Raw genomic sequence first — 55587 nt, forward strand, 5'->3', positions numbered from 1 at the left:
CCGGCGACGTCGTGGCGGGCGGACCCGGCGCGGGCGCCGGGTCCTCGCCCGAGCACCCGATCGCGGCGGCCGGCAGCAGCACCAGGGTCAGTGCCGCGGCCGCCCGCCTCATGGGCTCAGTGGGTCAGCCTGGTCGCCACGGTGAGCAGCACCGCGGCGTCCTCGATCGCCTCGAGGTCGTGGCGCTGCGGCGGGATCAGCACGTAGTCGCCCGGTCCGCCCTCCCAGGTCTCGTCCTGGCCGGCGTGCAGCCGGACCCGGCCGCGCAGCACGTGCAGCGTCGCCTCGCCCGGACTCTCGTGCTCGCCGAGCGACCGGCCGCCGGCGAGCGCGATCAGGGTCTGCCGCAGATGGTGCTCCCGGCCGCCGTGCACGGTGACGGCGCTGCGCCCGCTGCCGTGCTCGCGCGCGGCCGCCAGGTGCTCGTCGGCCAGCTGGTTCAGCGAGTGTCCGTCCATCACGCAAGCTCCTTGTGGATCCGTCCTTCGAGCGACCCTAGCGGCTCGCCGGTGCCGCCCCAGCGGCCCGCGATGATCTCGGCGGCGATGCTGATCGCGGTCTCCTCCGGGGTGCGTGCGCCGAGGTCGAGGCCGATCGGGCTCGACAGCCGCTCGAGCTCCTTCTCCTCGAGGCCGGCCTCGAGGAGCCGCGCCAGCCGGTCGTCGTGGGTACGCCGGGAGCCCATCGCACCGATGTAGGCCACCTCGGGCAGCCGCAGCGCCACCTCCAACAGGGGTACGTCGAACTTCGGGTCGTGCGTCAGCACCGTGATCACCGTCCGGCCGTCGATGCGGCCGGCCTCGACCTCCGCGGCGAGGTAGCGGTGCGGCCAGTCGACGACGACCTCGTCGGCGTCGGGGAACCGGCTGTTCGTGGCGAAGACGGGGCGGGCGTCGCACACGGTCACGTGGTAGCCCAGGAAGCTGCCGACCCTCGCGACCGCCGCGGCGAAGTCGATCGCCCCGAAGACCAGCATCCGCGGCTTCGGGGCGAACGCCCAGACGAACACCCGCATCCCCTCGCCCCGGCGCTCGCCGTCGGGACCGTAGGTCAGCGTCGCGTGGTGGCCGGCCGCAAGCAGGCCCAGCGCGTCGTCGTGGACGGCGTCGTCGGCCCGGCCCGAGCCGAGCGACCCCGCCCACGGCTGGTCGGGTCGGACCACGAGCCGCCGGCCCAGCCACGCCGGGTCCGGATGCTCGATCACCGTCGCGACCGCGACCGGGCGGCCGGCCTCGATGTCCGCGGCGATCTCCTCCAGCTCGGGGAAGGTCTCGCGGCTGACCTTCTCGACGTACACGTCGAGGATGCCGCCACAGGTCAGCCCGACCGCGAACGCGTCGTCGTCGGAGACGCCGTAGCGCTGCAGCACGGGCTCGCCGGAGTCGACCACCGACTCGGCGAGGTCGTAGACCGCACCCTCGACGCAGCCGCCGGAGACCGAGCCGACCGCGGTCCCGTCGGGACCGACCAGCATCGAGGCACCCGGCGGCCGCGGCGCCGACCGGAAGGTCGCGACGACGGTGCCGACACCGATCGTCTCTCCGGCCCGCCACCAGGACATCAGCTCGGGCAGCACGTCACGCACGCGAGATCACCTCCGACAGTTCGGCGAACGCCGCCAGCGAGTGGCCGGCGACGAAGTCGTCACAGTGGGGCAGCGCCGCCAGCACCCCCTGCTGGACCGGCTCGTAGCCGGCCTTGCCGCGGTGCGGGTTCACCCACACGACGCGGTGGGCGACCCGGCGCAGCCGCGCCATCTGCTCCCCGAGCAGGGTCGGGTCGCCCCGCTCCCATCCGTCGCTGAACACCACGACCACGGCGCCGCGGGCCATCCCGCGCTGGCCCCAGCGGTCGAGGAAGAAGCGCAGCGTCTCGCCCAACCGGGTGCCGCCGGACCAGTCCGGCACGGTCTCGCCCGCCGCGACCAGCGCGCGCTCGGGGTCGCGGATCCGCATCGCCCGGGTCAGGTGGGTCAGCCGGGTGCCGACCGTGAACGTCTCGACCACGCCGCGCCGCTCGAGCCCGACCTGGGTGAAGCGGTGCGCGAGCCGCAGCAGCGCGTCGGCGTACCCGCTCATCGACCCGGACACGTCGACCAGCAGCACCACCCGGCGCGGCCGGACGCCGCGGCGCCGCCACTCGATCTCGGCCGGCTCGCCCATCCGGCGCAGCGAGGCGCGCAGGGTGCGGGGCGCGTCGACCTGGCCGCGGTGCCAGCGCTGGTGTCGGGCGGTACGCCGCACCGGCGGGCGCGGGCGCAGGGTGGCGAACATGCCGGCGAGGCGGTGCTTCTCCGCCGCCGAGAGGGTCGCGACGTCGCGGTGGCGCAGCACCTCGGCGTCGCTGGCCCGGGCGCGCACGAGCTCCTCCTCGGCCGTCTCGCCGGCACCCGACCCGTCGGACTCGGGCAGCCCCGAGAAGCCGGGGACCCCCTCGGACTGCGCGGGCCGCGGGCGGGGCAGCCCGTCGCGGCCGAAGAACGCCGTGAACACCTGGTCGTAGCGCTCGAGGTCGTCAGGGCCGGCGCACAGCGTGGCCCGGCCGGCGAGGTACGTCCCGCGCTGGTCGTCGACGCCGAGCAGCGCGGCCGCCGCGAGGAAGCCGTGCGCCCGGTCGTGGGTCACCGGCACGCCGGCGGCCCGCAGCGCCCTGGTGAACGCCAGCAGGACCACGTCTCCGCCGACTACCGACGGCTCGTCGCCACCCCGGTCGGTGTTCATGCCCGCAGCATCTGGTCCAGCGCGTGTCGCACCCGGTCGGCGTCCTCGCGGTACTTCACCAGCGCGCCGAGCGTCGCCGACGCCGCGGCCAGGTCGATCTCGGCGGTCCCGAGGTAGGTCAGCGCCCGCGCCCAGTCGAGGGTCTCGGCGACACCGGGCGGCTTCTGGAGGTCGCCGCGGCCGCGGAGGTCCTGCACCACGGCCACGACCTGACGGGCCAGCTCGGCGGAGACCTCGGGGGCGCGGGAGCGGACGATCTCCACCTCGCGCTCCAGGCCGGGGTGGTCGATCCAGTGGTAGAGGCAGCGCCGCTTGAGCGCGTCGTGGAGCTCACGGGTGCGGTTGGAGGTGAGCACCACGATCGGCGGCGTCGCGGCCCGCACCGTGCCGAGCTCGGGGATGGAGACCTGGTAGGTCGACAGCACCTCGAGCAGGAACGCCTCGAACTCGTCGTCGGCGCGGTCGACCTCGTCGACCAGCAGCACCGCCGGGCTCTCCTGGAGCGCCCGCAGCACCGGCCGCGCGAGCAGGAAGCGCGCGTCGTACAGGCTCTTCTCCGTCTCCTCGACGCTGCCGACCCCGCCGTCGCCGGTGCCGGCCGCCTCGAGCGCGCGCAGGTGCAGGATCTGGCGCGGGAAGTCCCAGTCGTAGAGCGCCTGGGTCGCGTCGATGCCCTCGTAGCACTGGAGCCGCACCAGCGGCAGGTCCATGCTCTCGGCGATCGCCTCGGCGAGCGCGGTCTTGCCGGTGCCGGGCTCGCCCTCCAGCAGCAGCGGCCGCTGCATCTTCAGGGCGAGGAAGGTGACCGTGGCGAGCGCGTCGTCGCACAGGTAGCCGGTCGCGCCGAGGCGCTCGGCGATGTCTGCGGGGGTGGACGGCTCCATATCCCGAGACTAGTCCGCCCGGTGTTGGCGGCGGGTTGGCCCCGGCGATCGCCGGCCGATCGAGGGGCTCAGGGGGCGGCGTACGCCGAGACGACCGGGTAGTGGTCGGAGACGCGGAACCGCTCGTCGCGGTGCACGGCCACCGACCGGGCCTTGCGCTGCGACCAGATCACGTCGAGGTAGGCGCCGCCGCGCGAGCCCGAGCCCTGGCCGGGCTTCAGCTGGCCCTTGCGGGCCTCCCACGAGGCCACGAGACCCTTGCGACGCATCGTCGCGTAGGCGAGCGACCTGTTGCGCACCGCCTTGTCGCGCCCGTAGTTGACGTTGAAGTCGCCGACCAGCCAGACCGGGCCACCGGCCCAGCGCTTCTCCTTCCGCACCAGCTTGCCGAGGTTGCGCACCTGGTCGCGGTACATGCCGAACCGGCGCGGCACGCCCGGCAGCCGCTTGCCGGCGTTCACCGCACCGGAGAGCAGGTGCACGTTGAGGACGGAGACCGTCTCGCCGCTGGTCCGGCTGCGCAGCCGGACCACGGTCGCCAGCGTCGCCGGCTGCCGGACCAGGCCGGGACCGGTCTTGCTCTCGACCATCCGGCCGGCGGCGATCTTCGGGGACCGGCCGCGGAGCAGCATGAAGGCGTCCCGGTTCCAGATGACCGGCTCCTGGAGGAACCGCTTCGACACGTAGCTGCCGACCCCCGGCATCGTCTCGAGCGCATGCGCCTTGTCCTTGCCGGCGGCCTCCTGGAGGCCGCCGACGTCGACGAGCAGGCTGAAGTCGTAGACCGCCTGGCGCCACCGGTCCACCGGCAGCCCGGCGTTGATGTTGAACGTGCCGACCCGGACGACCGTGGCCCGCTCCGCCGCGGCGTGGTGCTGCGGCGGCTGGTGTGACTGGTGTGACCGGTGCGGTTGTGCGGCGGCCTGGCCGGTCGGCAGCCCCGTCAGCAGCAGGGCACCGGCCGTCGCCGTGGCGAGGATGGAGCGGACCGTTCCGAGTACGGGAGAGCGCATGAGGACGCTCCTACCCAGGACATCAGGTCTCAATCGTGTCGACGTCCCGGCCGCCCGCGAGGTCGCCGCACTCGACGAGCTCGACGGCACGGCTCGCCAGGTAGTCGCGGGCGCCGCGGTCGCCGCTGGTGCCGGAGGCGATCGCCGCCCAGTGGTCCCGGCCGAGCACGACCGGGTGCCCGGGCCGTCCGTCGTACGCCGCCCGGCGCAGCGTGCCCGCCCCGGGCGCGTCCTCGAGCAGCCGCCGGACCACGTCGGCGCCCACGTCGGGCAGGTCGACGAGCGTGACGACGGCGGCGACGGCGTCGGTCCCCTGCACCGAGGCCAGCCCGGCCCGCAGCGACGCCGACATGCCGTGTGCCCAGTCGGCGGCGATCACCGCCGCGGCGCCGGTGCCCTCGAGCAGCGGCAGCGCCTCCTCGGCGGCCGCACCCAGCACCACGTCGACCTGGTCGCAGCCACCCTCGCGCAGCACCCGGGCGCCGCGGATCAGCCACGGCTCGCCGTCGGCACCGCGCACCAGCGCCTTGGGTCGGCCCATCCGGCGCCCGGCACCGGCGGCGAGCAGGATCCCGTGGACGGTCACGGACGCATTCTGTCGTGCCCCGTCGCTCAGCCGAAGGCCTGCTGGTAGATCGCCGCCAGGTCGTCGTCGTACGCCGCGGACAGGCCGCACAGCGAGACCTGACCCTGGGTGGCGGAGACCAGGTAGCGGCCGCCCTCCTCGAAGTCGACCGCCGAGGCGACCCGCTGCAGCTGCTCGCTCGGCGCGGTGACCTGCACCTCGTCGGTCGGGTCGCCGACGTACCACCGGGTCGGCGCCAGCGTCACCTGGTCCCCGTCGATCGCGGTGACGGTGCCGTCGAACGCCGTGTCGGCGTGGGCGAGGGTCTCGGCGCTCGGGACGAGGCACTTGGCAGACCCTGCGCTCTCGGGCACCTCGAGCCGGGTGACGGAGGGGGCGGCCTGCTCGGTGCCGACCGGCGCCGGGTCGTCGCCGGTCAGCGCGCGCAGGCCGAGGAGGCCGGCCCCGGCGATGACCAGCACGGCGGCCGCCGCGACCGCCCAGGTGAGGGGGCCGCGCTGGCGGGTCCCGGTCTCACGGTTCTCGCTGGTCAGCTCGGTGCTCATGACGTCCTCCACGAGTCGGGCGACCCGGGCCGGGTCGTCGGGCGGGAGGGTGGCCGCCGGGTCGGCGGCGCGCAGCCGCGCCCGCAGCTCGTCGCGCGGATCGTGGGTGCCGGTCACGGCGTCCTCCCCTCTCTCGACTCCTCATGTCCGGACGACGCCCCGGTCTTTCGCAGCTGCGCACGCAGCCGCTCGCGGGCGCGGTGGAGGCGGATGCTCGCCGCGTTGGCCGAGACGCCGAGCACGGTGGCGATCTCGGCCGGGGTCAGCTGCTCCCAGGCCCACAGTCTCAGCAGCTCGGCGTCGGCGGCGCGCAGGCGAGCCAGTGCCGAGGTCAGCTCCGGGTCGCCGTCGGGCTCGGCATCGACCGGCCGTGGCGGGTCCAGCGCGGCGACCCGGGCCGCCATCCGTCGCTGGCGGCGCGCGGACCGCTCCGCGTTGCGCAGGCAGTTGGCCGCCACGCCGTACGCCCACGCCAGCGGTGCGTCCGGCAGCTCGGCGACCCGCCGCCAGCAGACCAGCAGCGTCTCGGCCAGGACGTCGTCGGCCGTGTCGGGATCGGTACGCCGCGCGAGAAAGCGCCGCAGCGGCTCGATGAGCCCGGGCGCGATCTCCTCGAAGCGCTCACGCCGGCTCTCGTCCACGCCACCACCCTCACACACGGGTGACAACGCGGCTCAGCGCACCAGCTCCTCCGGCCGGAGCTCGATCGGGAACGGCGCGTCGGTGCGGAACGACTCGTCGCCCTTGGCGGACGCGTCCGAGACGTACTCGTCGCCGTCGAGCCGCCACGCGGTGATCGACGGACGGTCGGGGTCGACCGCCCAGTACGACGCCACCCCGGCGCGCTCGAACGCCGCGCGCTTGAGGATGAGGTCGATCAGCCGGGTGCCCGGCGAGAGCACCTCGATCGCGAGCACCGGCAGGCCCACCATCTGCTCGCCCTCGAGTGCGTCGCGTGGGGCGACCAGCAGGTCGGGCTGGAGCACGGTGATCTCGGAGAGGGCGATGTCCAAGGGCGTGAGCATCACCTCCAGGTCGTCGGAGCAGGCCTCGCGCAGCCGCAGGTACAGATTGCCGACGGCACGCTGGTGGGGCACCGCGGGCACGGGCGTGACGATCAGGGACCCGTCGAGGAGCTCGTGGCCGTGCCCGTCATCGGGCATCGTGCCCAGGTCCGCGGCCGTCAGCGGACCGCTGGGCGGGAACCCGGACGCGGCGATCATGGGAGTCATCGTGCCCGCTGAAGGCATGGAGCTCAAGACCGAGGACGAATCCCCGGGGTAGCCCCCGCGTATCGGGCTGGCCACGAGACGGCCGAACGGCCCCGGTCCTCGTGGGACCGGGGCCGTTCGGGTGTTGCTTCGTGCTGTCGGGCAGCGACGGCGACTGGGTTTCGAGACGCGTCGCAGGTCTCGCGCTGGCGCGCGATCCCTGCCGACGCTCCTCAACCTGGCACCTGGCTTGACCCGGGCCAGCAAGCTGGCCCGGGTCAGGGGTGCTCAGAAGTCCATGCCGCCCATGCCGCCGGTCGGGTCGCCCATCGGGGCGGCCTTCTCCGGCTTGTCGGCCACGACGGCCTCGGTGGTGAGGAAGAGCGCCGCGATGGAGGCGGCGTTCTGCAGCGCGCTGCGGGTCACCTTGGCCGGGTCGATGATGCCCTCGCCGATCATGTCGACGTACTCGCCGGTGGCGGCGTTGAGACCGTGACCGGCCGCGAGGCCCTTCACCTTCTCCGCCACGACGCCGCCCTCGAGACCGGCGTTGACCGCGATCTGCTTGAGCGGAGCCTCGGTCGCCACGCGCACGATGTTGGCGCCGACGGCCTCGTCGCCCGACAGGTCGAGCTTGTCGAACGCCGTCGCCGACGCCTGCACCAGGGCGACGCCACCGCCGGCGACGATGCCCTCCTCGACGGCCGCCTTCGCGTTGCGAACGGCGTCCTCGATGCGGTGCTTGCGCTCCTTGAGCTCGACCTCGGTGGCCGCGCCGACCTTGATGACGGCCACGCCGCCGGCCAGCTTGGCGAGGCGCTCCTGGAGCTTCTCGCGGTCGTAGTCGGAGTCCGACTTCTCGATCTCGGCGCGGATCTGGTTGACGCGACCGGCGATCTGGTCGGCGTCGCCCGCACCCTCGACGATGGTGGTCTCGTCCTTGGTGATGACGACCTTGCGGGCCTGGCCGAGCAGCTCGATGCCGGTCGACTCCAGCTTCAGGCCGACCTCCTCGGAGATGACCTGGCCGCCGGTCAGGATCGCGATGTCCTGCAGCATGGCCTTGCGGCGGTCACCGAAGCCCGGGGCCTTGACGGCGACGGACTTGAAGGTGCCACGGATCTTGTTGACGACCAGCGTGGACAGCGCCTCGCCGTCGACGTCCTCGGCCAGGATCAGCAGCGGCTTGCCCGACTGCATGACCTTCTCCAGCAGCGGGAGCAGGTCCTTGACCGACGAGACCTTCTGGTTCGCGATCAGGATGTAGGGGTCCTCGAGGACCGTCTCCATGCGCTCCGGGTCGGTGACGAAGTACGCCGAGATGTAGCCCTTGTCGAAGCGCATACCCTCGGTGAGCTCGAGGTCGAGCCCGAAGGTGTTCGACTCCTCGACGGTGATGACGCCTTCCTTGCCGACCTTGTCCATCGCCTCGGCGATGATCTCGCCGACGGTGGTGTCAGCGGCGGAGATGCTCGCGGTCGACGCGATCTGCTCCTTGGTCTCGACGTCCTTGGCCATGCCGAGCAGCTGCTCGGACACGGCGGAGACGGCGGCCTCGATGCCGCGCTTGAGGCCCATCGGGTTGGCACCCGCGGCCACGTTGCGCAGACCCTCGCGGACCATCGCCTGCGCGAGGACCGTCGCCGTGGTGGTGCCGTCACCGGCCACGTCGTCGGTCTTCTTGGCGACCTCCTTGACCAGCTCGGCGCCGATCTTCTCGTAGGGGTCCTCGAGTTCGATCTCCTTGGCGATGCTCACACCGTCGTTGGTGATCGTGGGGGCGCCCCACTTCTTCTCGAGTACGACGTTGCGGCCCTTGGGACCGAGGGTGACCTTGACGGCGTCAGCGAGCGTGTTCATGCCACGCTCGAGGCCGCGCCGGGCCTCCTCGTCGAATGCAATCAGCTTCGGCATAACTCCTGCGATTCCTTCGCATCGGAAGTTCGTATCCGGAAGCGGCGGGTTGCCCGCGACGGACGGACCCCGCCCCCGACGAACCATTTCTCGCCGGGCGTGAGGACCTCAACGTCGCCGTTCCGGTTTGTCACTCTCAGGTCGAGAGTGCCAGCCTCATGTTTAGCACTCGCCCCTGCCGAGTGCAAGGCGATCGGCAGCCCGGGCGCGAGGCACGAGCGCCCGGGCTGGGACCGATCGGGTTGAGCAAGCGCACGCCCGAGCTTGCGAGGGCGTGACCGCGCGTCGAAACCAAGGGGCGGCCGCGGCGCGAGGCACGAGCGCCCGCGCCGCGCGCGCGAGGCACGAGCGCCCGCGCCGCGCGCCTCAGTCGGCCGCGGTACGCCGGCCCGCCCGCTCCGCGACCATGTCGGCGAACGGCACCGCGTTGCCGGGCAACACGTCGAGGTAGAGGCCCGGCTCGGTGAGCTCGACCTCGCTGACGACCAACCGGCCGCGGTGGCGCATCATGTCGACCCGGCCGTAGACGATCTCCTCGCCCAGCAGGCCGGCGACGGTCGCGACCGCCTCCGTCGCCAGCAGGGCGGCGTCCGGGGCGAGGGGCACGGCCCGCGACGTACCGCCGAACTCCTCGTGCACCCGGATGTCGGAGGTCCCGGGCAGCTTGTCGACCTGGCTCACGGCATGCCCGGCGATCACGAAGACCGACGTCTCACCGTCGTGGTGGATCGAGTCGACCAGCGGCTGCACGACCCAGGGGCCGTGCCCCGCCCCGTCCGGCTCCCAGGCCGCCGGCTCCCGCAGCAGCTCGAGCCCGCGGCCCCCGGCGCCGACCCGCGGCTTGACGACCGCGATCTGGTGCCGGGCCGCCAGTGCCCGGACCTCCTCGACCGTGTCGGCGGCCGCGGTCGGCACGACGGGCAGCCCGGCCTCCTGGAGGTCGAGCAGGTAGCGCTTGTCGGTGTTCCAGCGGAAGACCCGGGCGCCGTTGAGCAGCGCCGGACCCAGCCCGGAGGCCCAGCCGAGGAACTCGCCGGCCCGGGTGTCGTAGTCCCACGTCGAGCGCACCGCGATCACCGCGGCGTCGGACCACTCGACGGCCAGGTCGTCCCACACGACCCAGCGCGCGTCGAGCCCGCGCTCGCGCAGCGCGGCGTCGAGCGCCTCGTGCCCGTACTCCCCCTCGGGCAGGCCCGAGCAGGTGACGAGCAGGACGAGCGGCCGGTCGGTCATGACGGGGACACTAGATGACTTCGCGGGCCGCCCCCTCGGTCAGGCGCTGTCGCGGACCACCAGGCTCGTGGGGAGCATCCGGCCCGGCAGCGGGGGCCCCGGAGCGCGGGTGGCGTCGAGGACCATCGCGGCCATCTCGCGCCCCATCTCCTCCGGCGACTGGTGCACGGTCGTGAGCGGCGGGGTGGTCGACTGTGCGATCGGGGCGTCCTCGAAGCCGACGACCGCGACGTCCTTGGGCACCCGCAGGCCCGCCGCGGCCAGTGCCCGCAGCGCGCCGGCCGCCATCAGGTCGTTGGCGCAGAAGACCGCGTCGACCTCGCCCCCGGCGAGCAGCTCGCGCATCGCCCGCTCGCCGCTGGCCTGGCCGAAGTCGCCGCGCGCCACCAGGCGCCGGTCGACCGCGCGCCCGGCCGCGGCCAGCGCGGCGGCGTACCCCTCGTAGCGGAAGCGACCGGCCACCATGTCGGCGGGCCCGGCGATGGTGGCGATGTGACGGCGGCCGAGGCCGACCAGGTGCTCGACCGCGAGCCGGGCGCCCTGCAGGTTGTCGACGTCGACGAAGTCGGTGGCGACGTCGGCTCCCGACCGGCCGCCGACCACGACGGGTACGCCGTGCGCGCGAATCCGCTCGGGCAGCTCGTCGTCGTCGTGGAGCGAGAGCAGGAGGACGCCGTCGACGTGCTGGCGGGTGAGGTACTCGTCGAGCGCGCCGCGGCGCTGCGAGGCCTGGGCGAACAGCAGCACCAGCTGCCGGTCCGCCGCGGCGAGCGCAGAGCCGATGCCGCGGATGACGCCGGCGAAGAACGGCTCCCCGAAGACGCGCTCCTCCGACTCCGCGATGACCAGCGCGATCGCGTCGGTGCGCCGGGTGACGAGGGCGCGGGCGGCGGCGTTCGGCACGTAGCCGAGCTCGGCGATCGCCTGCTCCACGGCGAGGCGGGCCCGCTCGGAGACCTTCTCGCCGCCGTTGATCACCCGCGAGGCCGTACCGCGGCCGACTCCGGCACGCGCGGCCACCTCCTCCAGCGTGGGGCGGGTCCGCGGTGGTCGGGTCATGGCGCCAGTATGCCGAGGCCATCCCCGGCCGCCGGGTTCGGACGGACTGTCGATTCGGCCACCCGTCGCCCGTCATCGCAGTGCCAGACTCATCAACAGACGAGAGGATCTGCCATGACCACGTACGTCGTCCTGCTCCCGGGAGACGAGAGCACCTGGGCGGCCGCCACCGAGGAGGAGCGGGCCGCCATGTACGCCAAGCACGGCGAGTTCGCCCGGCTGCTCGCCGAGCGCGGACACACGGTGACCGGTGGCGCCGAGCTGACCCACTCCAGCACGGCCAAGGTGGTCCGGCGTACCGACTCCGGCGTCGCCGTGACTGACGGGCCGTACGCCGAGACCGTGGAGCAGCTGACCGGCTACTACGTCGTCGACAGCGACGACCTCGACGACCTGCTCGAGGTCTGCGGTGTCCTCGCGGACGGCGAGGGTGTCGTCGAGGTGCGCTCGACGGTCGTGCATGCGGAGGAGCCGGCGTGAGGTTCGTGCTGCTGATGGCCGAGGAGGGCCACTTCGACAAGTGGGACGCCGCCGACGAGGCGACGCGCCAGCGGGTGGTCGCCGACTTCGAGGCGTTCGACGCGGCGGTGGCCGGGCGCGGTTCGGTCGTGGGCGGCGAGGCGCTGTCGCGACCGGGCGCCGCACGCACCGTGCGGCCCGGGCCGGACCGCCCGGTGACCGACGGTCCGTTCGCCGAGACCGTCGAGCAGATCGGCGGCTTCTACGTCATCGACGTCGACTCGATCGACGTCGCGGTCGAGCTGGCCGCGCTGCTGCCGCGGGAGTACACCGTCGAGGTCCGGCCGGTCCCCGAGGTCGCGATCTGACCCCGATCGAGCGGCTGCTGCGCGACGAGTGGGGCCGGCTGCTGGCCCTGCTCGTCGCACAGTACCGACGCCTCGACCTCGCCGAGGACGGACTGGCCGACGCGTTCGAGGCGGCCGCCCGCACCTGGGAGGTCGTGCCCGACAACCCGCCGGCCTGGCTGCTGACCGCCGCGCGGCGGCGGATCGTGGACCGGCTGCGGGCCGAGGCGGTCGCGGCGCGCAAGCTGCCGCTGCTCGCCGTGGAGTCGTCGCTGCAGGAGGAGGCCCAGCGGGTGATGGCGGACGACGGCTCGCGCGTGGTCGACGAGCGGCTGCGGCTGGTGCTGCTGTGCGCCCACCCGTCGCTGCCGCCCGAGTCGGCCGCCGCGCTGACGCTGCGCCTGGTGCTGGGCGTGCCGACCGAGGACATCGCGCGGCTCTTCCTCGTGCCCCGGGCGACGATGGCGGCGCGGCTGACCCGGGCGCGCAAGCGGCTCGCCGGGGCGTCGTTCGAGGTGCCGGCCGACCTCGGCCCGCGGGTGGCGGTGGTCGCGGACGTCGCCTACCTGGCGTTCACCGCCGGCTACGCACCCGGATCCGGGCCCGACGTGCTGCGCGCCGAGGTGGCCGGCGAGGCGGTCCGGCTGGTGCGGGTGCTGCGGGCGGTCCTCCCGCCCGAGCTCGCGCGGGCCGAGCTGGACGCGCTGCTCGCGCTGATGCTGCTCCAGCACTCCCGCCGCGACGCCCGCGTCGCCGACGGCCGGCTTGTGCTGCTGCCCGACCAGGACCGGTCGCGGTGGCGGTCCGACGAGATCGCCGAGGCCCTCGACCTGCTGCAGCCGTGGGTGGACGCCCCGGGCTCGCCGTACCTGCTGCAGGCGCTGATCGCCGCCGAGCACGCCATCGCGGCGTCGTCGGACGCGACCGCGTGGGACCGGATCGTGCAGCGCTACGACGAGCTGCTCGCACTCGGCGACTCACCCGTCGTGCGGCTCAACCGCGCGGTCGCGGTCGCCGAGCTGGCCGGCCCGGCCGCCGGCCTCGTCGCCCTCGACGGACTCTCCCTGCCCGGCCACCGGCTCCCCGCCACCCGCGCCGAGCTGCTCGCCCGGGCCGGCCGGACGACCGAGGCGGCCACGGCGTACGACGAGGCGATCGGCCGGTGCGCGAACCTGGCCGAGCGGGCGCACCTGATCGAGCGGCGGCGTCGGCTGTAACGCCGGGTTACTGGCTCTTCCCACCATGCTGCAACCTGGTGGGAAGAGCGGATAACCCGGCGTTACATGCGCGATCAGCCGCCGGCCACCGCCGGGATCACCGAGATCTGGGTGCCGTCGGGCGTGGCCGTGGCGAGGTGGTCGAGGAACCGCACGTCGTCGTTGCCGACGTAGACGTTGACGAAGCGGCGCAGCTCGCCGGACTCGTCGAGGATCCGGCCCTTGATGCCGCTGAAGTTCGCGTCGAGGTCGTCGAGGACCTCGGCCAGGGTGGTGCCGGAGGCGCTGACCTCGGACTCCCCGCCGGTGTAGGTGCGCAGGATGGTCGGGATCCGGACGGAGACACTCATGTGATCAGACTTCCTCAGGAATGCGGTTCAGGCCAGGCCGGTGGCGGCGAAGGCGGCGTACGTCGGGGCGATGGTGGCGGCCGGAGCGACGGAGCCGGAGACCGCGTCGAGCGTCTTGAGGCCGTGGCCGGTGTTGATGACGACGGTCTCGAGCGCGGTGTCGAGCCGCCCGGTCTCGACCAGCTTCTTCAGCACCGCGACGGTGGTACCGCCCGCGGTCTCGGTGAAGATGCCCTCGGTGCGGGCGAGCAGCACGATGCCGTCGCGCACCTCGTCGTCGGTGACGTCCTCGACCGCACCGCCGGTCTCGCGGCAGATGTCGAGCACGTAGATGCCGTCGGCCGGGTTGCCGATGGCCAGGCTCTTGGCGATGGTGTCGGGCTTGACCGGGCGGATCGCGTCGACGCCGGCCTTGTAGGCGATCGAGACCGGCGAGCAGCCGGTGGCCTGGGCGCCGAAGACCTTGTACGGCTTGTCCTCGACCAGGCCGAGCTTGATCAGCTCCTGGAAGGCCTTGTGCACCTTGGTCAGCTGGGAGCCGCTCGCGACCGGGATCACGATCTGGTCGGGCAGCCGCCAGCCGAGCTGCTCGGCGATCTCGTAGCCGAGCGTCTTGGAGCCCTCGGCGTAGAAGGGGCGGACGTTGACGTTGACGAACGCCCAGCCGTCCTCCTCGCCGGCGATCTCGGAGGCCAGCTTGTTGACGTCGTCGTAGTTGCCGTCGACCGCGACCAGCGACTCGGTGAAGACGGCCGAGTTGACCTGCTTGGGCTGCTCGAGGTTGCTCGGGATGAAGACCACGGTCTTGATACCGGCGCGGGCACCCGCCGCGGCGACGGCGTTCGCGAGGTTGCCGGTGCTCGGGCAGGCGAAGACCTTGGCGCCGAGCTCGCGGGCCGCGCTCAGCGCGCAGGCGACCACCCGGTCCTTGAAGGAGTTGGTGGGGTTCGTGGAGTCGTCCTTGACCCACAGGTTCGCGATGCCGAGCTCGGCGGCGAGGTGGTCAGCCTTGAGCAGGCGGGTGAAGCCGGGCTCGGTGTTGGGGCTGGACTCGATGTCGGTGGGCACCGGCAGCAGCGCCTTGTAGCGCCAGATGTTGCGCGGGCCGGCCTCGATCTGCTCGCGGGTGACCGTGCCGAAGTCGTAGGCGATCTCGAGCGGGCCGAAGCACTCCGGACAGGCGTAGTGGGGGCCGAGCTCGACCTGGTGTCCGCACTCGCGACAGGACAGGGCCTGCGCGTTCCCGAACGCGCCCTCGCGCAGGGTTGGCCCCTCAGTGGTGCTGGTCTCGACGACGGTGGCGCTCATGATTCCTCCTTCTCATCTTCCCCGGCTGCGACGGTCGCGCCGGGCGGAATTGGCACCGTTTCCACGAACCGCGACCGGCTGGTCTTGCCGGGGGCGGAGGCTCGTGGCGGTTGCCGGGACGTCTTCGGGCCGTATCCCTCAGTCCCTCTGGATGAGCTGGTGAGAACACTACCTGCCGTGTCTCAACATGCGACCACCGGTCCCACATGCTGGGCATGAGGGACCGGTGGTCGTCGTGACGCGCTCGCTACGGAGCCGTGTAGGCCCAGCTGAAGTCGATCGACGTCATGCCGCTCGCCGTCGTTGCGGCCTGGACGATGAAGCCCTTGTCGCGGCCGGGCTGGAGCGGCGCGATCAACACCGTGGCGACGTTGTTGCTCGACGAGTAGTAGGCGCACAGCTTGCCGGCGGGCGCCGTGGGCACGTTGTAGGTGCCCGTGCAGGAGGGGTCGTCGTCGCTGGTCCGCACCGATCCGTCCGGCGCGAAGTTCTCCGAGGTGATCGCCACCGGCGCGCGTGCGGGGAGCGCGATGGCCTGGTGCAGGCTCTGCCCGGCGGCGGAGGAGTCGATGCTGTAGTAGACCGAGCCGGTCACGGTCCGCCCCGACACGAGCGTCTGGCTCGGGTCCCAGGTCTGACTGATCGCCGCCTTGACGGCGGGGCTGAGGTCGTCGAGGCCGATCGAGCCGTCCGCGACGTCCGCACTCCCCACCGCCCCGTCCGCGATCTCGGCGCTGCCCACGCCGCCGTCGGCGATGTCGGCGCTGCCCACGCCACCGTCCTTGAGCTCCGCGCTGCCGATGGCACCCTTCTTGATGTCGACGGCGGCGACGCCACCGTTGCGGATGTCGACCGACTTGACCGTGTTGTTCTTGATCTCCTTCGAGGTGATCAGCTTCGCGGCGTACGCCGTGCCGCCCAGCGACAGCGCGAGCGCCAGCAGCGCGACCACCATCGCCGGGCTGAGGAGCTCTCGTACGGCTCGGGTGAGGATTCCAGGCATCTACTCGTCCTTTCGTGACCTGACGCCCGATGGTCGCGAAGGCGTGGGGCGGCCCACCATCGCCCATCCGGGCCATGGGGCCCGCCCCTTGGCGGCGGGTCCTACGCCGCCGAGGCGGCCGCCTGGGGTGCGGCGAGCGCGCCCCGGACGACGTCGAGCACGTCGCCCACGACGTGCACGGTCAGCGACTCGAGCACGTCGGCGGGTACGTCGTCCAGGTCGGGCTCGTTGCGCAGCGGCACGAACACCTCCGTCAGCCCGGCCCGCTGGGCGGCGAGCAGCTTCTGCTTCAGCCCGCCGATCGGGAGCACCCGGCCGTTGAGCGTGACCTCGCCGGTCATGCCGACCTCGGAGCGGACCGGCCGCCCGGTGGCCAGCGAGGTGAGCGCGGTGACCATCGTGATGCCCGCGGACGGACCGTCCTTGGGCGTCGCGCCGGCCGGCACGTGCACGTGGATCGCCCGCTCGAAGAACGACGGGTCGACGCCGAGCTCGGCCGCGTGCGAGTGCACGAAGGACAGCGCGATCTGCGCGGACTCCTTCATCACGTCGCCGAGCTGGCCGGTCAGGGTGAGGCCGGCCGTGCCCTCGGACGCCGACGCCTCGATGAAGAGGACGTCGCCGCCGAGCCCGGTGACGGCCAGGCCGGTCGCCACACCCGGCACCGACGTACGCTCCGCCGACTCCGGAGTGAAGCGCGGCCGGCCGACCAGGTCCTTCAGGCCCGGCTCGTCGATGTCGACCCGCGTCTCACCGGACGCCAGCTTCGTCGCCGCCTTGCGCAGCGCCTTGGCCAGCAGCCGCTCGAGCTGGCGTACGCCGGCCTCGCGGGTGTAGTCGGCCGCGAGTTCGCGCAGCGCCGCGTCGGAGATGCTCACCTCGTCGGGGGTCAGCGCCGCCCGCTCCAGCTGCCTCGGCAGCAGGAAGTCACGGGCGATGGCGACCTTGTCGTCCTCGGTGTAGCCGTCGATCGTGACCAGCTCCATCCGGTCCAGCAGGGCCGAGGGGATCTGCTCGACGACGTTCGCGGTCGCGATGAAGACGACGTCGGACAGGTCGAGGTCCAGCTCGAGGTAGTGGTCGCGGAAGGTGTGGTTCTGCGCCGGGTCGAGCACCTCGAGCAGCGCCGCCGCCGGGTCGCCCCGGTAGTCCGCACCGACCTTGTCGACCTCGTCGAGGAGCACGACCGGGTTCATCGAGCCGGCCTCCTTGATGGCGCGGACGATCCGGCCCGGGAGCGCGCCGACGTACGTGCGCCGGTGGCCGCGGATCTCGGCCTCGTCGCGAACGCCGCCGAGGGCGACCCGCACGAACTTCCGGCCGAGGGTCCGGGCGACCGACTCACCGAGCGAGGTCTTGCCGACGCCGGGAGGTCCGGCGAGCAGGATCACCGCGCCGGAGCCCCGACCGCCGATCACCTGCAGGCCGCGCTCGGCCCGGCGGGCGCGGACGGCGAGGTACTCGACGATCCGCTCCTTCACCTCGTCGAGGCCGTGGTGGTCGGCGTCGAGCACCGCGCGGGCGGCGGCGATGTCGGTGGCGTCCGCGGTGGTGACGCCCCACGGCAGCTCGAGGACCGTGTCGAGCCAGGTCCGGATCCAGGACGCCTCGGGGTTCTGCTCGCTGGACCGCTCGAGCTTGTCGACCTCCTTGAGCGCGGCGGTGCGCACGTGCTCGGGCAGGTCGGCGGCCTCGACGCGGGAGCGGTAGTCCTCGGCGCCCTCCGGCTCGCCCTCGCCGAGCTCCTTGCGGATCGCGGCGAGCTGCTGGCGCAGCAGGTACTCCCGCTGCTGCTTCTCCATGCCCTCGCGCACGTCCTCGCCGATCTTGTCGGTCAGCTCGGCCTCGGCGAGGTGCTCGCGGGTCCACCCGATCAGGGTGTCGAGCCGCGCCTCGACGTCGGGGTTCTCGAGCAGCTCGCGCTTGCGGTCCATGGAGAGGTACGGCGCGTAGCCGGCGGAGTCGGCGATCGCGCTCGGGTCGGACATCTGGTGGACCTGGTCGACGACCTGCCACGCTTCGCGGCGCTGGAGCACCGCGACGACGAGCCGCTTGTACTCCTCCGCGAGCTCGCGGGCCCGGTCGGTCACGACGTCGTCGACCGGCTCGGCCTCGACCCACAGCGCCGCGCCTGGGCCGGTGACGCCGCTGCCGATGCGGGCCCGGGGGCCGGCCTTGAGCACCGCGGCGGGCGAGCCGCCGGAGAAGCGGCCGACGCGGTCGATCGTCGCGACCACGCCGTACGACGCGTAGCGGTCCTCGAGCCGCGGCGCGACCAGCACCTGGCTGTCGGAGCCGGCGCGAGCCGCGTCGATCGCCGCCTGGGAGGACTCGTCGAGCGCGAGCGGGACGACCATGCCCGGCAGCACGACGAGGTCGGACACGAAGAGAACGGGAAGTCTGGTGGCGGTCACGTGAACGCCCTCCCTTGTCAGAAGATTGAGTGGTAGCGACTCAACTCCTGGAGGCTCCCCGGTGTTCCGGAGACCCCCTCCTGTTCGTCCAGAGCGAACAGAAGGGTGGGATAGTCCGTCACGTTTCGGCTGTCGAACCGGCCGCGAGGCAACCGAAACGTGACGGACTATCCCACCGAGCGCGACATCCGGGCGTCCGCGGCCAGCCGGCGCAGCAGGTCGAGTACGCCGTCGGGGCCGTCGACCACGACGTCGGAGAGGGGCACGAGGGCACTCTCCTCGGTGGAGGCCGAGCAGACCAGCAGGGTGGGCAGGCCGGCGGCGCGCAGGTCGGCGACGGCCTCGAAGGCCTCGAGGTCGCCCAGGTCGTCGCCGGCGAAGAGGAACGCGCCGGCGTCGAGCTCGTCGGCGATGGTGCGGACGGCGAGACCCTTGTGCATGCCCGGCGAGCGGACCTCGATCACGTGCCGCCCCGGCTCGACGGCCAGCTGATAGCGATCGGCGAGGTCGCCGATCGCGGGCAGCAGCCGCTGGAAGGCGGCCTCGGGGTCGGGCAGCCGCCGGGTGTGCACGGCGACCGCGAGCCCCTTGTCCTCGACGTGGGCGTCCGCGGCGTCGCTGCCGCGCAGCAGGCCGGGCAGCTCGCGCTCGAAGGTCGCGAGACCCCGGGGCGGGCGCGGCGAGACGATCCGGCGGTTCGCCGACGACCAGCGCTCGTTGCCGTACTGCCCGAACACATAGAGGTCCGCTCCGGCGTCGGCGAGCAGTGTGCCGACGTCCTCGAGGCCGCCCAGGTCGAGGACCTGGCGGGCCGGGCGGCCGGTGATCACCGCGACCGCGGCGACCTCCTGCGCGACCTCGGCGAGCACGGCGGGGGCGTCCGGGTGGATGTGCGCAGCCGCCGGGTCGTCGACGATCGGCGCCAGCGTGCCGTCGAAGTCGAGGCCGACCACCGCCCGCGACGCCGCCCGCACCAGCTCGGCGTACCGTCGCTCAGCGTCGGCGGAGGTGAACTCCATGGACCCAGCCAACCATGAGGCGGCCAGCGACCGGGCGGCCGACCTCGGGGGTCAGCTCAGCGCCTCGGTGAGGATCAACGTCAGCCGGTCGCGGCGCATCGGGTCGACGGCCGGCGCGGTGCGCTGGATGCCGAGGTCGAGCGCCAGCGTCTTCGCCGCCCGCTTCAGCTGCTGGGGGTAGTAGACGGTGGTGGCGGGGATCGTGCCGTACCAGTTGTCCGACCCGACGACCGCCCAGCCGATGCCGGTGGCGCGGTCGGCGACCCGACCGGCCAAGCCGGTGATGCCGGAGTTGTTGTAGACCTCGACGTAGACCTTGCCGCGCTGCACCGGCGGCTTCTGGGGCTTGGCCTTCTTCGTCGGCTCGTACGTCGGGGAGGGCGACTCGCTCGGCTGCTCCTGGACGACCGGGGTCACCTCGCGCTCGGTCGGCTCACCGCCGCGGGTGGCGACGTAGGCGATGCCGGCCATCGCGACGGCCAGCACGCTGAGGATCACGACCGGGGAGGGGAAGACCGCCCCACGCTGGTTGCGTGCCCGGACCACGGCTCAGACCTCGAAGCCGAGCCGGCGCGCGGAGCGCTGGCGCTGGCGGGCGGCCCGGAGCCGGCGCAGCCGGCGGACGAGCAGCGGGTCGGCGGCCAGGGCCTCCGGTCGGTCGATCAGGGCGTTGAGCACCTGGTAGTAGCGCGTCGACGACATGTCGAACTTCTCCCGGACCGCGCTCTCCTTGGCGCCGGCGTACTTCCACCACTGCCGCTCGAAGGCCAGGATCTCCTGATCGCGCTCGCTCAGGTCCGGCGTCGCGTCGCCGGTGTCGCCGTGGACCACGTTGGCGGCGTCCATGGTGCTCCTCCCCGGAGATTCGGCCGGTGTCGGCTCGGGTCGACAATGCTGGTCACCTCACTATAGGGCGGCGAACCACATCGATGTGATTCGGGCGGCGGCGAGTCGTCAGCGGCTACTGTCCGAGCCATGGCCGAGGACACGGGACGTGCCGGGGACGGGATCGGGTGGGGCATCCTGGCCACCGGCAAGATCGCGCACACCTTCGCCGCCGACCTGGCCCTGGCGCCCGGTGCCCGGCTCGCCGCCGTCGGCTCCCGCCGGCTTGAGAGCGCGCGGGCGTTCGCGGCCGACTACGGCGGCACGGCGTACGGCTCCTACGAGGAGCTGGTCGCCGACCCGGCCGTCGACGTCGTCTACATCGCCACCCCGCACGCGCTGCACCTCGACAACGCCCGACTGGCGGTCGAGGCCGGCAAGCACGTGCTGTGCGAGAAGCCGCTCACGCTCGACACGGCGGACGCCGAGGAGCTGGTGCGCCTGGCCCGCGAGCACGACCGCTTCCTGATGGAGGCGATGTGGACCGCCTGTCACCCGGTGGTCCGGACGCTGGCCGAGCGACTGCGGTCGGGCGAGCTCGGGCGGCCGCGGCACCTGCACGCGGAGCTCGGCTTCCGCGTGGACGCGCCGCCGGAGGACCGGATGCTCAACCCGGCGCTGGGCGCCTCCGCGCTGCTCGACATGGGCATCTACCCGCTGACCTTCGCGCACCTGATGCTCGGCCCGGCCGAGGAGGTGCGCGCGACGGCCGCGCTCGGCGCGGGCGGCATCGACCTCGACGTCTCGATGACGGGGCGGTACGCCGACGGTGCGCTCGCCACGATGACCGCCTCGATGACGTCGTGGTCGTCGCGGCGCGCCGCGATCGCGACCGACCTGGGTCGCGTCGAGCTCGACGACTTCCACCACCCGGCGCGGGCGACGTTCACGCCGTACGTCCAGGTCGAGGGCGCGGGGCACTGGGTCTTCGAGCCCGGCACGCCGGTCGAGATCAGCGGCGCCGAGCCGGTCGTCGGGCGCGGCTACGCGCACGAGATCGTCGAGGTCGGCCGCTGCCTGCGGGCCGGCCTGCGCGAGAGCCCGCTGGTGCCGCACGAGCAGACGTTGACGATCCTGCGCCAGATGGACGACGTCCGCCGTCAGGTCGGCGTCGCCTTCGACGGCGGTCCGCCGGCCTGACGAGGACCGGTCGTCAGCGGCCCACGCGTCGGGCGCTGAACCCCTCGTTGGCGGTGCAGTAGCTGCCCTTCGGCCCGACGTAGCCGAACGAGCCCTGCGTCACCCGGCTGCCGACCGCCTTGAGCTGGAGGACGACCGAGTAGAGCGGCTTGACCCGCTTGGCGTCGACGACCCCGCCCCCGCCGACGCGCACGGTCGGGAAGCCGTAGGTGTTGTCGGTGTACGTCGCGTAGTCCAGCGGCGGCTGGCACCGCGTGCGCGTGGCGATGCGGAAGCTCTTGAGGCGTGCGGCCCGGCCACCGGTGATCGTGAACGTGACGGCGCCGTCGGCGGAGCGGTAGCGGCCGGGCGCGGGTCTGGCCGGGGGCTTGACCAGCCGCACCGGCACCGTGCGGCGCACGGTGGCGCCGTTCTCGCTGGTGACGGTGAGGCGCAGCGGACCGACCTTGCGACCCTGGCGGCCGGCCGCGCGCACCGGGAGGACCGCCTCCGGGGCGTACGACGACGAGACCGTCCCGAGCTGCTGCTTGCCGACCTTCAGGCCGCGGCCCGTGCCGCTGACGACGACGCCGTGGGCGTCGGCCTGGTTGAGGCCGCGCACCGGGACCCGGATCAGGTGCCGCTGGCCGCGCACCAGGCCGAGCCTGCCCCGCACCTTCCGGTCCAGGACCTTGACCGGGTGGATGCGCAGCTCCGGCCCCAGGTAGACCGGGGTCAGGTCGCCGCCGAGGAAGGACACCACCTGGTCGCCGACGCCGACGATCGCGCCCGCGCAGTCCCAGGGCTGGTAGCCCGCCTCCTCCGCGGCCAGGTCGAGGGTCAGCGTGCGGCCGCTGCGCGTCCAGCCCGCGGCCGGGTCGGTGGTCGACGACTGGTACTGGTCGGCGTCGAGCACGTCGTCCAGCTGGCAGATGCCGGCCTCGATGGGCCCGAACGCGACGACCACGGTGGCGGCGGTCGCCGCCGTCGGCTCGGCGTCGAGGACCACGGTCGCCTGCACGCGTTCGCCGCGGACGTCGGCCCGCACCGACGCCGAGGTCAGGCGCTGGGCGCCCACGCCCGTGCCGACGCCCACGCCGTCGCGAGCGGTGAGGTCCGCGACCCGCTCGACCACGACGTCGGCGGCGCTCGCGGCCGGAGCCGTCGCGGCGATCTCGGCCGCGGCCAGCGGTGCCGCCAGGCCGAGCGCGAGCAGCAGGCGGGACGAGGCGAGGACGACGTTCATTGCGCGTTCCTGGGTCCGAGAGCAGGGACGGCGAGGCTAGCGTCGTGCGTTGGAAGTTGTCGACCGGTTGGCGTGCTCAGCGTGCGTGCGCTGGCACCGCCGGTGGCCGGCGGCCCTCGGCTCAGGCGTTGAGGAAGCGCACCACCGCGGCCACCCGGCGGTGCGCGCCGTCGTCGTCCGGTGACAGGCCGAGTTTGGCGAAGATCCGCTGGGTGTGCTTCTCGACGCCGGCCAGGGTGACCGAGAGCGACTCGGCGATCGCGGCGTTCGACCTCCCCTCCGCCATCAGCGCGAGCACCTCCCGCTCGCGCGGCGTGAGGTCGGCCAGCGGGTCCCGGTTGCGTCCCATCAGCTGCCGCACGACCAGCGGGTCGAGCGCGGTGCCGCCGGCGGCCACGGCCTGGACCGCCCCGAGGAAGTCGTCGAGGTCGCCGACCCGGTCCTTGAGCAGGTAGCCGACGCCACCGTCGCCGGTGGCGAGCAGCTCGTCGGCGTAGGACACCTCGACGTACTGCGAGAGCACCAGAAGTCGCGCTTCGGGCCACGCCCGACGGACGGCGACCGCCGCCCGGAGGCCCTCGTCGGTGTGGCTGGGCGGCATCCGTACGTCGACGATGCCGAGATCGGGCCGCTGCTCGACCATCGCGGCCACGAACGCCGGTCCGTCGGCCACCGAGCCGACCACGTCGTGCCCGGCCTCGGCGAGCAGCAGCTGGAGGCCCTCGCGGAGCAGCAGCGAGTCGTCGGCGACCACGATCCTCATCCGGGGATCCTCGCCACCACGGCGGTGCCCGCGCCCTCGAGCGAGGTCACCTCCAGGGTGCCGTCGACCGCGGCGAGCCGCTGGCGCAACCCGGCCAGCCCAAGCCCCTTCGCGGGATGGGCGCCACCGATGCCGTCGTCCTCGACCCGCACCTCCACCTCGGCACCGTGGCTGACGACGGTGACCTCGGCCGACGACGCCTGGCTGTGCTTGGCGACGTTGGTCATCGCCTCGGCGACCACGAAGTAGACGGCCGTCTCGACGTGCGGGGGCAGCTGCGCCGGTACGTCGATCCGGGACCGCACCGGCACGCTGCTCTGCGCCAGCATCTCCTCGAGCGCCGCGGCCAGGCCACGGTCGACCAGCAGCGGCGGGGCGATGCCCCGGCTCAGCGACCGCAGCTCGGCCACGGTCTCGCGGGCCTGGGCCAGCGCGTCGTCGAGGGTCGCGGCGGCGCGGGTCGGGTCGTCGGCGACCTGTCGCTTGGCGCGGCCGAGATCCATCGTGAGCCGGACCAGCCGCTGCTGCGGGCCGTCATGGATGTCGCGCTCGAGCCGGCGCAGCGACTCGGCCTCCGCGATCCGCGCGGCCTCGCGGCCGCCCTCGACCCGGGCGACCTCGCTCTGGAGGTCGGCCCGGCTGCTGAGCAAGACCCAGGCCAGGCTGGCATGGATGGTGACCACCAGCCGCACCGCCCAGGGCAGGGTCAGCAGCAGCAGCGCGCCCAGGGCGAGGTTGAGCCAGCTCTCCGCCGTACGTCCGTCGCCGAGGCCGAGGTAGTAGGCGAGTCCGTGGTCGCCGTCGGACTCGGGGATCCAGCGCTGCCAGAACCAGTAGGTCAGCCCGCCGGCCGCGCCCGCCCACCACGCCAGCGCGATCGCGAAGGCGAGCGTGCCGGTCAGCAGGCCGACGAGCGCCCACACCACGTCGAGCCACGACTGGGCGTCGCGCAGCGGGGTGAGTGACCGCCGCCAGAACCCGTCGCCCGGGCGGGGGCACAGGTAGCTCGGCGTCGCCGCCGGCCGGCCGAGCATCCCCTGCAGCCGGATCCGCTCGAAGCGGGCGAAGCCGCGGGCGACCATCACGCCCACCGAGATCAGCAGGACGCCGCCGATGAAGACGGCGAGCGCCATCCCCAGCGCGAGGTCGATGACCACGACGAGGAAGCCCACGAGCGCGATCGGGAACGCCGAGAGGGCGTAGCCGCTCTCGTACAGCACCCGGCGCACGCCGCGTGGACGCACGGGCGCGGTCACGGCGGGCATCGTGGTCGTCATCGCCTCGCCTGGGTAGTCGACTGGGTACAGCGTCTCCGTCATGCGTCCAACGCTAGGAACATCGGGGCTCCGGGACGATCCTGCCAGCCCGACAGCCATGGTCGGGCCAGCCCGACACTTTCCGGCTCGTCTAGGGTGATGGCGTGTCCACCTCTGGCGGAGCAGACCTGGTCATCGTTGCCAACCGACTGCCCGTGGACCGCATCGAGAACCCCGACGGCTCCCCCGGCTGGCGACCTTCTCCCGGCGGGCTGGTGTCCGCGCTCGAGCCGGTGCTGCGGGCCAACGACGGCATCTGGATCGGCTGGCCGGGCGGCGCGGACGGCGACACCGCGCCGTTCGAGGCCGAGGGCCTCGACCTGGTGCCGATCTCGATGACGCCCCAGGAGATCGAGGAGTTCTACGAGGGCTTCTCCAACGCGACGCTGTGGCCGCTCTACCACGACGTCGTCGCCAAGCCGGAGTTCCACCGGGAGTGGTGGGACAGCTACGTCACCATCAACCGGCGTTTCGCCGAGCGCGCCGCCGAGGTCGCCAACGAGGCCGCGACGGTGTGGGTGCACGACTACCAGCTGCAGCTGGTGCCGGCCATGCTCCGTGAGCTGCGGCCCGACCTGCGGATCGGGTTCTACCTGCACATCCCGTTCCCGCCGGCCGAGCTCTTCCAGCAGCTGCCGTGGCGCCGGCAGATCCTCGAGGGCCTGCTGGGCGCGGACCTGATCGGCTTCCAGCTCAGCGGTGCCGCCCAGAACTTCGTCCGGCTCGTGCGTCAGCGGGTCGGCCACAAGACCCATCGCGACGTCGTCTACCTGCCCGACGGCCGGACGGTCCGCGCGGCGGCCTTCCCGATCTCGATCGACTCCGCCGGCTACGAGGAGCTGGCCCGCTCCGAGGAGGTCGCGCGGCGCGCGACCGAGATCCGCGACGCGCTCGGCAATCCGCGCAAGATCTTCCTGGGGGTCGACCGCCTCGACTACACGAAGGGCATCTACGCCCGGCTGCGGGCGTTCGCCGAGCTGGTCGCCGACGGGCACTTCGACGTCGAGGACGCCGTGTTCGTGCAGGTCGCGACCCCCTCGCGGGAGCAGGTCGAGCAGTACCGCCTCCTGCGCGACGACATCGACCGCCTGGTGGGCCGGATCAACGGCGACCACGGGCAGATCGGCCGGCCCGCGATCCACTACCTGCACGCGTCGTACCCGCGCGAGGAGATGGCGGCGTACTTCCGGGCCGCCGACATCATGGTCGTCACGCCGCTGCGCGACGGGATGAACCTGGTCGCCAAGGAGTACGTCGCCTGCCGCTTCGACAACGAGGGCGCCCTGGTGCTCTCGGAGTTCGCCGGCGCCGCGGACGAGCTGCGGCAGGCGTGGTTGATCAACCCCTACGACATCAACGGCATGAAGAGCGCGCTGCTGGACGCCTACCGCGCCGATGGTCGCGAGCTGACCCGACGGATGAAGGCGATGCGCAAGCAGGTGATGGAGCACGACGTCGCGGCCTGGGCCGACAAGTTCCTCACCGAGCTCGCGGCCGTCCGGCCCTCGCACGGCAAGAGCGTCCGACCGGCCCGGCGGTCGTGACCCGGAGCCACCTGAGCTCAACGCGGGCCCGGTAGGTTCGGGGCCATGGACCTGGTGCCGAAGCCGGACCAGCTGGTCGCGGCGGCCGGGAACGCCGTCCACCTGCTGCTCCACGGCGGGCTGGCCGACCTGCGGCCGATGCCTCGCGCGCTGGTCGACGAGGGCACGCTCCGCGAGGTCCACCACTACCGGCCCGACCCGGTCGCAGCGAAGCGGGGCGACCCGGTGCTCCTGGTGCCCCCACTCGCCGCGCCCGCCGGCTGCTTCGACCTGCGCCGCGGCTGCTCCCTGGTCGAGCACCTTGTGGGGAACGGGCGTCCGACGTACCTCGTCGAGTACGGCGACGTCTCCTTCCCCGACCCCAACCTCGGCCTCGAGCACTGGGCGCAGGAGATCGTCCCGGCCGCCGTCCGCGCGGTGTCGGAGCACGCCGGCGGCCGCCCCGTGCACGTCGTCGGCTGGAGCCTCGGCGGGATCTTCGCGATGCTCGCCGCCGCCGACGTCCGCGACCTGCCGGTCGCGTCGCTCTCGGTGCTCGGCTCCCCGGTCGACACGACGTCGGTGCCGATGGTGGCCCCGCTCCGCCCGCTGCTGACGACAGCGGACTGGCCGGCGGCCGTCGGCCGCACCTACCGCGCGCTCGGCGGCGCGCCGCCGCTGGTGCGCTGGGCGTTCCAGCTCGGGTCGTTCCAGAGGCTGGTGACCAAGCCGATCGCGGTCGCCGTCCACCTCGACGACGCCGACTGGCTGGCCCAGGTCGAGGCGGTGGACCGGTTCGCCGCGTCGATGACGGCCTACCCCGGCCGCAGCTTCGGCCAGCTCTACCACCGCTTCGCGGTGGGCAACGCGCTCGCCACCGGCACCGTCGAGCTGGGCGACCGCCCCGTCTCGCTCGCGGCGATCACGGCGCCGACGCTGGTGTTCGCCGGCGCGACCGACGGGATCGCCCCGGTGGAGTCGGTGCGGGCGGCGCTGCCGCTGCTGACCGGAGCGCGGGAGGCGCGGTTCGAGATCGTGCCCGGCGGGCACCTCGGCATGCTGGCCGGCCGGGCCGCCCGGGAGACCACCTGGCGCGCGCTCGACGAGTGGTTCGAGCAGTGGGACGGTCGGCGGCGGCCGACCCGCCGCGGCGCCACGAAGAAGGCGACCCCCCAGAAGTCGGCCCCGAAGGCCCCGGCCAAGGCCCCGACCAAGGCCTCGTCCAAGAAGACCCCGGCCAAGAAGGCGGCACCGAGGAAGGCTTCGGCCGAGCCCACCGCCGCGCCGGAGGGCGCCATCGGCACGCACCCGCGCCGGCGCCACTCCTCGTCCGGATCGCGCGCGCTGCGGCGCTGAGCCCGGCTAACCTCCGGGCATGCCAGCGAGCGAGTCGTCGAAGATCAGCCTGCCGCGTGGCGTACGGATCGGCTACGGCTCGGGATCGGTCGCGACGGGCGCGTTCGGCACCGTGCCCGGGCTGATGCTCCTGCCCTACCTCACCGACAGCCTCGGCATCGCCGCGATCGCCGCCGGGTTCATCGTGTTCCTGCCGAAGGCGTGGGACGTGATCCTGAACCCGATCGCCGGTCGGATCAGCGATCGCACCACCGACCCGCGCGGGCCGCGGCGGCCCTGGCTGCTCCGCGCGGGGCTGGCGCTCGCGGCGGGGTTCGCCCTCCTCTTCGCCGCGCCCGAGATGGCGACCGGACTCGAGGCGGCGTGGGTGCTGGTGCTCTTCCTCGCCTGCGCGACGGCGTACGCGTTCTTCCAGGTCCCGTTCGTCGCGATGCCGGCCGAGATGACCTCGTCGTACGACGAGCGCACCCGGCTGATGACGTGGCGGGTCGCGATCCTCGCCTTCACGATCATGCTGGCCGGCGCGACCGCGCCCGCGATCCGCGACGCGGTCGGCGGCCGCGACGGCTACCGCGTCATGGGTCTCGTGATGGCGGCTCTGATCGCGGTCGGCGTCGTCAGCGCGTACGTCGGCACCCGGCGTGCCCCGGTCACCGCCCCTCAGCCGGGCGCCGGGAGCCTGCGCGACCAGCTGCGTATCGTCGCCGAGGCCCGTGACTTCCGCTGGTTGCTGACCTGCTTCGTCATCCAGGCGCTGGCCGTCGGCGCGATGCTGGCCGGCGTCGACTACCTCGCCTCCGACGTGCTCGGGCGCGACGGCGCGGCCACCATCCTCTTCGTCCTCTTCGTCGGGCCGGCCCTGCTGCTGACCCCGATCTGGTCGGCGATCGGCACCCGCATCGGCAAGAAGCGCGGGTACGTCGCCAGCTCGGTCTTCCTCGCCGCCGGCGCGCTGCTGACGATCACCGCGCAGTCGGCGCCGCTGGCGGTCGTCTACGGCGCCGTCGTGCTGATCGGCGTGGGCTACGCCGGCTGCCAGGTCTTCCCGCTGGCCATGCTGCCGGACGCGGCAGCGGTCGACGCCCGGCGCACCGGCTCCAACCGGGCCGGCGTCTACACCGGCGTCTGGACCGCGGGCGAGACGCTCGGCCTGGCGCTCGGCCCCGGTGTCTTCGCCCTGGTGCTCGCGCTCGGCGGCTACCGGTCGTCGACCGACGGCGGCGTCGCGCAGCCCGACTCGGCGCTGACCGCGATCACGCTCGGCTTCTCGCTGCTGCCGGCCGTGCTCGTGGTGCTCAGCCTGCTCTGGCTGCGGCGCTACTCCCTCGAGGCCGAGGACGTGGACGGCACCGACGGCCCCGGCGGCGCCCTCGATGAGAGCGTGTCCGCATGAGCACCACGGGAAGCCACCCAGCACACCACCCGGGCGACGCGCTCGACCGCCTCCGCGCCATGCAGGCCGCCGACCTGCCCGTGCACGGCGGCCGCACCCTCGCCTACGTCTACGACTCCGGGCTCGCCGACGTGGACCGGATCGGCCGAGAGGCGGTCGCGGCGTACGCCGGCTCCAACGGGCTCGACCCGACGGCGTTCCCCAGCCTGCTGCAGATGGAGAACGACCTCGTCGGCTTCGCCGCCGATCTGCTCGACGGACCCGCGACGGTCGTCGGCACCGTCACCTCCGGCGGCACCGAGTCGTGCCTGCTCGCCGTGCAGGGCGCCCGCGACAGCCGCCCCGATGTCGACCGGCCCCGGATGGTGGTGCCGTCGACCGTGCACGCGGCCTTCCTCAAGGCCGCGCACTACTTCGGCGTGGAGGCGGTCGTGGTTCCGGTGGGCGCCGACTACCGCGCCGACCCCGCGGCGATGCTGGCCGCCGTGGACGCCGACCCGGAGCGGACCGTGCTGGTGGTCGTGTCCGCGCCGTCGTACGCCCACGGGGTGGTGGACCCCGTGCGGGAGATCGCGCCGGCGGCCGCCGCGCGCGGGATCCGCTGCCATGTGGACGCGTGCATCGGCGGCTGGGTGCTGCCGTACGCCGCGCGACTGGGCAGGGACGTGCCGCCGTGGACGTTCGCGGTGGAGGGCGTCACCTCGATCTCGGCGGACCTGCACAAGTACGGCTACGCACCCAAGGGCACGTCGCTGCTGCTGCACCGGACTCCGGAGCACCGGCGGCCGCAGTACTTCGCCTACGCCGACTGGCCGGGCTACACGATGCTGAACTCGACCCTGCAGTCGACGAAGTCGGGCGGGCCCCTGGCGGGCGCCTGGGCGGTGGTGCGGTCGCTGGGTGACACGGGCTACGAGCTCCTTTCCCGAGAGGTCTTCGAAGCCGTCGACGCGATCGTGGCAGGCGCCACCGACATCGCCGGGCTGAGCGTGCTGACGCCTCCCGACTCGACGCTGGTGGCACTGGTGACCGACGGCTCCTGCGACCCGTTCACGGTCTGCGACGAGATGGGTGCGCGCGGGTGGTACGTCCAGCCGCAGCTGTCCTACGCCGGCCAGCCCGCGACCATCCACCTCTCCGTGAGCGCCGCGACGCTCGCGGGGGTCGACGACCTCCTCACCGCCCTGAGCGACTCGGTGGCGGCGGCGGTCGCGGCCGGACCGGTGACGGTCGACCCGGAGGTCGCGGCGTTCATCGGGGTCCTCGATCCGAACACCCTCACCGACGCCGACTTCGACGGGCTGCTGGCCGCGGCCGGCCTCGCGGGCGGTGGGGACCTCGCCCTCCCCGAGCGGATGGCCGAGGTCAACGCGATGCTCGACCTGGCCTCACCGCGGATGCGCGAGGCCCTGCTGGTCGCGTTCCTCGACCGCCTGCAGCGGCCCAGCCGCGGCTGACCGCTCTCGCGCCGGTCGATGCACGACCGCCGCACCGATAGCCTCCCGCCATGAGCGCGCTCGCCGGACTCGTCGACAAGGGCCTGATGGCCCCGGACTGGGCGGCGGCCCTCGCGCCGGTCGACGAGCAGATCGCGGGCATGGGCCGGTTCCTGCGCGAGGAGATCGCCGGCGGCCGGGCCTACCTGCCCGCCGGGGACCGGGTGTTCCGGGCGTTCCAGCGACCCCTAGCCGACGTACGAGTGCTGATCGTCGGCCAGGATCCGTACCCGACGCCGGGTCACCCGATCGGGCTGTCGTTCGCCGTCGACGCCCACGTGCGGCCGATCCCGCGCAGCCTCACGAACATCTACCAGGAGCTGCGCTTCGACCTCGGTCTCGACACGCCCCCGCACGGCGACCTCACCGCCTGGGCCGACCAGGGCGTGATGCTGCTCAACCGGTCGCTCACGGTCCGTCCGGGCACCCCGGCATCGCATCGCGGCAAGGGCTGGGAGCAGGTGACCGACTGCGCGATCCAGGCGCTGGCCCGACGTGGCGGACCGTGCGTAGCGATCCTGTGGGGCCGCGACGCGCAGGGACTCAAGCCGATGCTGGCGCCGATCCCGTACGTCGAGTCGGTGCACCCCTCGCCGCTCTCGGCCAGCCGCGGCTTCTTCGGCTCGCGGCCGTTCAGCCGGGTCAACGGACTGCTGGCCGAGCAGGGCGGCACGGCGGTGGACTGGTCGCTCCCGATGGAATAAAGTTGAATCTCGAATCATTGGGGGTGTCATGGACGACTCGACCCGGATGCCGGCGCTCTACATCGGGCACGGCGCACCGCCCCTGCTCGACGACCCCGTGTGGTCGGGCCAGCTCGCCGCCTGGGCGCAGGACCTACCGCGCCCGAAGGCGATCCTGATCGTCAGCGCCCACTGGGAGTCCGCCCCGGTGATGCTGTCGGCCAGCAGCGCCCCGCTGGTCTACGACTTCGGTGGCTTCGACGCGAAGTACTACCGGATGACCTACGAGACCCCCGACGCCACGGCGCTCGCGACCCGGGTGGCCGCGATGATGCCGGCCTCCGAGCCGGTGCACCAGCACGCCAGCCGCGGCCTCGACCACGGCGCGTGGGTGCCGCTGCGGATCATGTACCCCGGTGCCGACATCCCGGTCCTCCAGATGTCGCTGCCGACCGACGACCCGGTCAAGCTCATGGAGCTCGGCAAGCGGCTCCGACCGCTGCGCGACGAGGGCGTGCTGATCATCGGCTCCGGCTTCCTCACCCACGGCCTGCCCTTCCTGACCGAGTGGCGCATCGACGCGGCCGCACCCGGCTGGTCGACCGACTTCGATGCCTGGGCCGGCGAGGCCCTCGCCCGCGGCGACGTCGACGAGCTCGCCCGCTACCGCACCAAGGCGCCGGGCATGCCCTACGCGCACCCGACCGTCGAGCACTACACGCCGCTCTTCGTCACCCTCGGCGCGGCCACCGACCCCGAGTCACCCGGACTCCAGGTGATCGACGGCTTCTGGATGGGGCTGTCGAAGCGGTCGCTCCAGGTCGCCTGAGTAGGCCCGCGGTCCGGTCCGGCCTGCGGGGCCCGCCGTCGGCGATAGTCCGTCACGTTCTGGCTGTCGTTTCGCTGGTCGACAGCCACTTCGTGACGGACTATCCGGCCGGGCGGCACCTCGATGGCGGGCGTCTCGCCGGGAGGACGTAGTCACACTGGGACGACGAAGCTTCGTCGTCCGGACGGGAGTTTCGTCGGCCGGCCGACGAAGCTCCCGCTCGCCCCGAACGACCCACCTCGACTCGGGCGCCCCACCCGCAGATCCGCAGGAATACCCGGTGCACCGGGTGTTCCTGCACTTCTCGGGCATTCCCCAAGAAGTGCCGGCTTCCCCGGTTCACCGGGTATTCCGAAAGACCCTCAGCCCGTGATCTCGTCCAGCTCGGCCAGGTCGTCGGCGGAGGGCGACCACCGCAGCGCGGCGGGGTTCGTCCGCACCTGGTCGCCCGACGTCGCTCCCGAGATCACCGAGGCGACGGCGGGCTGGGCGGCGAGGCCGGCGATCGCCACGTCGAGCGTCGAGAGCCCGCGCGCCTCGGCGTACTTCTCGACGGCCTCGATCCGGTCCCAGTCGGCGTTGGCCAGCCACGAGGACCGCGATGGGTCGAGCGCGGCGCGGGACCCGGCCGGCGCCGAGGCGCCGCGGCGGTACTTGCCGGTGAGCAGGCCGTACTCCAGCGGGAAGAACGGCAGGACGCCGAGCCCGAACGCCTCGCAGGCCGGCACCACCTCGGCCTCGACGGTGCGGTCGAGCAGCGAGTAGCGGTTCTGCACCGACACGAAGCCCTCGAGGCCGGCGGTGCGGGCGGTCCAGGCGGCGTCGGCGACCTGCCAGCCGTCGAAGTTGGAGCAGCCGACGTAGCGAACCTTGCCCTCGCGGACCAGGTCGGTCAGCACCGAGAGCGTCTCCTCGAACGGCGTCACCTCGTCGGGCCGGTGCAGCTGGTAGAGATCGATGTGGTCGGTTCGCAGCCGCCGCAGCGACGCCTCGACCGCCCGGCGCACATAGCGCCGCGATCCCCGCGCGCCGAAGTCGGTGCCGTTGGCGCCCCGCATGTCCATGCCGAATTTCGTCGCCACGACGAACTCCTCGCGCTGCCCCTGCAGCGCCTCGCCGAGCAGCTCCTCGCTGACTCCCGGCCGATCGCCGTAGGTGTCGGCCGTGTCGAGCAGCGTCACGCCGGTCTCGCGCGCGGCGCCCAGGATCTCGCGGACCCCGGCGAGGTCGACCCGCCGTCCGAACGCGTTGCAGCCGATCCCGACCGCGCTCACCATCAGGCCCGATGCGCCCAGCGGGCCGTAGCTCATCTCCGTCACGACAGCGACAGTACGACGCCGGTCACACCCAGAACGTGTCGTGTCGCAGCATGAACGTCGCCCGCTGCTCCTCGCTCATCTCCTCGCCCCGGGCGAGCGTCTCGAAGTAGTCCTCGCGCGGGCCGCCCGGAGCGAACATCAGCAGCATCGACGCCCCACCGCCGCCCCGGAAGCCGTGCAGCCCGCCCTCGGGCACGTAGAGGAAGTCGCCGGAGCGCGCGGTGACCCACTCCCGCCCGTCGTACAGCCTCACCTCGCCGGACAGCACGTAGAACTGCTCGGAGATCGACCGGTGGAAGTGCGGGTCGGGGCCGGTCTCGGCCTCCCCGAACGTCCAGCGGTAGAGCCCGAACCGGCCCTCCGTCCGGTCGCCGGTCGCGATGTACTCGCACGTGCCGCCACTGCCGTAGGTGATCTCCGGCGGCTCGTCGCCACGACGGATCCACGCGGACACCTCACCGCCCTCGCCGTGGTAGGTGTCGGGCGGGTAAGGGCGCGGCAGCGACATGCCACCAACGTACGACGTTCAGCGGATGCCGGTCTTGCGCATCATCCTCAGCCCGCCGAGCATCCCCTTGACGTACTCGTCGTAGTCCTGGCCGGGCCGCGCACCGAGCACCTGCTTCTTGAGCACGGCGAGGTTCTGCACGTCGGTGTACTTGAGCAGGCCCTGGTCACCGTGCCGGGCGCCGACGCCCGACTGCTTCACGCCGCCGGACGGCGTGCCCTTGGCGGCGTACGCCGTGGCGAGGATGTCGTTGACGTTGACGTTGCCGGACTGGATGCGCCGGCCCACCTGGCAGGCCGCCGCCAGGTCGCCGCCCCACACCGAGGCGTTGAGGCCGTAGTCGGTGTCGTTGGCGAGCGCCACCGCCTCGTCGACGGTCCGGTAGCGGTGCAGCGCGACCACCGGGCCGAACGTCTCGGTGACGCCGGCGAGCATGTCCTGGGTGACGCCCTCGAGGATCGTCGGCTCGAAGAACGCCGGACCGAGGTCGGGGCGCGGCCGGCCACCGGTGAGCACGGTCGCGCCCTTGGCGACCGCGTCGTCGACGTGCGAGCGCACCCGCTCCATGTGGTCGGGCGAGACCAGCGAGCCGATGTCCGGACCGAAGTCGTACGCCGCGCCGAGCACCAGCCGCCGGGTCGCGGCGACGAACGCGTCGCGGAACTCGGCGTACCGCGGTTCGGGCAGGTACATCCGCTCGATGTGCATGCAGATCTGGCCGGTGTTGCCGAAGGCCCCGAAGATCGCTCCCTGCACGACCTCGTCGAGCTTCGCGTCCTCGAGCACGATCATGGGGTTCTTGCCGCCCAGCTCGAGGCAGCAGTCGATCAGGTTGCGCCCGGCCCGCTCGCCGATCACCCGGCCGGTCGCCGTCGAGCCGGTGAACATCACGTAGTTGGCGTTGTCGATCAGTGTCGGCCCGACGTCGGGACCCTCGCCGCAGACCACCTGAAACAGGCCCTTCGGCAGCCCCGCCTGCTCGAGCAACTGGATGCCGTACAGCGGCGACAGGGCGGTCTTGTTGTCCGGCTTGAGCACGATCGCGTTGCCGGCCATCAACGCCGGGATCGAGTCGGAGATGCCGGTGGCGAAGGGGAAGTTCCAGGGCGCGATGATGCCGATGACGCCCTTGGGCTGGCGGATCTCGGTGGAGGTCGAGAGCACCGGGATCGGGCCACCGCGCCGGACCGGCTTGAGCAGGTGGGGAGCCCGCTTGAGGTAGTGGCTCATCACCATCACCGGATCGCAGGTCTCCTCGATCGCCATCCGGCGGTTCTTGCCGCTCTCGGCCTGGATCAGGTCGGTGGTGGTGTGCGCCCGGTCGAGGAAGAGTGCATGGGCTCGCTTGAACACCGCGAGCCGCTTGCGCAACGGCCACGCCGCCCACACCCGCTGCGCCGACCGCGCCGCCGCGAAGGCCCGCTCGATGTCGGCCGGCGTCGACTGCGGCAGCTCGACGAGCAACTCGCCGGTGTAGACCTCGGTGAGCTTCCAGCTGGCGCCGCTGCTCGACGGGACGCGCGCGACCAGCCCCTGCAGGAACTCGTCGGTCAGGGATGCGGGTCGCTGCAATGTCATGGGCTCAGGCCCTCCCCTTCATCGGCCGAGCACGAGGTCGGCCCCGCGCTCACCGATCATGATCGCGGGTGCATTGGTGTTGCCGCCGGTGATCGACGGCATGATCGAGGCGTCGCAGACCCGCAGGCCCTCGACGCCGCGGACTTTGAGGTCCGGCGTGACGACCGCGAGCTCGTCGACGCCCATCCGGCAGGTGCCGACTCCGTGGTAGACCGACGTCGCGCGGTTGAGGATCGCCTGTCGCAGCTCGGGGCCGCGGACGCCGGCACCGGGGTGGATCTCCTCCTTGACCGACCCGCCGAACGCCGTACCGCCCATGATCTCCCGCACCATCTCCGACCCCTCCGTGAGTACGTCGAGGTCGGCCTGGTCGGCGAGGTACTCGAAGTCGATCAGCGGCGCGGCCATGGGGTCGGCCGACCCCAGCCGCAGCGTGCCGCGGCTGCGCGGGTAGATCAGCGTGGTGAGGATGGTGATCGCGGTCCGCGGATCGACATCGTGGCGGATCGGCGCGTCCTGGTTGGGCGAGACGTAGGCCCAGGGCAGCAGGTGCAGCTGCAGGTCGGGCACGTCGGTCGCCTGCGACGTACGCACGAAGGCGACCGACTCGAAGACCGAGTTGGCCAGGAACGTCCTGCCCGGGCGCAGCGCCTCCATCAGCACGCCCTTGGCGAAGTACGCCGGGGTGCCCTTCATCTTCGTCGAGGTGACGTGGAAGGTCAGCGCGTGGAAGAGGTGGTCGTGCAGGTTGTCGCCGACCGGCAGGTTCGCGACGACGTCGATGCCCTGGTCGCGCAGGTGCTGGGCGTGCCCGACGCCGGAGAGCATCAACAGCTGGGCCGACCCGACGAACCCGGCCGAGAGGATCACCTCCTTGCCGGCCCGGACCGTGCGCCGGGAGCCGTCGCGGTCGGTGACCTCGACGCCGGTCGCCCGGCCGCCCTCGATGACGACCTTGCGGACCAGCACCTCGGTCTGCAGCTCCAGCGTGCGGGGTGCGAGATGGTGGAGGTAGCCGCGGGAGGCGGAGTAGCGCAGCCCGCCGGCGGCGTTCTGCTGCATCCGGCTCACGCCCTCCTGCGAGGCGGCGTTGTAGTCGTCGAGCACCGGCACGCCGAGCGCGTCGGAGGTGGCCTGGAGGAACTGCAGCGTGCCGTCCTGCGGCGCGGCGTTGCGGGTCACCTTGATCGGGCCGCCGGCGCCGCGGAACTCGTTGGCGCCGTCCTCGAAGTCCTCCATCCGGCGGTACGCCGCGTTGACCTCGTCGGCCGACCAGCCGGTGTTGCCCTCGGCCGCCCAGGAGTCGTAGTTGGCGCGGTTGCCGCGTACGTAGACCATGCCGTTGATCGAGCTCGATCCGCCGACGACCTTGCCGCGCGGCACCGGCATCGTGCGGTCGAGCAGGTGCTTCTGCGGCGTGGAGTAGAGGCCCCAGTCGACGCGCCGCTTGAGCTTCGGCTCGGCGTGCATCGGCCCGATCATGCCGGGCTTCTTGACCAGGTACTGCTCGTCGCTCTTGCCGGCCTCGAGCACGATCACGCTCGCGCCCGACTCGGCCAGCCGGCCGGCGATCGCGGCTCCCGAGCTGCCCGAGCCGACCACGACGTAGTCGGCTTCGCTTGCGTACGACGGCTTCCGTGCCACGGCCACCCCTGTTACATACCGAGAGAATGTGAACCGTCACTGTAACTTGTTCTAGTTTGCTCGTACAGGCCCCGCCTCGGGAGGATCGCTCCGTGAAGATCCTGTCGATCCAGTCCTCGGTCGCCTACGGCCACGTCGGCAACTCCGCCGCGGTCTTCCCGCTGCAGCGGCTCGGGCACGAGGTCTGGCCGGTGGTCACCGTGCACTTCTCCAACCACACGGGGTACGGCGCCTGGCGCGGGCCGCTGCTCGCCGCCGACGACGTGCGCGAGGTGATCGCCGGCATCGGCGACCGCGGCGTGCTCGGCGAGGCCGACGCGGTGCTGTCCGGCTACCAGGGCGACCCGGCGGTCGGCGGGATCATCCTCGACACCGTCGCCCGGGTGAAGGAGCTCAACCCCGACGCGGTCTACTGCTGCGACCCGGTGATGGGCGACGTCGGGCGGGGCATGTTCGTGCGCCCCGGCATCCCGGAGTTCATGCGCGACACCGTGGTGCCGAAGGCCGACATCCTCACGCCCAACCACTTCGAGCTCGACTTCCTCGCCGGCCGGGAGACCACCACGCTCGCCGAGATCCTGGACGCCGTCGACGACGTCCGGACGCGCGGACCCCGCGACGTACTCGTGACCAGCGTGCTGCACGGAGACGTGCCGGAGGGCCGCCTCGACGTGGTGGCCGTGTCCGACGAGGGCGCCTGGGCGGTCGAGACCCCGCTGCTGCCGATCCTGCCCAACGGGTGCGGCGACGTCACCGCGGCGCTCTACCTCGCCCACCTGCGCACGACCGGCTCGGCGGCCGAGGCGCTGGCGCGCACGACGTCCTCGATGTTCGCGATCCTCGAGGAGACGCTCGCCGCCGGCACCCGGGAGATCCAGCTGATCGCCGCGCAGGACGCGATCGCCGAGCCGCCGATGAGCTTCGAGGTGCGGCGGCTGCGCTGACGACGGACGCCGGCAGACAGAGCCGGTGACAGGAGTCGAACCCGCGACATCCTCATTACAAGTGAGGCGCTCTACCAACTGAGCTACACCGGCAGCGCGCACATGCTAGTCGACGGGTCAGCTCATCCCGCCGTCGTGGGCGATCACGGCGCCGGTGATCATCCGGGCCGCCGGCGAGGCCAGCCAGAGGATGGTCTCGCCGATCTCGGCGGGCTTGATCGCACCACCCGGGAGCATCATCATCAGCCGGTCGGCGACCCGGGTGTCGAGGTCATCGGTGATCTTGTGGAACACCTGCTCGACGATCGGGGTGTCCACCGTGCCGGGGCAGATCGCGTTCACGCGGATCCCCTCCGGCGACAGCTCGAGCGCGAGCGACCTGGTCAACTGGGTGAGCCCGCCCTTGGCGGCGGCGTACGCCGTGGCGTAGGGCTGCGGCGCGTTGCCGGCGACCGACGAGACGTTGACGATCGTGCCGGTGCAGGCGCGCAAGTGGGGCAGCGCGGCCTGGATCAGGAAGAACGGGCCCTTGAGGTCGACCGCGTGCACACGGTCCCACTCCGCCTCGGTGACGGTCTCGATGCGGCCGAACTGCACGATGCCCGCGACGTTCGCGAGCACGTCGATGCGCCCCTCGGCGGCACAGGTGGCGATCGCCGCCTCGACGGCCGCCTTGTCGCCCACGTTGCACTCGACGTAGGTCACGCCGTCGGGGACGGTCGGGTTGATGTCGAGGCCGTATACGGTGTCGCCCAGGTCGCGGAAGAGCTCCGCGGTGGCGTACCCGATGCCGGACGCGGCTCCGGTGATGACGACGACGCGATTGCCGGGCTGGTTCATCTGCGGCCTTTCGGGGTTTCAGAGGGTGATCGAGAGGTGGTGCTCGACGACGCCCGAGCGCCCGATGCCGAAGCGGCGCTCGGCGAAGCGCCAGCCGTCCTGGCCGCCCTCGAGCTGGACCGGCTCGAAGCGGTCGACGTAGGTGCCGGTGAGGATCGGCTGGAGCGGCACCTCGGGGATCGCCTGGAAGACGAGGTACGTCGAGGTGACGGTCACCGATCCGTCGACGTCGGCCTCGTCGAAGATCGCGTTGGCGACGACGTGCTGGGTGCCCGGCGTGCCGTCGTCGTAGCGCTTCACGAGCCCGGCGTACAGCCGCTCGACCTCGGCCGCACCGGTCGCGATCACCGTGCCGTCCTCGGTCTTCAGCACCGCATGGGCCAGCAGGGCGCCCACGCCGGCGAAGTCGCCGGCGTCGATGAGCCGGCAGTACGTCGCGAGCAGGCCGCGGATGCGGTCGCCATCGGTCAGTTGCACGAGGAGGACGTTACTAGAACGCGTTCTATTTGGGATAGTCCGTCACGTTTCGGTCGTCGATCCGTCGATCGAGCAACCGAAACGTGACGGACTATCCCAAAACGGAACTTGAATGACGCTTGAAGTCCGGCAAGGGTGGAGGCCATGACCCAGCTGACCATCGGGCACCTCGCCGAGCGCGCGGGGGTGGCGACCTCGGCGATCCGGTTCTACGAGTCGCGCGGGCTGATCTCGTCGGTGCGCACCGCGGGCAACCAGCGTCGCTACGAGCAGTCGACGCTGCGCCGGATCGCGTTCATCCGGACGGCGCAGCGGGTCGGGCTGAGCCTGGACGAGATCGGCGAGGCGCTGGCGACACTGCCCGACGGCCGAACCCCCACGAAGTCGGACTGGCACCGGCTCAGCAAGGCCTGGCGGCCCCGGCTCGACGAGCAGATCGAGCGGATCCAGCGGCTGCGCGACCGGCTCGACGGCTGCATCGGCTGCGGCTGCCTGAGCCTGCGCACCTGCGCGCTCAGCAACCCGGGCGACGAAGCGGGCGAGTACGGCACCGGCCCGGTCTTCCTCGAGCCGGGCGGTGGCGCGGCGCGATGAGCCTGCTGCGCGAGCCGCACCACGACGGCTCCCCGCTGTACGTCGGACGACGAGGCGCCCGCACCCGGCTCCGTGGTCACCGTCCGGCTGCGCAGCGACCCGGTCGACCCCGTGGCGCAGGTGTGGATCCGCACGACGTACGACGCGGAGCCGACGCACCGGGCCCCTAGCCTCCGGACGCCGCGGCGATCCGGGCCGGCGGTGCGTGAGCAACCGAATCGCGCCCCGGACTGGTTGCCTGCTCACCGCCACACCGAGCGACCCACCCCAGCGGTGCCCCAGCAACCATCCGTACCGAGCAAACGGTTGCCTGCTCACCGCCGCCCGGCAGCACCCGAGGCTTAGCCTGAACGACATGGCGCTCCGCATCATCGCCAACCGCGCCGACCCGGCGCTGCTGACCCTGCCCTGGTCACTGCCACTGGAGGAGTGGACCGAGCACGTCGTGCCGCTGCCCCGCGGCCTCTCCCGCCACGTGGTGCGGATCGTGCGACTCGGCGAGAACACCTACGCCGTCAAGGAGACGGTCGAGGAGATCGCGTTCCGTGAGTATCGGATGCTGCGCGACCTCCAGCGGATGGGCCTGCCGGCCGTCGTGCCGCAGGGCGTCGTCACCGGGCGCGTCGACGCGCACGGCGAGCCGCTGCCCGCGGCGCTGCTCACCCGACACCTGCAGTTCTCGCTGCCCTACCGCAGCCTGTTCTCCCACGGCCTGACCGCCGACAACCTGCCGTCGCTGGTCGACGCGATGGTGGTCCTCCTGGTCCGGCTGCACCTGGCCGGCTTCTACTGGGGCGACGTGTCGCTGTCCAACGTGCTGTTCCGCCGCAGCGCGGGCGGCTTCGCGGCGTACCTGGTCGACGCCGAGACCGGCGAGCTCAAGTCCCACCTGTCCGACCGACTGCGTGAGTACGACATCACCGTGGCGACCGAGAACGTCTTCGCCGAACTGCTCGACCTCCAGGCCAGCGACTCCCTCGATCACGAGGTGCAGGCGCTCGACATCGTCGAGATGCTCCAGGAGCGGTACGACGCGCTGTGGTCGGAGCTGACCGAGGCCGAGGAGTTCTCGACGCACGAGATGTGGCGCATCGAGCAGCGCGTGGAGAGGCTCAACGACCTCGGCTTCGACGTCGACGAGCTCGACATCGTCACCGACTGGGACGGCGAGCGGGTGCAGATCCAACCCAAGGTCGTCGAGGAGGGGCACCACCGGCGCGAGCTGCAGGCGCTCACCGGCCTGAACGTCGAGGACGGCCAGGCTCGCCGGATGCTCAACGACATCGCGGCCTACACGGCGTACCTCGGCCTCGGTCGCGAGGACCGCTCGCTGGTCGCCAACCGCTGGCTCACCCAGATCTACGACCCGATCATGGCGATGGTGCCGCCCGCGGCGCGCGGCAAGCTCGAGCCCGCCGAGATCTTCCACGAGATCCTCGTACACCGCTGGTACCTCTCCGAGCGGGCCGGCCACGAGGTCGGCATCTTCGAGACCGCCCGCGACTACATCGACACCGTGCTGATGGGCAAGCCCGACGAGAAGGTCACCGCCGAGGACACCTGAGCCTGGACGTCAGTCGGAGGGCGCCTCCGACGAGCCGCCGTCGGAGTCCCGCCCCCGGTCCGCGCCGGAGTCGGCGTCCGCCTCGGGGTACAGCAGCGGCACGAAGGTGCCGATCTGGAAGACGCCGTTGGGCTGCAGCGTGACCCACTGGATGCCGGCCGGCCGGCCGTCGCGGTAGGTGACCAGGCTGACGTCGGCGGCGCGGCGCGGCTTGCTGCCGATCGCGATCGCGTACGCCGCGCCGCCGGTCGTCCCGGTCGTGTAGGTGTAGCCGACCTCGCCGTCCGGCCCGTCGACGCGCGTCGGCACGCCGCGCACGTGCAGGTGGCCGCCGAGCACCAGGTCGACGCAGCCGCGGGCCAGGGCCTCGCGGCCCAGGTTCGCGTCGTGGACGAGCATCGTGGTGAGCCGCTCGTCGGCGTCGCAGGCGGCGTCGGCCAGTCGGTGCTCGACCTCGTCGAAGCTCAACCCGGTCTCGTCGCGCCACGACCCGAGCCCACTCGAGCGCGGGTCGTCGACGCCGAGGAGCGTGGTGCCGCCCGGCCCCTCGACGACCTCGCCGTCGAGCATCGTCCAGCCGTGGTCGGCCAGGTAGTCGTGGACGAAGTCGCCGTGGTCGTGGTTGCCGGCGACGGCCCAGCGGTCGAGCCCGCTGAACGCCTCGGACACCGAGTCGAGGGAGAACGCCTCCCAGCTCTTGCCGGACGAGGTGTCGTCGCCGCCGTCGTACACCGCGGTGGCGCCCGCGCGGTCGGCGATCGCCCGGGCCACCCGGTCCATGCCGATGTTGTCGTGGCGGTCGGACACGAACGCGACGACCGTGTCGCCCTCGCGCGGCTGGCGCAGGTCGAGCGTCGCGGCCTCCTCGGCCGCCTCGGCGTAGAAGACCTTGCTCTTGTCGTAGGTGTCGATGGCGCTCTCGACCAGTCGCCGGGTCTGCGCCGTGGTCACGTCGCCGCGCACCTCGACCTCCTCGAGGCCGTCGGGCAGCGGCACCTGCGGACCGAGGAAGTCCTGGAGCGAGACCCAGCCGCCGTCCTCGTCCTCGACGGCCTCGCCCTCGGTCCACGGCTGGAGGAGTCCCACGCCCAGCACGACCACGACGCCGATCCCGATCAGCACCTGCGGCAGGTGGACACGGCCGGCGAGCTCGCGACGCCGGGCCCGGCCGACGAGCAGCCAGACGCCGATCGGCAGCAGGCCGATGATCGCGCCTCTCAGCGCCGCGTTGAGCAGCATCCCCTCGACCGCGTCGCCGACCTTCGTGATCTGGCCCTCCGGCTGGCTGGCGATGTAGGCGTAGCGGCGCACCAGCTCGTCGGTGGAGGTGACGTCGGTCTTGTCCAGGCGGATGTCGACGCCGAGCATCCCGATGCCCGGCACGCGTACGTCGGGGAAGACCGGTCCGGTGAACAGCACCGCCTCGCCACTCAGGGTCGGGCGCACGACCGCGTCGTGGCTCGCCAGCTCGACCTGCCGGCTGCTGGTGAAGAACACCGCCGCGGTGACCACGACCGCACAGACCAGCCAGGCCCCGGCGTAGGCCAGGGCCCTGAGCGCTGGTCGCCCGATCGCCGGCACGGTCAGCGACGCGCCTCCGCGATCGCGTAGAGCGCCACGGACGCCGCGACGCCGGCGTTCAGGGACTCGAGCTGGTTGGCCATCGGGATCGACACCAGCTGGTCACAGGTCTCGGAGACCAAGCGCGATAGGCCGTTGCCCTCCGAGCCGACCACGACGACCAGCGGCCCGTCGGCCAGGTCGAGGTCGGGCAGGCTGACGTCGCCGTCGGCCGCGAGGCCGACGACCATGCAGCCCGCCTCCTGGTAGGCCTTGAGCTGGCGCACCAGGTTGACGGTCTGCGCGACCGGGATCCGGGCCGCGGCCCCGGCGCTGGTCTTCCACGCGGCGGCGGTCATGCCGGCCGCGCGGCGCTCGGGGATGAGTACGCCGTGGGCGCCGAAGCCGGCCGCGCTGCGGATGACCGCGCCGAGGTTGCGCGGGTCGGTCACCTGGTCGAGGGCGACGATGAGCGGCTTCTCGGCGTTGACCGCGGCAGCGTCGAGGAGGTCGTCGGCGTGGGCGTACTCGTACGCCGGGATCCGCGCCGCGAGGCCCTGGTGCACCGCGCCGCCGGTCATCCGGTCGAGCTCGGACCTGGAGACCTCGAGCAGCTTGATGCCCCGGTCGGCCGCGAGCTGGAACGCCTCGCGCATGCGGCCGTCACGCTCGGCACCCTCGCCGACGTAGAGCGCGGTGACGGGCACACCCTCGCGCAGCGCCTCGACGACGGAGTTGCGGCCGGCGACCCACTCGGCGTCGCTCGACGTGCGCCGCTTGGGCCGACGGGCCTGATCCTTCTCGGCACGCTTCGCCGCCTTGTGCGCGGCGTGGTAAGGCCGGTCCTTGGCCTTCGGCGTCGGCCCCTTGCCCTCGAGGCCGCGGCGCACCCGGCCGCCCGACCCCGCGGTCGGGTTGCCCTTGCTGCTCTTGCGGATCGCGCCCTTGCGCTGCGAATTGCCAGCCACGTCAGTGCCTTCCACCGGTCATCAGGCCAGGCTCCACTTCGGTCCGTCGGGGGTGTCCTCCACCTCGACGCCGGCCGCCTTGATCCGGTCGCGGATCGCGTCGGCGGTCGCGAAGTCCTTGGCGGCGCGGGCCTGTGCGCGCTGCTCGAGCAGCCCGGCGACGAGCGCGTCGACCGCGTCGGTGAGCCGCTGGTCGTCGGCGGCGCCGGCCCAGACCGGGTCGGCCGGGTCGAGGCCGAGCACGCCCAGCATCGCCCGCACCTGCGCGGCGTACGGCGTCGCGTCGTCCCGGTTGCCCAGCGCGGCATTTCCTTGTCGCACCGTGTCGTAGACGACCGCGATGGCCGCGGGCGTGCCCAGGTCGTCGTTCATCGCCGCGACGAAGGCCTCCGGCAGCTCGCCCGCCGCCACGTCGCCGGCGCGGTCGAGGAAGCTCTCGATCCGGCGGAAGCCGGCGGCGGCCTCGTCGAGCGCGTCGAAGCTGAACTCGACGTGGCTGCGGTAGTGGGCGGCCAGCAGGTAGTAGCGCAGCTCGATGCCCCGGTACTTCTGGAGCACTGCGGGGATCGTCAGCGAGTTGCCGAGCGACTTGCTCATCTTCTCGCCGGCGGTGGTGATCCAGGCGTTGTGCATCCAGTACGACGCGAACCGCTGGCCGGCCGCGCGCGACTGGGCCTGCTCGTTCTCGTGGTGCGGGAAGCGCAAATCGACGCCGCCGCCGTGGATGTCGAAGGCGGAGCCGAGGTACTTGCCGGCCATCGCCGAGCACTCGATGTGCCAGCCCGGGCGTCCGCGGCCCCATGGGCTCGGCCACGACGCGGTCTCGGGCTCGGAGTCCTTGCGGCCCTTCCAGAGCGCGAAGTCGCGCGGGTCCCGCTTCCCGCGCGGATCGGCGTCCTCGGCGGCCTCCATGTCGTCGATGCGCTGGTGGGTGAGCTCGCCGTACTGCGGCCAGGAGCGGACGTCGAAGTAGACGTCGCCGGAGCCGTCCGCGGCGGCGTACGCATGCCCCCCGTCGATCAGCAGCTGGATCAGCTCGATCATCTCGGGCACGTGGCCGGTGGCGGCCGGCTCGTAGGTCGGCGGCGCGACGTTGAGCGCGTCGTAGGCCCGGTCGAGCTCGCGCTTCATCCGATAGGCGAGCTCGTACCAGGCGAGGCCCTGGTCGGCCGACTTGGTCAGGATCTTGTCGTCGATGTCGGTGACGTTGCGGATGAAGGTCACGTCGTAGCCGAGGTGGCGCAGCCAGCGCTGCAGGACGTCGAAGTTCACCCCCGAGCGCACGTGGCCGACGTGCGGCTCGGACTGCACGGTGAGGCCGCAGACGTAGAGGCCCACTTTCCCCTCCTCGAGGGGAACGAAGTCACGGACTTCGCGGGTCGCGGTGTCGTACAGCCTGAAGGTCACACCGGGAAGTCTAGGGTTTGTGGGTGAGCCGCCCGACATTGCCGATCCTGGCCACCGTCCTCGCCGGCGCCCTCGTGGCGCCGCTCCTCGCCGCCGCACCCGCCTCGGGCGCGCCGGCACGACGGATCGACTACGCCCAGTGGGACACCGCGACGGAGCTGCGCTCCGGCACGCTCGCCGGGGTTCGCGTCGGCGCCGGCGGCCGGATCTCGCTGCCACCGGACACCCGTGCCGGCATCTGGCGCTCGCCCTGGGCGCAGCCCGGCTTCCGGCTCACCCGGCTGATCGCGTCGTGGGACGCGCGCACGCCGGGCAACAGCCGGATCCGCATCGACGTGCGCGGCCGCACCGGCACGACGACGTCGAGCTGGGACACGCTGGGCGTCTGGGCCGAGCACGACCGGTTCTTCCGGCGTACGACCAAGGGCCCGCAGCGCGACGACCTCGGGTCGGTCAGCGTCGACACCTGGGCGGTGCCCGGCGGCGTCACGGCGTACCAGCTGCGGGTGACGCTGGTGCGCCGGGCCGGCCAGGCCCGCTCGCCCTTCGTCGACACGGTCGGCGCGGTGGCGTCCCGCCTGCCGGACGTCTCGTCGGTGCCGACCTCGAAGCCGGGTCCGGCGAGCGGGATCGTGCTCGACGTGCCGGGGTACTCCCAGATGATCCATCGCGGCCACTACCCGGAGTACGGCGCGGGCGGCGAGGCGTGGTGCTCGCCCACGTCGACGTCGATGGTGCTCGGCTACTACGGCGCGCTGCCGGACGCCGCGGCCTACGCCTCGGTGCCCGCGAACCACGTCGACCCGTGGGTCGACCACGCGGCCCGGATGACCTACGACTACGCCTACCGGGGCACCGGCAACTGGCCCTTCAACACGGCGTACGCCGCGACGCTGGTCGACCGCGCCTTCGTGACCCGGCTGCGGTCGCTGCGCGAGGCCGAGCTCTTCATCCAGGCGGGCATCCCGCTGGTGGCGTCGATCGCCTTCGGACGCGGTCAGCTGACCGGGGCGCCGATCTCGTCGTCCAACGGGCACCTGCTGGTGATCAGCGGCTTCACCGACACCGGCGACGTGGTCGTCAACGACCCGGCCGCCGCGAGCGACGCCGCCGTGCGGCGTACCTACGACCGCGGCGAGTTCGAGAACGTCTGGCTCCCCGCCTCCGGCGGCACCGTCTACGTGATCGCCGACGCCGCCCATCCGCTGCCGGTCAGCCCGCGAGGAAACTGGTAGCGGAACCGCGCCGGCGGATCCGCTACCGGTGGTTGAGCAAGCGACCGCGAGTGAGCTGGCGAACTCGCGCGGAGCGCGTCGAAACCCGGGGAGTCGCAAAGCAGCCTAGGCGCCGTAACCCCCATCCACATCCAGCTTCTGCCCGCTGACGAACCCGGCGCGGTCGGAGGCCAGGAAGCAGACCGCCTCGGCGATGTCGTGGGCGGTGCCGAAGCGGCGCAGCGGGATGTTGCGGCGGGCGACGGCGAGCGCCTCCTCGGAGAGCTCGCCGGAGTCGATCAGCCGGGCGGCCATGCCGTCGGTGAGCATGCCGGGCCCGACCGCGTTGACCCGGACGCCGTAGCGGCCCTCCTCGACCGCGAGCGCACGCACCATCGCCTCGACCGCGGCCTTGGGCGCCGAGGAGAGCCCGTCGCGCACAGGGAAGCGCGTCGTGGCGGCGGTCGTCACCGCGACGATCGAGCCCTCGCTCTCACGCAGGTGCCGCAGCGCGGGCTGTACGACGGCGAAGAATCCGGCCGCATCGGCGGCCAGCTGCTCGGCCATCGTCGCCGGGGCGACGGCGGAGAGATGGGTCATCGGGATGTGCGGCCCCGCGGCGTACACCAGCGTGTGCAGGCCGCCCCGAGACTCGGCCACCGCGTCGACGACCGAGGCGGCGTCGACGACCGCCGTCGGCGCCGCGAGGTCGAGGGCGTGCGCCGACGCGTGCACGCCCCACTCCCGCGCGGCCTCGACGACCTGCTCCCCAGCCTCGGGCCGGGAGCGGTAGGTCACCGCGACGTGCGAGCCCCGGCTCGCCAGCATCCGCGCGATCGCGAGACCGAGCCCGCCGCTCCCGCCGACGACGAGCGCCGCACCGGGCCGCTCACTGAGCTCACCCATCCACCGACTCCTTCGCCTCGAAGCTGATCGTGTGCCATCCGGTCGCGCCGTCGGGCACGGTGTCGTGCACCTCGCCGGTCTGCGCCTCGCCGTGAGCGTCGCGGGCCCGCACCGCCAGGGTGTGCTCGCCCGGCTCGACGTCGAGCGTCGCGGCCCACTGCACCCAGGTGTCGGCGCTCGGCACCCGACCGAGCTCGGCGCGCTGCCAGGGCCCGCCGTCGACCGAGACCTCGACCGCGGAGATGCCGTCGTGCTGGGCCCACGCGACGCCACCGACCCGGCCCCCGGACGCCGCTATCTCGCCGCCGTCGCCGGGCACGTCGATGCGCGAGGCGATCTTCACCGGGCCCTGCTCGGCCCAGCCACGCTGGGTCCAGTAGGCCTCGATGTCGTCGAACCTGGTCACCTCCAGGTCCACGACCCACTTGCACGCGGACACGTAGCCGTAGAGGCCCGGCACGATCGTGCGCACCGGGAAGCCGTGGTCGATCGGCAGCGGGTGGCCGTTCATCGCCACGGCGAGCATCGCGTCGCGGCCGTCGGTGAGCGCGGCGAGCGGCGTACCGCACGTCCAGCCGTCGTCGGAGGTCTGCAGCACCGCGTCGGCACCGGGCTGGACCCCGGCCTCGCGCAGCAGGTCGGCGATGCGGACGCCGCTCCACCACGCGTTGCCGATCAGGTCGCCGCCGACCGGGTTGGAGACGCAGTTGAGCGTCACCCACGCCTGGGTGACCTGCCGCGCGATCAGGTCGCGGTAGCTCAGCACGATCTCGCGATCGACCATGCCGTGGATGCGCAGCTGCCAGCCCGCCGGGTCGACGGTCGGGACGACGAACGCCGTGTCGATCCGGTAGAAGTCGGTCGCCGGCGTCGCCCAGGGCTCCAGCCCCTCCAGCCCGACCCGCACCCCGGCCGGCAGCTCCGGCTCGGTGACTCCCGGCAGCCGCAGCAGCCGCCTGGCCTCCTCCACGTGCCGGCGGCCGCTGCCGACGACGCGGCCGACGGCGCCGACCACGACGGCACCGGCGACGACGAACCCGGTGCGGAGCAGGAAGGCACGGCGTGTGTGGTCGGCCGTCCCCGTCGCGACCGTCGTCGGCGCGGCGGCCGCGACCACCTCGGCCCGCTCGTGCCGGCGCAGCGGCTCGGTGAGCAGCGAGAGACACACCAGCCAGGTCGCGAACCCGACCGCGACCGGCAGCAGGTCGATGGTGCCGGTGCGGGGCTGCGACCACACGGCCACCCCACCCACGAGGGCGAGCCCGGCGTACACGACGACGGGCGCCCACCACGAGCGGCGCGCGAGCCGCCCGGCCCAGGCGAACAGCACCGCGCACAGCATCAGGATCACCAGCAGCAGAAACGGCTTGTCCCAGTGCCCCAAGAACCGGATCGCCCGCTCGACCACCACGCCGGGCGTGAGCCGCACGACTCCCTCGGCCACGGCGGTGAGCGGTGCGTCGCGGGTGGTCAGCACCATCGCGGCGCCGTAGCTGGCGGCGAGGCCGGCGAACCCGGCCGCCAAGCCGGCGACCGACCAGCTGCCGCGGGACGTCCTCACCAGACCGATTGTGGCTCAGGCATGATCTGCGTGTGCAGGAACTCCCCCGGGTCGGCGTCGGAACCGACGTCCACCGACTGGTCGACGGCGTGCCGCTCCACCTCGCCGGCCTGGCCTGGCCCGACGAGCCCCAGGGCCTCGAGGGCCACTCCGACGCCGACGTCGCCGCGCACGCCGCCTGCGACGCGCTGCTGTCGGCCGCGGCCCTCGGCGACCTGGGCTCCCACTTCGGTACGTCGGAGCCGCAGTGGGCCGGCGCCGCGGGTGTTGCGCTGCTGGCCGAGACCGCGGCCCGGGTGCGCGCCGCGGGCTTCGAGATCGGCAACGTCGCGATCCAGGTGATCGGCAACCGGCCGCGCCTCGGACCCCGCCGTGCCGAGGCCGAGGCCGCGCTCTCGACCGCCGCCGGCGCCCCGGTGAGCGTCTCCGCCACCACCACCGACGGGCTCGGCCTGACCGGACGCGGCGAGGGGGTCGCCGCGATCGCGACCGCGATGGTCTGGGCGCGCCCGGCCGCTCCCCCTCCGTAGACTCGCCGGATGCCCGCCGCCGTCGTGATCCTCGCCGCCGGCCTCGGCTCCCGGGTGGGTGCCGGCTCCAACAAGGTGCTGCTACCGCTCGGCGACCGCCCCGTGCTCGCCTGGTCGGTGCGCGACGCACTCGCGCTCGACGACGTACGCCGCGTCCTCGTGGTGGTGCGCCCCGGCGAGGCCGCCGACGTGGCGGCCGCGCTCGCACCCCATCTCGGCGAGGGCGAGGTGAGACTGGTCGAGGGTGGCGCCACCCGGCACGGCTCGGAGTGGGCGGCGCTGCAGGCGCTGGCCCCCGAGATCGGCGCGGGCGAGCTCGACGTGATCGCCATCCACGACGGGGCCAGGCCGCTGGCCGGCCGCGACCTCTTCGCCGCCACGATCACCGCCGCCCGCGAGACCGGCGGCGCCCTTCCCGGGGTCCGGCTGACGGGGCTGGTCGCCCTCGACGCCCGCGCGCTGCCGGGGGAGCTCGACGGGGTCCAGACGCCGCAGGCGTTCCGGGCGCGCGAGCTGCTGGCCGCCTACACCGCCGCGGCGGCGGAGGGCTTCGACGGCACCGACACCGCCGCCTGCTGGTCGCGCTACACCGGGCTGCCGGTGGCGCGTGTGCCGGGCAGCCCGGCCAACCTGAAGGTCACCTTCCCCGAGGACCTCGACCTGGCGCTGCGCCTGGCCTGAGCCGATCCGGCGGCCGGACCACCGGCCCGATCAGGGTGCGGTGAGCGCCTCGAGCACGCGGACGTCGTCCGCCGAGCCCACCCGGCGGGCCGCCGGCGGCGCCTCGACCAGCTCGACCGGGTAGCGCCGGCGCAGCTCGGTCACCAGCGCGCCGAAGTCCGTGGTCGGCAGTCCGGAGAGTGCCGCCACGACGGTGGCGGGCAGCACGATCGGGGACGCGACCGTGACCAGCAGGTCGCGGTCGACGGTCTCGCCGACGGCGCCGCCCTCGACGACCTTCACCGTGTCGGTGACCGGGCGCACCCCGACCACCACGCAGCCACGCTCGACGGCGCGCGCGACACAGTCGGCGACGAACGACGGCGGGGTCATCGGGCACAGCGGGTCGTGCAGCACGAAGGGCTCGCCCGACGCGACGAGCGCCGCCCACGGCGTACCCGCGTCGACCGGCGTCACGCCGGCCTCGCCCAGCGCCCACGCGGCCGCGGCGACCAGCGCCTCACCGTGGATCAGGGTGTACGGCAGCCGTCCGCGGCCCTCGTCCACCACGGTGCCCAGCGCGGGTGTCGGCTCGTCGTACTCCACATGCTCCAACCTAAATGCGACGAGGCCCCCGGAAGATCCGGGGGCCTCGTCAGCGGCGTTCAGGAGGCGAGCACCTCGTCGAGGAGCGCCTCTGCCTTGTCCTCGTTGGTGTGCTCGGCGAGCGCGAGCTCGGAGACCAGGATCTGGCGCGCCTTCGCCAGCATCCGCTTCTCACCGGCCGACAGACCGCGGTCGCGCTCCCGGCGCCACAGGTCGCGCACGACCTCGGACACCTTCATCACGTCACCGCTGTGCAGCTTCTCGAGGTTCGCCTTGTAGCGCCGCGACCAGTTGGTCGGCTCCTCGACGTGCGCCGCGCGCAGGATGTCGAACACCCGGTCGAGACCCTCCTTGTCGACGACGTCGCGGACACCGACCAGGTCGAGGTTGCACGCCGGCACCCGGACGACGAGATCCTGTTGGGCGACGATGCGAAGTACGAGGTACTGCCTGTCCTCCCCCTTGATGGTCCGGGTCTCGATGTCCTCGATGACCGCGGCCCCGTGATTTGGGTAAACAACCGTTTCGCCGACGGTGAAAGTCATATGTCAGGTACCCCTTCCTAGGTGAAGATTCTAACACGTTCTCGAAGGGACGCCGAGATCGTTTGCGCAGGTCAGGGGCACATTGCCGGCTTGACAGAACCGCAGGTGGTGTGGTGGCCGGCCGGTCCGGGAGACCCGCCGCGACACTCGTGGGGCCAGTGAGGCATGGCCCGACGCCCGCTGGACGATACTGCCGGGTATGTCGCCCACCCTGCGCCGACGGAGGAAGCAACCGGCCGCGCCGTCCGAGTCCGGGAGCGACTCCGCCGACGCCCCCGCGAGCGCGCCGGTCACCACCGAGCTGCCCGGTCGCGACGGGTTCGACGACCCGCCACGGCAGCCGCGCCGGCCGTGGCGGCGCCGGCCGTGGCGGCGCCGCGCGCTGACCGACGCGACGCCGGTGCTGCTGCTCCGGGCGGCCCACCCACGGCTCGGCGCCCTCACCGCCGGGGGACTCGCCATCGCCGCGGCCCTCGCGGGCCGGCCCAGTCGCGAGGTCGCCCTGGTGCTCGCCACCGCGCTGGTCGGCCAGGCGCTGCTGGGCTGGTTCAACGACCTCGTCGACCGTCGCCGCGACTCCCGGCGGGCGCCGAGCGGCAAGCCGATCGCCGACGGCCTCCTCGACCCGGGCAACGCGTGGTTCGCCTTCGTGTGCGGGGTCCTCGTGCTGATCCCGCTGGCGATCTCGAACGGGGTGGTGGCCGGCTGCTGCTACCTCGGCTCGGTGGTGATCGGCCTGCTCGGCAGCCTGATGCTGCGCAAGGGCTGGTTCTCGTGGGTGACGTGGGCGGCGTCGTACGCGCTCTACCCGGCGTTCCTGTCGTACGGCGGCTGGGGCGGACAGGCCGAGGGCGCCCCGCCCCAGGTCGCGATGGTCGTGGTCGCGGCGCTGCTCGGCGTCGGCGTGCACGTGCTCTGCGCGCTGCCGGGGCTGGTGGCCGACCACGAGGACGGCTATCGGCACCTGCCGCTGCGGGTCGCGCTGCGGATCGGGGCCCCCCGCCTGCTGATGGTCTCGCTGGCCTGGACGATGCTCGCCCTGGCCGGTCTGCTCGTGCTCGGGAGCGCCGTCGGGCTCAGCCACTGAGCCGGGTACCGACCCGTCAGATCGTGCCCGTCGGCGACCGCTAGGCTGTCGCCGAACAACCCCCTGCCCCCTCGTGAAGGCCCTGAAGATGCAGCTTCGCCGTTCCGCTCGTCTGCTCACCGCCGCCGGCGCGCTCGTGCTCGCCGCCTCGGCGCTGACCTCCTGCGGCTTCGACTACGCGACCGACCGCGTCTACACGCCGGGTGCCGGCACCAACGACCGCAGCGGCAACGTCGACGTGCTCTCCGCCGTGGTGGTGAGCGCGGAGGGCGGATCGGGCACGCTGATCACGACGTTCGTCAACAAGGAGACCACCGAGTCCGCCACCGTCGACGCGATCGAGGGCGAGGACCTCACGATCGGCGACTTCGACCCGATCGAGATCGCCCCGAGCGGCTATGTCAACCTGGCCGACGCCGACACCCCGATCACGGTCGAGGGCGACTACGAGGTGGGCGCCTTCCTGTCGCTGACCTTCTCGTTCGGCGACGGCACCTCCGTGACGATGGACGTGCCGTCGGTGCCCGACTGCGACGAGTACGCCGGCCTGGACGCCACCGCCGAGACGGGCACCCCCGTCGAGGACTGCGGGCCTCCGACCCCCGAAGTCGAGCACTGACCCCTCCTCCGGAAGGCGCCATGACCTACCAGCTCGTCCTGCTCCGCCACGGCGAGAGCGAGTGGAACGCCCAGAACCTCTTCACCGGGTGGGTCGACGTCCCCCTCAACGACAAGGGCCGCGCCGAGGGCGTGCGCGCGGGCGAGCTGATCCGCGACGCCGGCATCCTGCCCGACGTCGTACACACCTCGCTGCTGCGACGCGCGATCAACACCGCCGCGGCCGCCCTCGACGTCGCCGACCGGCACTGGATCCCGGTCAAGCGCTCCTGGCGCCTCAACGAGCGTCACTACGGCGCGCTCCAGGGGAAGAACAAGAAGGAGACCCTGGAGGCGTACGGCGAGGAGCAGTTCATGCTCTGGCGGCGCTCCTTCGACGTACCCCCGCCGCCGATCGACGACGCCGACGAGTGGTCGCAGGCCGATGACGTCCGCTACGCCGACCTGGGCGACGAGATGCCCCGCACCGAGTGCCTCAAGGACGTCATCGCCCGGTTCCTGCCCTACTGGGAGTCCGCGATCGTCCCCGACCTGCGCGCCGGCCGGACCGTTCTGGTCGCCGCCCACGGCAACAGCCTGCGCGCGCTGGTCAAGCACCTCGACGGCATCAGCGACGAGGACATCGCCGGCCTCAACATCCCCACCGGCATGCCGCTGGTCTACGAGCTCGACGAGTCGCTGCGGCCGACCGTCCCGGGCGGCCGCTACCTCGACCCCGCGGCCGCCGCCGAGGCCGCGGCCGCCGTCGCCAACCAGGGTCGGTGACCAGCGGCCCGCGACGAAGTCGCGGGCCGCGTCGGGTCACGGAGATTGAGCAAGCCCCGCGACCGACGAAGGAGGTCGCGACGGGCGCGTCGAAATCCAGCGAGCCAAGGGGCAGCTCTCCCCCGCTCGGCACCTGCGAGCGATACCCAGTGACGTTGTGGTCGTTCCGGGCGCCTGGGAACAACCACATCGCCACTGGGTATCGACCCATCGGCACCTGCCACCGGCACTCCGACCGGGGCGGACCCGCACCAACCCGGCCCAGCCCCCACGAGACCAGCCCGACCCCAACAGCGATACCCAGTGACGTTGTGGTCGTTCCGGGCAGCTGGGAACAACCACATCGTCACTGGGTATCTGCCCACCGGCACCTGCCACCGGCACTCCGACCGGGGCCGGACCCCGCACCAACCCGGCCCAACCCCCACGAGACCAGCCCGACCCCAACAGCGATACCCAGTGACGTTGCGGTCGTTCCGGGCAGCTGGGAACAACCACATCGTCACTGGGTATCTGCCCATCGGGACCGACAGATCGGGCCAGGACTCATCGGGCCAGACCCATCGGGCCAGGACTCATCGGGCCAGGCCCATCAATGAACCGAGCGGTCAGCGGTCGACCGCGCCCGGGTGCTCCCCGGTGACGACGAAGACGACCCGGTTGGCGACCGAGACGGCGTGGTCGGCGATCCGCTCGTAGTAGCGGCCCAGGAGGGCGACGTCGACGGCGGCCTCGACACCGTGGGACCAGTCGGCGGAGAGCAGCTCGGCGAAGCTGGCCCGGCGCAGCTGGTCCATCTCCTCGTCGGCGTGCACGAGGGCGAGGGCGTCGTCGACGTTGCGGTCGGTGATGATCTTGGAGACCCGGACCACCATGTCCTCCGCGACCGCGGCCATCCGCTCGATGAGCGGGGTGACGGCGTCGGGCACCGCGAGGTTGGGGACCCGCAGGCGGGCGATCTTCGCGACGTGCACGGAGAGGTCCCCCATCCGCTCCAGCTCGCTGACCATCCGCAGCGCGGCGACCACGGTCCGCAGGTCGCTGGCGACCGGCTGCTGCAGCGACAGCAGCAGGAAGGCGGAGTCCTCCACGCGCTCGCGCGCCAGGTCGATCTCGACATCGCCGCTGATCACCCGCTCGGCCGTCTCGGCGTCGCCGCGCAGCAACGCCTCGGTGGCCAGGCGGACCGCGGTCTCGACGTCGCCGCAGATGGTCGCCAGGTCCTGGAACATGGTGTCGAGCTGTTCGCTGAAGGCCTCTCGCATGGCGGCGAGCCTAGGCAGCCGAGATGACCCACGGGGGACGGCCCGTGAACGCGGGATGAACTTATGGCGAGCGAGGCCGTCCGGAGACCAACCCCGGGTGAATCCACTCGTACGATTCATGGTGTGGATGCGACGACGCAGGCGTTCCTCGCCGCACTCATCGGCGCGGTCGTCGCCGGCGGCGCCGTGCTCGCCTGGCACGTGAGCGACCGCGAGCAGCACCCGGTCGCGGCGACCGACGAGCCCGTCGTACCCCCGGGCGTCGCCACCGTCCTCTCGGTCCTGCGCAGCAGCGCCGTCGTCGTCGACGACAGCGACACCGTGCTGAAGGCCTCGGCCCCCGCCTACTCCATGGGCCTGGTCCGCGGCCAGGAGCTGGTGTCGAGCGAGCTGGCCGCCATGGTGCAGCAGGTACGTCGCGACGGGCAGATCCGCGAGACCGAGCTGGTGATGACACGGGCGGGCTCTCCGTCGCGGCACGTGACCGCCCGGGTCGCACCTCTGGGCGCGCGGCTGGTGCTCGCGCTGGTGGAGGA

At 72.8% G+C, this 55587-nt stretch carries 57 protein-coding genes, 1 tRNA gene and 1 riboswitch (2 of these 59 running past the window's edge); of the genes, 20 read left to right on the forward strand and 38 right to left on the reverse strand.

Translation table 11 applies throughout. The annotated features are described in order from the left end of the window. The 13 genes from FHU40_RS09460 to FHU40_RS09520 all read right to left on the reverse strand — a co-directional run. Positions 1-112, reverse strand: the 5' portion of a protein-coding gene (locus FHU40_RS09460; RefSeq protein WP_183591941.1) for an alpha/beta hydrolase family protein. Its footprint begins 944 nt before the window's first position; the window shows 112 of its 1056 coding nt (coding positions 1-112); it begins with the start codon at positions 110-112; its stop codon lies beyond the left edge, outside the window. A gap of 4 nt (positions 113-116) precedes the next feature. Continuing rightward, entirely contained in the window at positions 117-458 is a 342-nt protein-coding gene (locus tag FHU40_RS09465) for a cupin domain-containing protein (protein WP_183592270.1), read from the reverse strand. After that, on the reverse strand, positions 458-1585 hold the full coding sequence (locus tag FHU40_RS09470) for an XdhC family protein (protein WP_183591942.1): 1128 nt from the start codon (positions 1583-1585) through the stop codon (positions 458-460). Before FHU40_RS09470 ends, FHU40_RS09465 begins: the two co-directional genes overlap by 1 nt. After that, positions 1578-2720: a vWA domain-containing protein gene (locus FHU40_RS09475; RefSeq protein WP_183591943.1), complete on the reverse strand. Its 1143-nt coding sequence runs from the start codon at positions 2718-2720 to the stop codon at positions 1578-1580. The genes FHU40_RS09470 and FHU40_RS09475 overlap by 8 nt, the downstream gene beginning before the upstream one ends. Beyond that, positions 2717-3604 carry an AAA family ATPase gene (locus FHU40_RS09480; RefSeq protein ID WP_183591944.1) on the reverse strand — a complete coding sequence of 296 codons (888 nt, stop codon included), beginning with the start codon at positions 3602-3604 and terminating at the stop codon, positions 2717-2719. Before FHU40_RS09480 ends, FHU40_RS09475 begins: the two co-directional genes overlap by 4 nt. Before the next feature lie 68 nt (positions 3605-3672). Further along, complete coding sequence (locus FHU40_RS09485; protein ID WP_183591945.1) at positions 3673-4617, reverse strand: endonuclease/exonuclease/phosphatase family protein; 945 nt, start codon at positions 4615-4617, stop codon at positions 3673-3675. A gap of 22 nt (positions 4618-4639) precedes the next feature. After that, positions 4640-5203: a nucleotidyltransferase family protein gene (locus FHU40_RS09490; RefSeq protein WP_183591946.1), complete on the reverse strand. Its 564-nt coding sequence runs from the start codon at positions 5201-5203 to the stop codon at positions 4640-4642. A 26-nt stretch (positions 5204-5229) separates the two neighbouring features. Continuing rightward, a complete protein-coding gene (locus FHU40_RS09495; RefSeq protein ID WP_183591947.1) occupies positions 5230-5865 on the reverse strand; it encodes a hypothetical protein in 636 nt (211 codons plus the stop codon). Then, positions 5862-6389, reverse strand: a complete 528-nt coding sequence (locus tag FHU40_RS09500; RefSeq protein WP_183591948.1) for a sigma-70 family RNA polymerase sigma factor — start codon at positions 6387-6389, stop codon at positions 5862-5864. Before FHU40_RS09500 ends, FHU40_RS09495 begins: the two co-directional genes overlap by 4 nt. A 33-nt stretch (positions 6390-6422) precedes the next feature. Continuing rightward, complete coding sequence (locus tag FHU40_RS09505) at positions 6423-6971, reverse strand: Uma2 family endonuclease (protein ID WP_246390000.1); 549 nt, start codon at positions 6969-6971, stop codon at positions 6423-6425. 276 nt (positions 6972-7247) lie between these two features. Then, positions 7248-8873, reverse strand: coding sequence for a chaperonin GroEL (gene groL / locus FHU40_RS09510; RefSeq protein WP_183591950.1), 1626 nt, complete (start codon positions 8871-8873; stop codon positions 7248-7250). A gap of 366 nt (positions 8874-9239) precedes the next feature. Next, entirely contained in the window at positions 9240-10106 is an 867-nt protein-coding gene (locus FHU40_RS09515) for an ATP-grasp domain-containing protein (protein ID WP_183591951.1), read from the reverse strand. 39 nt (positions 10107-10145) lie between these two features. Then, the gene (locus FHU40_RS09520) at positions 10146-11165 is read right to left on the reverse strand and encodes a LacI family DNA-binding transcriptional regulator (RefSeq protein ID WP_183591952.1); all 1020 of its coding nucleotides are present in this window, start codon (positions 11163-11165) and stop codon (positions 10146-10148) included. A gap of 114 nt (positions 11166-11279) precedes the next feature. Between FHU40_RS09520 and FHU40_RS09525 the strand changes: the two genes are divergently transcribed. The 3 genes from FHU40_RS09525 to FHU40_RS09535 all read left to right on the forward strand — a co-directional run bounded on the left by FHU40_RS09525 (position 11280) and on the right by FHU40_RS09535 (position 13188). After that, a complete protein-coding gene (locus FHU40_RS09525; RefSeq protein WP_183591953.1) occupies positions 11280-11645 on the forward strand; it encodes a YciI family protein in 366 nt (121 codons plus the stop codon). Beyond that, the gene (locus tag FHU40_RS09530) at positions 11642-11992 is read left to right on the forward strand and encodes a YciI family protein (RefSeq protein WP_343057799.1); all 351 of its coding nucleotides are present in this window, start codon (positions 11642-11644) and stop codon (positions 11990-11992) included. Before FHU40_RS09525 ends, FHU40_RS09530 begins: the two co-directional genes overlap by 4 nt. Positions 11993-12126: 134 nt before the next feature. Further along, positions 12127-13188 carry an RNA polymerase sigma factor gene (locus FHU40_RS09535; protein ID WP_343057800.1) on the forward strand — a complete coding sequence of 354 codons (1062 nt, stop codon included), beginning with the start codon at positions 12127-12129 and terminating at the stop codon, positions 13186-13188. Positions 13189-13262: 74 nt separating this feature from the next. On the opposite strand, the gene FHU40_RS09540 is transcribed toward FHU40_RS09535, so the two are convergent. From FHU40_RS09540 to napA, 7 genes are all read right to left on the reverse strand, one after another. Next, complete coding sequence (locus tag FHU40_RS09540) at positions 13263-13538, reverse strand: MoaD/ThiS family protein (RefSeq protein WP_183591954.1); 276 nt, start codon at positions 13536-13538, stop codon at positions 13263-13265. A 27-nt stretch (positions 13539-13565) separates the two neighbouring features. Then, the gene (gene thrC, locus FHU40_RS09545; RefSeq protein ID WP_183591955.1) at positions 13566-14846 is read right to left on the reverse strand and encodes a threonine synthase; all 1281 of its coding nucleotides are present in this window, start codon (positions 14844-14846) and stop codon (positions 13566-13568) included. Positions 14847-14855: 9 nt separating this feature from the next. Continuing rightward, positions 14856-15004: riboswitch (SAM riboswitch) on the reverse strand. Positions 15005-15093: 89 nt separating this feature from the next. Next, positions 15094-15849 (reverse strand): hypothetical protein, encoded by a 756-nt coding sequence (locus FHU40_RS09550; protein ID WP_183591956.1) that lies wholly within the window; start codon positions 15847-15849, stop codon positions 15094-15096. A gap of 101 nt (positions 15850-15950) precedes the next feature. Continuing rightward, entirely contained in the window at positions 15951-18263 is a 2313-nt protein-coding gene (gene lon / locus FHU40_RS09555) for an endopeptidase La (RefSeq protein WP_343057801.1), read from the reverse strand. Between the two features lie 167 nt (positions 18264-18430). Beyond that, positions 18431-19282, reverse strand: a complete 852-nt coding sequence (gene otsB / locus FHU40_RS09560) for a trehalose-phosphatase (protein WP_183591957.1) — start codon at positions 19280-19282, stop codon at positions 18431-18433. 51 nt (positions 19283-19333) lie between these two features. Next, positions 19334-19828 (reverse strand): LytR C-terminal domain-containing protein, encoded by a 495-nt coding sequence (locus tag FHU40_RS09565; protein WP_183591958.1) that lies wholly within the window; start codon positions 19826-19828, stop codon positions 19334-19336. 3 nt (positions 19829-19831) lie between these two features. Continuing rightward, positions 19832-20128: a nucleoid-associated protein NapA gene (gene napA / locus FHU40_RS09570; protein ID WP_183591959.1), complete on the reverse strand. Its 297-nt coding sequence runs from the start codon at positions 20126-20128 to the stop codon at positions 19832-19834. A 129-nt stretch (positions 20129-20257) separates the two neighbouring features. On the opposite strand from napA, the gene FHU40_RS09575 reads away from it, so the two are divergent. Then, entirely contained in the window at positions 20258-21307 is a 1050-nt protein-coding gene (locus FHU40_RS09575; protein ID WP_183591960.1) for a Gfo/Idh/MocA family protein, read from the forward strand. 13 nt (positions 21308-21320) lie between these two features. On the opposite strand, the gene FHU40_RS28895 is transcribed toward FHU40_RS09575, so the two are convergent. From FHU40_RS28895 to FHU40_RS09590, 3 genes are all read right to left on the reverse strand, one after another. Beyond that, on the reverse strand, positions 21321-22532 hold the full coding sequence (locus FHU40_RS28895; RefSeq protein ID WP_183591961.1) for a hypothetical protein: 1212 nt from the start codon (positions 22530-22532) through the stop codon (positions 21321-21323). Between the two features lie 121 nt (positions 22533-22653). Beyond that, positions 22654-23295, reverse strand: a complete 642-nt coding sequence (locus FHU40_RS09585; protein WP_183591962.1) for a response regulator — start codon at positions 23293-23295, stop codon at positions 22654-22656. After that, entirely contained in the window at positions 23292-24614 is a 1323-nt protein-coding gene (locus FHU40_RS09590) for a sensor histidine kinase (protein ID WP_183591963.1), read from the reverse strand. The genes FHU40_RS09585 and FHU40_RS09590 overlap by 4 nt, the downstream gene beginning before the upstream one ends. A gap of 101 nt (positions 24615-24715) precedes the next feature. Here FHU40_RS09590 and FHU40_RS09595 point away from each other — a divergent pair, with 101 nt between their 5' ends. Genes FHU40_RS09595 through FHU40_RS09620 form a run of 6 tightly spaced genes read left to right on the forward strand, consistent with a single transcriptional unit; the run spans position 24716 to position 31891 of the window. Then, the gene (locus tag FHU40_RS09595; RefSeq protein ID WP_183591964.1) at positions 24716-26155 is read left to right on the forward strand and encodes a trehalose-6-phosphate synthase; all 1440 of its coding nucleotides are present in this window, start codon (positions 24716-24718) and stop codon (positions 26153-26155) included. A 45-nt stretch (positions 26156-26200) separates the two neighbouring features. After that, positions 26201-27490, forward strand: a complete 1290-nt coding sequence (locus FHU40_RS09600; protein ID WP_183591965.1) for an alpha/beta fold hydrolase — start codon at positions 26201-26203, stop codon at positions 27488-27490. Positions 27491-27509: 19 nt separating this feature from the next. Continuing rightward, complete coding sequence (locus FHU40_RS09605) at positions 27510-28883, forward strand: MFS transporter (RefSeq protein WP_183591966.1); 1374 nt, start codon at positions 27510-27512, stop codon at positions 28881-28883. Continuing rightward, entirely contained in the window at positions 28880-30340 is a 1461-nt protein-coding gene (locus FHU40_RS09610) for a pyridoxal phosphate-dependent decarboxylase family protein (RefSeq protein ID WP_183591967.1), read from the forward strand. Before FHU40_RS09605 ends, FHU40_RS09610 begins: the two co-directional genes overlap by 4 nt. 50 nt (positions 30341-30390) lie before the next feature. Next, positions 30391-31083 (forward strand): uracil-DNA glycosylase, encoded by a 693-nt coding sequence (locus tag FHU40_RS09615; protein WP_183591968.1) that lies wholly within the window; start codon positions 30391-30393, stop codon positions 31081-31083. Between the two features lie 28 nt (positions 31084-31111). Beyond that, entirely contained in the window at positions 31112-31891 is a 780-nt protein-coding gene (locus FHU40_RS09620) for a dioxygenase family protein (protein WP_183591969.1), read from the forward strand. A 362-nt stretch (positions 31892-32253) separates the two neighbouring features. On the opposite strand, the gene FHU40_RS09625 is transcribed toward FHU40_RS09620, so the two are convergent. Genes FHU40_RS09625 through FHU40_RS29430 form a run of 4 tightly spaced genes read right to left on the reverse strand, consistent with a single transcriptional unit; the run spans position 32254 to position 36940 of the window. Continuing rightward, positions 32254-33201 (reverse strand): aldo/keto reductase, encoded by a 948-nt coding sequence (locus tag FHU40_RS09625; protein WP_183592274.1) that lies wholly within the window; start codon positions 33199-33201, stop codon positions 32254-32256. 31 nt (positions 33202-33232) lie between these two features. Continuing rightward, positions 33233-33718, reverse strand: coding sequence for a cupin domain-containing protein (locus tag FHU40_RS09630; protein WP_183591970.1), 486 nt, complete (start codon positions 33716-33718; stop codon positions 33233-33235). A gap of 18 nt (positions 33719-33736) precedes the next feature. Continuing rightward, the gene (locus FHU40_RS09635; protein WP_183591971.1) at positions 33737-35296 is read right to left on the reverse strand and encodes a succinic semialdehyde dehydrogenase; all 1560 of its coding nucleotides are present in this window, start codon (positions 35294-35296) and stop codon (positions 33737-33739) included. Positions 35297-35314: 18 nt separating this feature from the next. Beyond that, positions 35315-36940 carry a GMC family oxidoreductase N-terminal domain-containing protein gene (locus FHU40_RS29430; RefSeq protein WP_183591972.1) on the reverse strand — a complete coding sequence of 542 codons (1626 nt, stop codon included), beginning with the start codon at positions 36938-36940 and terminating at the stop codon, positions 35315-35317. 92 nt (positions 36941-37032) lie between these two features. On the opposite strand from FHU40_RS29430, the gene pdxY reads away from it, so the two are divergent. Continuing rightward, positions 37033-37884 carry a pyridoxal kinase PdxY gene (gene pdxY, locus FHU40_RS09645; RefSeq protein ID WP_183591973.1) on the forward strand — a complete coding sequence of 284 codons (852 nt, stop codon included), beginning with the start codon at positions 37033-37035 and terminating at the stop codon, positions 37882-37884. Between the two features lie 20 nt (positions 37885-37904). Here the strand turns inward: pdxY and FHU40_RS09650 are convergent. The 3 genes from FHU40_RS09650 to FHU40_RS09660 all read right to left on the reverse strand — a co-directional run bounded on the left by FHU40_RS09650 (position 37905) and on the right by FHU40_RS09660 (position 39201). Beyond that, positions 37905-37977, reverse strand: a tRNA-Thr gene (locus FHU40_RS09650). Between the two features lie 24 nt (positions 37978-38001). After that, entirely contained in the window at positions 38002-38724 is a 723-nt protein-coding gene (locus FHU40_RS09655) for an SDR family NAD(P)-dependent oxidoreductase (RefSeq protein WP_183591974.1), read from the reverse strand. Positions 38725-38742: 18 nt separating this feature from the next. Beyond that, entirely contained in the window at positions 38743-39201 is a 459-nt protein-coding gene (locus tag FHU40_RS09660; RefSeq protein ID WP_183591975.1) for a nuclear transport factor 2 family protein, read from the reverse strand. Between the two features lie 144 nt (positions 39202-39345). Between FHU40_RS09660 and soxR the strand changes: the two genes are divergently transcribed. Together soxR and FHU40_RS09670 are read left to right on the forward strand one after the other, a co-directional pair. Next, entirely contained in the window at positions 39346-39795 is a 450-nt protein-coding gene (gene soxR / locus FHU40_RS09665; RefSeq protein WP_183591976.1) for a redox-sensitive transcriptional activator SoxR, read from the forward strand. 355 nt (positions 39796-40150) lie between these two features. Beyond that, positions 40151-41359, forward strand: a complete 1209-nt coding sequence (locus FHU40_RS09670; RefSeq protein WP_183591977.1) for a DUF4032 domain-containing protein — start codon at positions 40151-40153, stop codon at positions 41357-41359. A gap of 9 nt (positions 41360-41368) precedes the next feature. Here FHU40_RS09670 and FHU40_RS09675 read toward each other — a convergent pair whose 3' ends face one another. Genes FHU40_RS09675 through cysS form a run of 3 tightly spaced genes read right to left on the reverse strand, consistent with a single transcriptional unit; the run spans position 41369 to position 45294 of the window. After that, complete coding sequence (locus FHU40_RS09675; protein ID WP_221199543.1) at positions 41369-42940, reverse strand: metallophosphoesterase; 1572 nt, start codon at positions 42938-42940, stop codon at positions 41369-41371. Between the two features lie 2 nt (positions 42941-42942). After that, the gene (rlmB, locus tag FHU40_RS09680) at positions 42943-43887 is read right to left on the reverse strand and encodes a 23S rRNA (guanosine(2251)-2'-O)-methyltransferase RlmB (protein ID WP_183591978.1); all 945 of its coding nucleotides are present in this window, start codon (positions 43885-43887) and stop codon (positions 42943-42945) included. Positions 43888-43908: 21 nt separating this feature from the next. Further along, the gene (cysS, locus tag FHU40_RS09685) at positions 43909-45294 is read right to left on the reverse strand and encodes a cysteine--tRNA ligase (protein ID WP_183591979.1); all 1386 of its coding nucleotides are present in this window, start codon (positions 45292-45294) and stop codon (positions 43909-43911) included. 23 nt (positions 45295-45317) lie between these two features. Between cysS and FHU40_RS28910 the strand changes: the two genes are divergently transcribed. Further along, entirely contained in the window at positions 45318-46529 is a 1212-nt protein-coding gene (locus FHU40_RS28910; RefSeq protein ID WP_183591980.1) for a C39 family peptidase, read from the forward strand. A gap of 105 nt (positions 46530-46634) precedes the next feature. On the opposite strand, the gene FHU40_RS09695 is transcribed toward FHU40_RS28910, so the two are convergent. Both FHU40_RS09695 and FHU40_RS09700 read right to left on the reverse strand, forming a co-directional pair. Further along, positions 46635-47414 carry an SDR family NAD(P)-dependent oxidoreductase gene (locus FHU40_RS09695; RefSeq protein ID WP_183591981.1) on the reverse strand — a complete coding sequence of 260 codons (780 nt, stop codon included), beginning with the start codon at positions 47412-47414 and terminating at the stop codon, positions 46635-46637. After that, the gene (locus FHU40_RS09700) at positions 47407-48975 is read right to left on the reverse strand and encodes a molybdopterin-dependent oxidoreductase (RefSeq protein WP_343057804.1); all 1569 of its coding nucleotides are present in this window, start codon (positions 48973-48975) and stop codon (positions 47407-47409) included. Before FHU40_RS09700 ends, FHU40_RS09695 begins: the two co-directional genes overlap by 8 nt. Positions 48976-49007: 32 nt before the next feature. On the opposite strand from FHU40_RS09700, the gene ispF reads away from it, so the two are divergent. Together ispF and FHU40_RS09710 are read left to right on the forward strand one after the other, a co-directional pair. Then, positions 49008-49505 (forward strand): 2-C-methyl-D-erythritol 2,4-cyclodiphosphate synthase, encoded by a 498-nt coding sequence (ispF, locus tag FHU40_RS09705; RefSeq protein ID WP_183591982.1) that lies wholly within the window; start codon positions 49008-49010, stop codon positions 49503-49505. Positions 49506-49514: 9 nt separating this feature from the next. Continuing rightward, the gene (locus FHU40_RS09710) at positions 49515-50186 is read left to right on the forward strand and encodes an IspD/TarI family cytidylyltransferase (protein WP_183591983.1); all 672 of its coding nucleotides are present in this window, start codon (positions 49515-49517) and stop codon (positions 50184-50186) included. A 30-nt stretch (positions 50187-50216) separates the two neighbouring features. Here the strand turns inward: FHU40_RS09710 and FHU40_RS09715 are convergent, their stop codons facing one another. Beyond that, positions 50217-50771 (reverse strand): 2-C-methyl-D-erythritol 4-phosphate cytidylyltransferase, encoded by a 555-nt coding sequence (locus FHU40_RS09715; protein ID WP_343057805.1) that lies wholly within the window; start codon positions 50769-50771, stop codon positions 50217-50219. Positions 50772-50830: 59 nt separating this feature from the next. After that, the gene (locus FHU40_RS09720; RefSeq protein WP_183591984.1) at positions 50831-51316 is read right to left on the reverse strand and encodes a CarD family transcriptional regulator; all 486 of its coding nucleotides are present in this window, start codon (positions 51314-51316) and stop codon (positions 50831-50833) included. A gap of 199 nt (positions 51317-51515) precedes the next feature. Here FHU40_RS09720 and FHU40_RS09725 point away from each other — a divergent pair, with 199 nt between their 5' ends. The 3 genes from FHU40_RS09725 (at position 51516) to FHU40_RS09735 (ending at position 53786) form a co-directional block, all read left to right on the forward strand. Next, positions 51516-52403 (forward strand): UbiA family prenyltransferase, encoded by an 888-nt coding sequence (locus FHU40_RS09725; RefSeq protein ID WP_183591985.1) that lies wholly within the window; start codon positions 51516-51518, stop codon positions 52401-52403. An 88-nt stretch (positions 52404-52491) separates the two neighbouring features. Further along, positions 52492-53022, forward strand: coding sequence for a hypothetical protein (locus FHU40_RS09730; RefSeq protein ID WP_183591986.1), 531 nt, complete (start codon positions 52492-52494; stop codon positions 53020-53022). Between the two features lie 20 nt (positions 53023-53042). Continuing rightward, a complete protein-coding gene (locus tag FHU40_RS09735; RefSeq protein ID WP_183591987.1) occupies positions 53043-53786 on the forward strand; it encodes a phosphoglyceromutase in 744 nt (247 codons plus the stop codon). Between the two features lie 608 nt (positions 53787-54394). Here the strand turns inward: FHU40_RS09735 and phoU are convergent. After that, positions 54395-55051: a phosphate signaling complex protein PhoU gene (gene phoU / locus FHU40_RS09740; protein ID WP_183591988.1), complete on the reverse strand. Its 657-nt coding sequence runs from the start codon at positions 55049-55051 to the stop codon at positions 54395-54397. Positions 55052-55174: 123 nt separating this feature from the next. Here phoU and FHU40_RS09745 point away from each other — a divergent pair, with 123 nt between their 5' ends. Beyond that, positions 55175-55587, forward strand: the 5' end (the start) of a protein-coding gene (locus FHU40_RS09745) for a sensor histidine kinase (protein WP_183591989.1). The gene runs 733 nt beyond the window's last position; the window shows 413 of its 1146 coding nt (coding positions 1-413); the start codon lies at positions 55175-55177; the stop codon falls past the right edge of the window.

This window comes from Nocardioides soli, assembly GCF_014191495.1.
Taxonomy (GTDB): Bacteria; Actinomycetota; Actinomycetes; order Propionibacteriales; family Nocardioidaceae; genus Nocardioides; species Nocardioides soli.

Bases quoted from the DNA above. Each gene is read 5' to 3' on its own strand.
- thrC (WP_183591955.1), bottom strand. From the start codon at position 14,846: ATGAGCGCCACCGTCGTCGAGACCAGCACCACTGAGGGGCCAACCCTG.
- FHU40_RS09630 (WP_183591970.1), bottom strand. From the start codon at position 33,718: ATGTCGCTGCCGCGCCCTTACCCGCCCGACACCTACCACGGCGAGGGC.
- FHU40_RS09475 (WP_183591943.1), bottom strand. From the start codon at position 2,720: ATGAACACCGACCGGGGTGGCGACGAGCCGTCGGTAGTCGGCGGAGAC.
- FHU40_RS09575 (WP_183591960.1), top strand. From the start codon at position 20,258: ATGGCCGAGGACACGGGACGTGCCGGGGACGGGATCGGGTGGGGCATC.
- FHU40_RS09540 (WP_183591954.1), bottom strand. From the start codon at position 13,538: ATGAGTGTCTCCGTCCGGATCCCGACCATCCTGCGCACCTACACCGGC.
- FHU40_RS09505 (WP_246390000.1), bottom strand. From the start codon at position 6,971: ATGATCGCCGCGTCCGGGTTCCCGCCCAGCGGTCCGCTGACGGCCGCG.
- FHU40_RS09635 (WP_183591971.1), bottom strand. From the start codon at position 35,296: ATGACATTGCAGCGACCCGCATCCCTGACCGACGAGTTCCTGCAGGGG.
- FHU40_RS09590 (WP_183591963.1), bottom strand. From the start codon at position 24,614: ATGACGGAGACGCTGTACCCAGTCGACTACCCAGGCGAGGCGATGACG.
- FHU40_RS09620 (WP_183591969.1), top strand. From the start codon at position 31,112: ATGGACGACTCGACCCGGATGCCGGCGCTCTACATCGGGCACGGCGCA.
- FHU40_RS09720 (WP_183591984.1), bottom strand. From the start codon at position 51,316: ATGACTTTCACCGTCGGCGAAACGGTTGTTTACCCAAATCACGGGGCC.
- FHU40_RS09525 (WP_183591953.1), top strand. From the start codon at position 11,280: ATGACCACGTACGTCGTCCTGCTCCCGGGAGACGAGAGCACCTGGGCG.
- soxR (WP_183591976.1), top strand. From the start codon at position 39,346: ATGACCCAGCTGACCATCGGGCACCTCGCCGAGCGCGCGGGGGTGGCG.
- FHU40_RS09670 (WP_183591977.1), top strand. From the start codon at position 40,151: ATGGCGCTCCGCATCATCGCCAACCGCGCCGACCCGGCGCTGCTGACC.
- otsB (WP_183591957.1), bottom strand. From the start codon at position 19,282: ATGGAGTTCACCTCCGCCGACGCTGAGCGACGGTACGCCGAGCTGGTG.
- FHU40_RS09655 (WP_183591974.1), bottom strand. From the start codon at position 38,724: ATGAACCAGCCCGGCAATCGCGTCGTCGTCATCACCGGAGCCGCGTCC.
- phoU (WP_183591988.1), bottom strand. From the start codon at position 55,051: ATGCGAGAGGCCTTCAGCGAACAGCTCGACACCATGTTCCAGGACCTG.
- FHU40_RS09465 (WP_183592270.1), bottom strand. From the start codon at position 458: ATGGACGGACACTCGCTGAACCAGCTGGCCGACGAGCACCTGGCGGCC.
- FHU40_RS09695 (WP_183591981.1), bottom strand. From the start codon at position 47,414: ATGGGTGAGCTCAGTGAGCGGCCCGGTGCGGCGCTCGTCGTCGGCGGG.
- FHU40_RS28895 (WP_183591961.1), bottom strand. From the start codon at position 22,532: ATGAACGTCGTCCTCGCCTCGTCCCGCCTGCTGCTCGCGCTCGGCCTG.
- FHU40_RS09725 (WP_183591985.1), top strand. From the start codon at position 51,516: ATGTCGCCCACCCTGCGCCGACGGAGGAAGCAACCGGCCGCGCCGTCC.
- FHU40_RS09520 (WP_183591952.1), bottom strand. From the start codon at position 11,165: ATGACCCGACCACCGCGGACCCGCCCCACGCTGGAGGAGGTGGCCGCG.
- napA (WP_183591959.1), bottom strand. From the start codon at position 20,128: ATGGACGCCGCCAACGTGGTCCACGGCGACACCGGCGACGCGACGCCG.
- FHU40_RS09605 (WP_183591966.1), top strand. From the start codon at position 27,510: ATGCCAGCGAGCGAGTCGTCGAAGATCAGCCTGCCGCGTGGCGTACGG.
- FHU40_RS09550 (WP_183591956.1), bottom strand. From the start codon at position 15,849: ATGCCTGGAATCCTCACCCGAGCCGTACGAGAGCTCCTCAGCCCGGCG.
- FHU40_RS09615 (WP_183591968.1), top strand. From the start codon at position 30,391: ATGAGCGCGCTCGCCGGACTCGTCGACAAGGGCCTGATGGCCCCGGAC.
- FHU40_RS09485 (WP_183591945.1), bottom strand. From the start codon at position 4,617: ATGCGCTCTCCCGTACTCGGAACGGTCCGCTCCATCCTCGCCACGGCG.
- groL (WP_183591950.1), bottom strand. From the start codon at position 8,873: ATGCCGAAGCTGATTGCATTCGACGAGGAGGCCCGGCGCGGCCTCGAG.
- FHU40_RS09735 (WP_183591987.1), top strand. From the start codon at position 53,043: ATGACCTACCAGCTCGTCCTGCTCCGCCACGGCGAGAGCGAGTGGAAC.
- FHU40_RS09730 (WP_183591986.1), top strand. From the start codon at position 52,492: ATGCAGCTTCGCCGTTCCGCTCGTCTGCTCACCGCCGCCGGCGCGCTC.
- FHU40_RS09610 (WP_183591967.1), top strand. From the start codon at position 28,880: ATGAGCACCACGGGAAGCCACCCAGCACACCACCCGGGCGACGCGCTC.
- FHU40_RS09710 (WP_183591983.1), top strand. From the start codon at position 49,515: ATGCCCGCCGCCGTCGTGATCCTCGCCGCCGGCCTCGGCTCCCGGGTG.
- FHU40_RS09600 (WP_183591965.1), top strand. From the start codon at position 26,201: ATGGACCTGGTGCCGAAGCCGGACCAGCTGGTCGCGGCGGCCGGGAAC.
- FHU40_RS09480 (WP_183591944.1), bottom strand. From the start codon at position 3,604: ATGGAGCCGTCCACCCCCGCAGACATCGCCGAGCGCCTCGGCGCGACC.
- FHU40_RS09625 (WP_183592274.1), bottom strand. From the start codon at position 33,201: ATGAGCTACGGCCCGCTGGGCGCATCGGGCCTGATGGTGAGCGCGGTC.
- FHU40_RS09515 (WP_183591951.1), bottom strand. From the start codon at position 10,106: ATGACCGACCGGCCGCTCGTCCTGCTCGTCACCTGCTCGGGCCTGCCC.
- FHU40_RS09585 (WP_183591962.1), bottom strand. From the start codon at position 23,295: ATGAGGATCGTGGTCGCCGACGACTCGCTGCTGCTCCGCGAGGGCCTC.